The 55,281-nt window shown below is 72.4% G+C and carries 55 protein-coding genes (2 of these 55 cut by a window edge); 27 read left to right on the top strand and 28 right to left on the bottom strand.

The features are described from left to right. Positions 1 to 841: the beginning of a helix-turn-helix transcriptional regulator gene (locus tag FHU30_RS40000; protein ID WP_253882924.1), read on the bottom strand. It extends 1,898 nt beyond the left edge of the window; the window shows 841 of its 2,739 coding nt (coding positions 1-841); the start codon lies at positions 839 to 841; the stop codon falls past the left edge of the window. A 1,348-nt stretch (positions 842 to 2,189) separates the two neighbouring features. On the opposite strand from FHU30_RS40000, the gene FHU30_RS40005 reads away from it, so the two are divergent. Further along, a complete protein-coding gene (locus FHU30_RS40005; protein ID WP_253882925.1) occupies positions 2,190 to 2,981 on the top strand; it encodes a thioesterase II family protein in 792 nt (263 codons plus the stop codon). 488 nt (positions 2,982 to 3,469) lie between these two features. Here FHU30_RS40005 and FHU30_RS40010 read toward each other — a convergent pair whose 3' ends face one another. The 5 genes from FHU30_RS40010 to FHU30_RS40035 all read right to left on the bottom strand — a co-directional run bounded on the left by FHU30_RS40010 (position 3,470) and on the right by FHU30_RS40035 (position 10,039). Next, positions 3,470 to 4,396: a carbohydrate ABC transporter permease gene (locus FHU30_RS40010; protein WP_253882926.1), complete on the bottom strand. Its 927-nt coding sequence runs from the start codon at positions 4,394 to 4,396 to the stop codon at positions 3,470 to 3,472. Continuing rightward, entirely contained in the window at positions 4,393 to 6,117 is a 1,725-nt protein-coding gene (locus FHU30_RS40015) for a carbohydrate ABC transporter permease (RefSeq protein WP_301324352.1), read from the bottom strand. The genes FHU30_RS40010 and FHU30_RS40015 overlap by 4 nt, the downstream gene beginning before the upstream one ends. A 12-nt stretch (positions 6,118 to 6,129) precedes the next feature. Beyond that, a complete protein-coding gene (locus FHU30_RS40025; RefSeq protein WP_253882927.1) occupies positions 6,130 to 7,455 on the bottom strand; it encodes an ABC transporter substrate-binding protein in 1,326 nt (441 codons plus the stop codon). After that, positions 7,452 to 8,702, bottom strand: coding sequence for an ABC transporter ATP-binding protein (locus FHU30_RS40030; protein ID WP_253882928.1), 1,251 nt, complete (start codon positions 8,700 to 8,702; stop codon positions 7,452 to 7,454). Before FHU30_RS40030 ends, FHU30_RS40025 begins: the two co-directional genes overlap by 4 nt. Before the next feature lie 227 nt (positions 8,703 to 8,929). Beyond that, positions 8,930 to 10,039, bottom strand: a complete 1,110-nt coding sequence (locus tag FHU30_RS40035) for a M24 family metallopeptidase (RefSeq protein WP_253882929.1) — start codon at positions 10,037 to 10,039, stop codon at positions 8,930 to 8,932. A 227-nt stretch (positions 10,040 to 10,266) separates the two neighbouring features. On the opposite strand from FHU30_RS40035, the gene FHU30_RS40040 reads away from it, so the two are divergent. The 6 genes from FHU30_RS40040 (at position 10,267) to FHU30_RS40065 (ending at position 18,284) form a co-directional block, all read left to right on the top strand. Next, positions 10,267 to 13,065 carry a SpoIIE family protein phosphatase gene (locus FHU30_RS40040; RefSeq protein ID WP_253882930.1) on the top strand — a complete coding sequence of 933 codons (2,799 nt, stop codon included), beginning with the start codon at positions 10,267 to 10,269 and terminating at the stop codon, positions 13,063 to 13,065. A 293-nt stretch (positions 13,066 to 13,358) separates the two neighbouring features. After that, positions 13,359 to 14,279 (top strand): 5'-3' exonuclease, encoded by a 921-nt coding sequence (locus FHU30_RS40045; protein ID WP_253882931.1) that lies wholly within the window; start codon positions 13,359 to 13,361, stop codon positions 14,277 to 14,279. A gap of 338 nt (positions 14,280 to 14,617) precedes the next feature. After that, positions 14,618 to 15,151: a helix-turn-helix domain-containing protein gene (locus tag FHU30_RS40050; protein WP_253882932.1), complete on the top strand. Its 534-nt coding sequence runs from the start codon at positions 14,618 to 14,620 to the stop codon at positions 15,149 to 15,151. 104 nt (positions 15,152 to 15,255) lie between these two features. After that, the gene (locus FHU30_RS40055; protein ID WP_253882933.1) at positions 15,256 to 16,029 is read left to right on the top strand and encodes an ABC transporter ATP-binding protein; all 774 of its coding nucleotides are present in this window, start codon (positions 15,256 to 15,258) and stop codon (positions 16,027 to 16,029) included. A gap of 1 nt (position 16,030) precedes the next feature. After that, entirely contained in the window at positions 16,031 to 17,008 is a 978-nt protein-coding gene (locus FHU30_RS40060) for an ABC transporter permease (RefSeq protein WP_253882934.1), read from the top strand. Between the two features lie 85 nt (positions 17,009 to 17,093). Beyond that, positions 17,094 to 18,284, top strand: coding sequence for a nitrate ABC transporter substrate-binding protein (locus FHU30_RS40065; RefSeq protein ID WP_253882935.1), 1,191 nt, complete (start codon positions 17,094 to 17,096; stop codon positions 18,282 to 18,284). 215 nt (positions 18,285 to 18,499) lie between these two features. On the opposite strand, the gene FHU30_RS40070 is transcribed toward FHU30_RS40065, so the two are convergent. Continuing rightward, entirely contained in the window at positions 18,500 to 18,961 is a 462-nt protein-coding gene (locus tag FHU30_RS40070) for an acyl-CoA thioesterase (RefSeq protein WP_253882936.1), read from the bottom strand. A 136-nt stretch (positions 18,962 to 19,097) separates the two neighbouring features. Between FHU30_RS40070 and FHU30_RS40075 the strand changes: the two genes are divergently transcribed. Beyond that, positions 19,098 to 19,754 carry an RNA polymerase sigma factor gene (locus tag FHU30_RS40075; RefSeq protein ID WP_253882937.1) on the top strand — a complete coding sequence of 219 codons (657 nt, stop codon included), beginning with the start codon at positions 19,098 to 19,100 and terminating at the stop codon, positions 19,752 to 19,754. A 100-nt stretch (positions 19,755 to 19,854) separates the two neighbouring features. Here the strand turns inward: FHU30_RS40075 and FHU30_RS40080 are convergent, their stop codons facing one another. Next, positions 19,855 to 20,484: a DUF6518 family protein gene (locus FHU30_RS40080; RefSeq protein ID WP_253882938.1), complete on the bottom strand. Its 630-nt coding sequence runs from the start codon at positions 20,482 to 20,484 to the stop codon at positions 19,855 to 19,857. Between the two features lie 155 nt (positions 20,485 to 20,639). Between FHU30_RS40080 and FHU30_RS40085 the strand changes: the two genes are divergently transcribed. Both FHU30_RS40085 and FHU30_RS40090 read left to right on the top strand, forming a co-directional pair. Continuing rightward, entirely contained in the window at positions 20,640 to 20,927 is a 288-nt protein-coding gene (locus FHU30_RS40085; RefSeq protein WP_253882939.1) for a sulfurtransferase TusA family protein, read from the top strand. A 76-nt stretch (positions 20,928 to 21,003) separates the two neighbouring features. Continuing rightward, on the top strand, positions 21,004 to 21,342 hold the full coding sequence (locus FHU30_RS40090; protein ID WP_253882940.1) for a PASTA domain-containing protein: 339 nt from the start codon (positions 21,004 to 21,006) through the stop codon (positions 21,340 to 21,342). A gap of 11 nt (positions 21,343 to 21,353) precedes the next feature. Here the strand turns inward: FHU30_RS40090 and FHU30_RS40095 are convergent, their stop codons facing one another. Both FHU30_RS40095 and FHU30_RS40100 read right to left on the bottom strand, forming a co-directional pair. Continuing rightward, positions 21,354 to 22,226, bottom strand: coding sequence for a DUF1963 domain-containing protein (locus FHU30_RS40095; RefSeq protein ID WP_253882941.1), 873 nt, complete (start codon positions 22,224 to 22,226; stop codon positions 21,354 to 21,356). A gap of 35 nt (positions 22,227 to 22,261) precedes the next feature. Beyond that, a complete protein-coding gene (locus tag FHU30_RS40100) occupies positions 22,262 to 22,990 on the bottom strand; it encodes an SDR family oxidoreductase (RefSeq protein ID WP_253882942.1) in 729 nt (242 codons plus the stop codon). Between the two features lie 95 nt (positions 22,991 to 23,085). Here FHU30_RS40100 and FHU30_RS40105 point away from each other — a divergent pair, with 95 nt between their 5' ends. Next, positions 23,086 to 23,955: a LysR family transcriptional regulator gene (locus FHU30_RS40105; RefSeq protein WP_253882943.1), complete on the top strand. Its 870-nt coding sequence runs from the start codon at positions 23,086 to 23,088 to the stop codon at positions 23,953 to 23,955. A 20-nt stretch (positions 23,956 to 23,975) separates the two neighbouring features. Here FHU30_RS40105 and FHU30_RS40110 read toward each other — a convergent pair whose 3' ends face one another. Beyond that, positions 23,976 to 24,392, bottom strand: coding sequence for a CBS domain-containing protein (locus tag FHU30_RS40110; RefSeq protein ID WP_253882944.1), 417 nt, complete (start codon positions 24,390 to 24,392; stop codon positions 23,976 to 23,978). A gap of 178 nt (positions 24,393 to 24,570) precedes the next feature. On the opposite strand from FHU30_RS40110, the gene FHU30_RS40115 reads away from it, so the two are divergent. Both FHU30_RS40115 and FHU30_RS40120 read left to right on the top strand, forming a co-directional pair. Continuing rightward, a complete protein-coding gene (locus tag FHU30_RS40115) occupies positions 24,571 to 25,161 on the top strand; it encodes a TetR/AcrR family transcriptional regulator (RefSeq protein WP_253882945.1) in 591 nt (196 codons plus the stop codon). 58 nt (positions 25,162 to 25,219) lie between these two features. After that, positions 25,220 to 26,017 (top strand): endonuclease/exonuclease/phosphatase family protein, encoded by a 798-nt coding sequence (locus FHU30_RS40120; protein WP_253882946.1) that lies wholly within the window; start codon positions 25,220 to 25,222, stop codon positions 26,015 to 26,017. 7 nt (positions 26,018 to 26,024) lie between these two features. Here FHU30_RS40120 and FHU30_RS40125 read toward each other — a convergent pair whose 3' ends face one another. The 3 genes from FHU30_RS40125 to FHU30_RS40135 form a co-directional block, all read right to left on the bottom strand. Further along, entirely contained in the window at positions 26,025 to 26,513 is a 489-nt protein-coding gene (locus FHU30_RS40125; RefSeq protein ID WP_253882947.1) for a hypothetical protein, read from the bottom strand. Positions 26,514 to 26,721: 208 nt separating this feature from the next. Continuing rightward, the gene (locus tag FHU30_RS40130; protein ID WP_253882948.1) at positions 26,722 to 27,198 is read right to left on the bottom strand and encodes a GNAT family N-acetyltransferase; all 477 of its coding nucleotides are present in this window, start codon (positions 27,196 to 27,198) and stop codon (positions 26,722 to 26,724) included. Positions 27,199 to 27,270: 72 nt separating this feature from the next. Beyond that, positions 27,271 to 28,566 carry an aspartyl protease family protein gene (locus FHU30_RS40135; protein ID WP_253882949.1) on the bottom strand — a complete coding sequence of 432 codons (1,296 nt, stop codon included), beginning with the start codon at positions 28,564 to 28,566 and terminating at the stop codon, positions 27,271 to 27,273. A gap of 213 nt (positions 28,567 to 28,779) precedes the next feature. Between FHU30_RS40135 and FHU30_RS40140 the strand changes: the two genes are divergently transcribed. Continuing rightward, entirely contained in the window at positions 28,780 to 28,965 is a 186-nt protein-coding gene (locus FHU30_RS40140) for a hypothetical protein (RefSeq protein WP_253882950.1), read from the top strand. Positions 28,966 to 29,017: 52 nt separating this feature from the next. On the opposite strand, the gene FHU30_RS40145 is transcribed toward FHU30_RS40140, so the two are convergent. Further along, a complete protein-coding gene (locus tag FHU30_RS40145) occupies positions 29,018 to 29,542 on the bottom strand; it encodes a hypothetical protein (RefSeq protein WP_253882951.1) in 525 nt (174 codons plus the stop codon). 203 nt (positions 29,543 to 29,745) lie between these two features. Here FHU30_RS40145 and FHU30_RS40150 point away from each other — a divergent pair, with 203 nt between their 5' ends. Next, a complete protein-coding gene (locus FHU30_RS40150) occupies positions 29,746 to 30,573 on the top strand; it encodes an SAM-dependent methyltransferase (protein WP_253882952.1) in 828 nt (275 codons plus the stop codon). Positions 30,574 to 30,607: 34 nt separating this feature from the next. On the opposite strand, the gene FHU30_RS40155 is transcribed toward FHU30_RS40150, so the two are convergent. Beyond that, on the bottom strand, positions 30,608 to 31,282 hold the full coding sequence (locus FHU30_RS40155; RefSeq protein WP_253882953.1) for a hypothetical protein: 675 nt from the start codon (positions 31,280 to 31,282) through the stop codon (positions 30,608 to 30,610). Between the two features lie 199 nt (positions 31,283 to 31,481). On the opposite strand from FHU30_RS40155, the gene FHU30_RS40160 reads away from it, so the two are divergent. Then, positions 31,482 to 32,270 carry an SAM-dependent methyltransferase gene (locus FHU30_RS40160; RefSeq protein ID WP_253882954.1) on the top strand — a complete coding sequence of 263 codons (789 nt, stop codon included), beginning with the start codon at positions 31,482 to 31,484 and terminating at the stop codon, positions 32,268 to 32,270. Between the two features lie 16 nt (positions 32,271 to 32,286). On the opposite strand, the gene FHU30_RS40165 is transcribed toward FHU30_RS40160, so the two are convergent. Both FHU30_RS40165 and FHU30_RS40170 read right to left on the bottom strand, forming a co-directional pair. Then, complete coding sequence (locus FHU30_RS40165; RefSeq protein WP_253882955.1) at positions 32,287 to 33,474, bottom strand: AI-2E family transporter; 1,188 nt, start codon at positions 33,472 to 33,474, stop codon at positions 32,287 to 32,289. Positions 33,475 to 33,636: 162 nt separating this feature from the next. Beyond that, the gene (locus tag FHU30_RS40170; protein WP_253882956.1) at positions 33,637 to 34,536 is read right to left on the bottom strand and encodes an AraC family transcriptional regulator; all 900 of its coding nucleotides are present in this window, start codon (positions 34,534 to 34,536) and stop codon (positions 33,637 to 33,639) included. 76 nt (positions 34,537 to 34,612) lie between these two features. Between FHU30_RS40170 and FHU30_RS40175 the strand changes: the two genes are divergently transcribed. Then, positions 34,613 to 35,029 (top strand): cupin domain-containing protein, encoded by a 417-nt coding sequence (locus FHU30_RS40175; protein WP_253882957.1) that lies wholly within the window; start codon positions 34,613 to 34,615, stop codon positions 35,027 to 35,029. Positions 35,030 to 35,040: 11 nt separating this feature from the next. Here FHU30_RS40175 and FHU30_RS40180 read toward each other — a convergent pair whose 3' ends face one another. Further along, positions 35,041 to 35,670, bottom strand: coding sequence for a TetR/AcrR family transcriptional regulator (locus FHU30_RS40180; protein WP_253882958.1), 630 nt, complete (start codon positions 35,668 to 35,670; stop codon positions 35,041 to 35,043). Positions 35,671 to 35,792: 122 nt separating this feature from the next. On the opposite strand from FHU30_RS40180, the gene FHU30_RS40185 reads away from it, so the two are divergent. After that, positions 35,793 to 36,668: an alpha/beta fold hydrolase gene (locus tag FHU30_RS40185; protein ID WP_253882959.1), complete on the top strand. Its 876-nt coding sequence runs from the start codon at positions 35,793 to 35,795 to the stop codon at positions 36,666 to 36,668. 192 nt (positions 36,669 to 36,860) lie between these two features. Then, entirely contained in the window at positions 36,861 to 37,829 is a 969-nt protein-coding gene (locus tag FHU30_RS40190; protein ID WP_253882960.1) for an esterase/lipase family protein, read from the top strand. A gap of 472 nt (positions 37,830 to 38,301) precedes the next feature. Here FHU30_RS40190 and rsgA read toward each other — a convergent pair whose 3' ends face one another. Together rsgA and FHU30_RS40200 are read right to left on the bottom strand one after the other, a co-directional pair. Beyond that, the gene (gene rsgA / locus FHU30_RS40195) at positions 38,302 to 39,369 is read right to left on the bottom strand and encodes a ribosome small subunit-dependent GTPase A (protein WP_253882961.1); all 1,068 of its coding nucleotides are present in this window, start codon (positions 39,367 to 39,369) and stop codon (positions 38,302 to 38,304) included. Between the two features lie 218 nt (positions 39,370 to 39,587). Next, positions 39,588 to 40,394 carry an SDR family NAD(P)-dependent oxidoreductase gene (locus FHU30_RS40200; RefSeq protein WP_253882962.1) on the bottom strand — a complete coding sequence of 269 codons (807 nt, stop codon included), beginning with the start codon at positions 40,392 to 40,394 and terminating at the stop codon, positions 39,588 to 39,590. Positions 40,395 to 40,536: 142 nt separating this feature from the next. On the opposite strand from FHU30_RS40200, the gene FHU30_RS40205 reads away from it, so the two are divergent. Further along, positions 40,537 to 41,157 (top strand): TetR/AcrR family transcriptional regulator, encoded by a 621-nt coding sequence (locus FHU30_RS40205; RefSeq protein WP_253882963.1) that lies wholly within the window; start codon positions 40,537 to 40,539, stop codon positions 41,155 to 41,157. 33 nt (positions 41,158 to 41,190) lie between these two features. Here FHU30_RS40205 and FHU30_RS40210 read toward each other — a convergent pair whose 3' ends face one another. Then, a complete protein-coding gene (locus tag FHU30_RS40210; RefSeq protein WP_253882964.1) occupies positions 41,191 to 41,664 on the bottom strand; it encodes an RrF2 family transcriptional regulator in 474 nt (157 codons plus the stop codon). 94 nt (positions 41,665 to 41,758) lie between these two features. On the opposite strand from FHU30_RS40210, the gene FHU30_RS40215 reads away from it, so the two are divergent. Both FHU30_RS40215 and FHU30_RS40220 read left to right on the top strand, forming a co-directional pair. Then, on the top strand, positions 41,759 to 42,502 hold the full coding sequence (locus FHU30_RS40215) for an SDR family oxidoreductase (RefSeq protein ID WP_253882965.1): 744 nt from the start codon (positions 41,759 to 41,761) through the stop codon (positions 42,500 to 42,502). 120 nt (positions 42,503 to 42,622) lie between these two features. Further along, positions 42,623 to 43,807, top strand: a complete 1,185-nt coding sequence (locus tag FHU30_RS40220; protein ID WP_253882966.1) for an MFS transporter — start codon at positions 42,623 to 42,625, stop codon at positions 43,805 to 43,807. A gap of 57 nt (positions 43,808 to 43,864) precedes the next feature. Here FHU30_RS40220 and FHU30_RS40225 read toward each other — a convergent pair whose 3' ends face one another. Then, complete coding sequence (locus FHU30_RS40225; RefSeq protein WP_253882967.1) at positions 43,865 to 44,215, bottom strand: DoxX family protein; 351 nt, start codon at positions 44,213 to 44,215, stop codon at positions 43,865 to 43,867. 12 nt (positions 44,216 to 44,227) lie between these two features. Then, complete coding sequence (locus FHU30_RS40230; RefSeq protein WP_253882968.1) at positions 44,228 to 45,637, bottom strand: luciferase domain-containing protein; 1,410 nt, start codon at positions 45,635 to 45,637, stop codon at positions 44,228 to 44,230. Positions 45,638 to 45,711: 74 nt separating this feature from the next. Between FHU30_RS40230 and FHU30_RS40235 the strand changes: the two genes are divergently transcribed. Next, on the top strand, positions 45,712 to 46,215 hold the full coding sequence (locus FHU30_RS40235; protein WP_253882969.1) for a winged helix-turn-helix transcriptional regulator: 504 nt from the start codon (positions 45,712 to 45,714) through the stop codon (positions 46,213 to 46,215). A 59-nt stretch (positions 46,216 to 46,274) separates the two neighbouring features. Here the strand turns inward: FHU30_RS40235 and FHU30_RS40240 are convergent, their stop codons facing one another. The 3 genes from FHU30_RS40240 to FHU30_RS40250 form a co-directional block, all read right to left on the bottom strand. Beyond that, the gene (locus FHU30_RS40240; protein ID WP_253882970.1) at positions 46,275 to 47,021 is read right to left on the bottom strand and encodes a DUF4261 domain-containing protein; all 747 of its coding nucleotides are present in this window, start codon (positions 47,019 to 47,021) and stop codon (positions 46,275 to 46,277) included. 194 nt (positions 47,022 to 47,215) lie between these two features. Next, the gene (locus FHU30_RS40245) at positions 47,216 to 48,964 is read right to left on the bottom strand and encodes a glycerol-3-phosphate dehydrogenase/oxidase (RefSeq protein ID WP_253882971.1); all 1,749 of its coding nucleotides are present in this window, start codon (positions 48,962 to 48,964) and stop codon (positions 47,216 to 47,218) included. 309 nt (positions 48,965 to 49,273) lie between these two features. Further along, the gene (locus tag FHU30_RS40250; RefSeq protein ID WP_253882972.1) at positions 49,274 to 49,864 is read right to left on the bottom strand and encodes a TetR/AcrR family transcriptional regulator; all 591 of its coding nucleotides are present in this window, start codon (positions 49,862 to 49,864) and stop codon (positions 49,274 to 49,276) included. A gap of 88 nt (positions 49,865 to 49,952) precedes the next feature. Between FHU30_RS40250 and FHU30_RS40255 the strand changes: the two genes are divergently transcribed. The 3 genes from FHU30_RS40255 to FHU30_RS40265 all read left to right on the top strand — a co-directional run bounded on the left by FHU30_RS40255 (position 49,953) and on the right by FHU30_RS40265 (position 53,033). Next, complete coding sequence (locus tag FHU30_RS40255; RefSeq protein WP_253882973.1) at positions 49,953 to 51,143, top strand: MFS transporter; 1,191 nt, start codon at positions 49,953 to 49,955, stop codon at positions 51,141 to 51,143. After that, entirely contained in the window at positions 51,140 to 51,526 is a 387-nt protein-coding gene (locus FHU30_RS40260; protein WP_253882974.1) for a nuclear transport factor 2 family protein, read from the top strand. The genes FHU30_RS40255 and FHU30_RS40260 overlap by 4 nt, the downstream gene beginning before the upstream one ends. A 295-nt stretch (positions 51,527 to 51,821) precedes the next feature. Next, complete coding sequence (locus FHU30_RS40265) at positions 51,822 to 53,033, top strand: IS110 family RNA-guided transposase (protein ID WP_301323427.1); 1,212 nt, start codon at positions 51,822 to 51,824, stop codon at positions 53,031 to 53,033. Between the two features lie 147 nt (positions 53,034 to 53,180). Here the strand turns inward: FHU30_RS40265 and FHU30_RS40270 are convergent, their stop codons facing one another. After that, complete coding sequence (locus FHU30_RS40270) at positions 53,181 to 54,488, bottom strand: IS256 family transposase (protein ID WP_372503903.1); 1,308 nt, start codon at positions 54,486 to 54,488, stop codon at positions 53,181 to 53,183. Between the two features lie 285 nt (positions 54,489 to 54,773). Between FHU30_RS40270 and FHU30_RS40275 the strand changes: the two genes are divergently transcribed. After that, positions 54,774 to 55,281: the beginning of a glutamine synthetase family protein gene (locus tag FHU30_RS40275; protein ID WP_253882975.1), read on the top strand. The gene runs 926 nt beyond the window's last position; only the first 508 of its 1,434 coding nucleotides appear in the window; its start codon is at positions 54,774 to 54,776; its stop codon lies beyond the right edge, outside the window.

Genomic DNA, 55,281 nt, shown 5'->3' on the forward strand with positions numbered 1-55,281 from the left:
CGCTGCCGACCTCGCTGAGCCGGCCCAGCAGGTGCGGGTCGACCGGGTCGTCCAGCAGCGCGAGGTCGCGGGCGATGCGGCCGACGAGCGGTCCCATCCGGTGCAGGCAGACCAGCAGCGCCTGCGCGTACGCGGGCCCGGCGTGCGTGCCGGGCTCGGCGCCGAGCGGGTCGTTGTCGGCCAGCAGGGCGGTGGCGAGCAGCGGGTTGCCGCCGCTCAGCGCGTGGTAGGCGTCCGCCGCCGTGTCGGCCGCGGCCCGGCCGTGCACGTCGCGGACGAGGCGGCGGGTGCCGTCCGGCGACAGCGGCCGCAGGTGCAACCAGCGGACGTTCGGACGGTAGATGAGTTCGCGCAGCGTGGCCGACTGGTCCTCGCCGAGCTGCTGCTCCCAGGACAGCACGATCGCGACGCGCTCGGCGCCGAGCCGGTGCGTCAGGTAGCGCAGGCAGCGCAGCGACTCCTCGTCGGCGTGCTGCAGGTCGTCCACGACCAGCAGCACCGGGGAGCGGGCCGCCAGTTCGGTGACGGCGGCGTGCAGGCGACGGGCCGGTTCGGCGGCCCCCGCCGCCGTGCCGTCCGCGTCCGCGTCCGCCGCCAGGCCGTCCGGGTCGAGCAGCTGGCCGACCGTGCTGAGCGGGCGCAGCCGCTCGCCGCTCGCCGCGGTGGCGCTCAGCACCGCCGTCCCCGCCTCCGCCGCGCGCTCGGCGAGCTCCCTGAGCAGCGCGGTCTTCCCCGTCGCCGTCGGGCCGCCGAGCACGGCGACGACGGCCTCCCCACGAGCGGCCCCGGCTAGCAGGCCGTCCAGGCGATCCTGCACGCTCTCGCGCTCGATCAATGACACCGTGACTTCCCCCGTTCGGATGTGGGGTCCGACCGGCCAATCCCCGAGCGCGTCCCACCGCGCCGAGTTGTGGCCGGAATCGGCCATTCTCCTACCCCATTCGGAGATGGCTTCTTGCTACGGCCGATCACTTCGTGCGCCCCCGCCGAAGTGCCCCAGCCCCAGAGAAGATATGCACAACCCCCACATCACGGTCAAGCCACATCTTCGGACGATCTGCCGCACCTCCGCGGACGCTCCCGATCGCCACACCCGTTGACCTGCACCGATGCTGTCCTCACCCGGCCGGGACGAGAATTCCTCCCGGAAACCCCGAGGCCGGAGGGGGCCCGTTAACACGGCGTGCACACATCCGACATGACTCGCGAGTAACCGACTACTCCACGTGGGAGAAGTCACGAATCGGAGCACTCCCACCGCCGGGAAGGACCGGACGAACGGGCCGCTACGGCAATTCCGACGCCGTCCGGACATTGATCCGTCAGACCGGCGGATTTTCCCCTCCGGCCACCCACGCATTCATCTGTCGCAGGACGAATACGTTCCGCGTTGTATCGGACACCTCACACACCGTTTCCGGCCTTGTGAAAGCGGCCACACCCCGTCCACCTAGGGGCGATTAGGGGTTGGGGCCACCCCCGCGCGGTCAGCAGTATGGCCCGGAATGCCCGGACGACCGCCGCTCCAGAACAGCTCAAGCCCGCCACCCCACGATGACCGGGACAACAGAAGCCGACAACAAGACTCCCGACGCGGCACCGCCGGGGTCCCACCGCGACTCCGGACGCCGCGGACCTCCGGACACGGCGGGCCTCCGGACACGGCGGGCCTCCGGACACGGCGGGCCTCCGGACACGGCGGGCCTCCGGACACGGCGGGCCTCCGGACACGGCGGGCCTCCGGACACGGCGGGCCTCCGGACGACGACGAGACCCCGGACGTGGCGGGCCCCGGACATGGCAGGACCCCGGACACACCGGGACCGCCGCGACGGGAGCCCGACACGCCGGGACCCGAATACGGCGGGAGCCCGAACACGCCGGGACCGCCGCGACGGAAGTCCGGGCCCGGCGGGAACGCCACGACGAAAGTCCGGGCCCGGCGGGAACGCCACGACGAAAGTCCGGGCACGGCAGGAACGCCACGACGAAAGTCCGGGCACGGCAGGAACGCAACATCGGGCACCCGGACGTCGGGGGCCCGGACACGGCAGGCCCGCCGTGGCAGGCCCGCCGTGGCAGGCCCGCTGTGGCAAGGGCCGCTGTGGCAAGGGCCGCTGTGGCAAGGGGCGCTGTGGCAAGGGCCGCAGCGGCAAAGGCGAGGAATACGAGGTAGGAGGCCGAACGGCATGACGGAGACGATCGCTATTGGGCGGGGGTCCGAGAGCGACACCTGGATCCGCCGCTTCCACCCGGCGCCGGACGCCGCGCTGCGCCTGGTGTGCTTCCCACACGCCGGCGGCTCGGCGAGCTTCTACTTCCCGGTATCGAACGCGCTGCGCCGGTCGGCGTCCCTCGCCGGACGCGTCGAGGTGCTGGCCGTCCAGTACCCCGGACGGCAGGACCGCCGCACCGACCCGCCGATCACCGACCTGAACGAGCTGGCCGACCACGTCGCCCGCGCGCTCGCCCCGCACGCCGACCGCCCGCTGATGTTCTTCGGGCACAGCATGGGCGCGTCCATCGCGTTCGAGACGGCGCGGCGGCTGGAGGCGAAGGGGTCGGCGCCGGTCGCGGTCGTGGCGTCCGGGCGGCGCGCGCCGTCGCGGCACCGTGCAGAGTCGGTACACCGGCGCGACGACGCGGGTGTGATCGCGGAGCTGCGCGCGCTCAGCGGCACCGACCCGAGCCTGCTGGAGGACGAGGAGCTGCTGCGGCTGTTCCTCCCGGCCGTCCGCGCCGACTACACGGCGATCGAGACCTACCGCGCCGAGCCCGACGCGACGGTCTCCTGCCCCATCACGGTGTTCACCGGCGACGCCGACCCGCACGTCACCCTGGACGAGGCGGAGGCGTGGCGCGGCCACACCACCGGCGCGTTCGAGCTGCGCGTGTTCGAGGGCGGCCACTTCTACCTGAGCACCTCCCCCGCCCTCACGATCGAACGCCTCAGCGAGATCCTGCAGCGGCACGTCCGCTGACCCGCCGCGCAGGGCGAACGCCGCTCCGAAGCAGATCGTCCGCTACAAAACTGGATCGTCCGCTACGGAACGAACCGTTTCAGCGACGGCCCCGCCGCCGCGAGCAGCGCGCTTGTCTCGGCCATCAGATCGGCGGCGGTCGCAGCGACGACCATGCGAACGGATGGCGCCCGCCGCCCCCGAGGGGGCGGCGGGCGCCATCCGTTCGCGGTGACTTCACCAAGGGGCGGCCGAGTCCGTTCGCGGTACTTCACGGGGCGGCGGCCGGGACCGTTCGCGGTACTTCGCCAGGCGGCGGGCGTCGTCCGTTCGTGGTTACGTCACTGGGCGGCGGGCGTCGCGCGTTCGCGGTTGCTTCACTGGGCGGCGAGCGTTCGTGGTTACGTCACCGGGCGGCGGGCGTCGTCCGTTCGTGGTTGCTTCACCGGGCGGCGGGCGTCGCGCGTTCGTGGTTACTTCACCGGGCGGCGGGTGTCGTGCGTTCGTGGTTACTTCACCGAGCCGGCGAGGACGCCCTGGACGAAGTAGCGCTGGAAGGCGAAGAAGACCGCCAGGGGGACGATCAGCGACAGGAACGCGCCCGGCGCCAGGATGTCGATGTTGCCGGTGAACTGCCGCATCTGCGACTGGAGCCACTTGGTCATCGGCTGGCTGCCGGTGTCGGCGAACACCAGCGCCACCAGCAGGTCGTTCCAGACCCAGAGGAACTGGAAGATCGCCAGCGACGCGATCGCCGGGCCGCCCAGCGGGAAGATCACCCGCCGGAAGATCGTCCACTCCGAGCCGCCGTCCATCCGCGCCGCTTCGAGCAGGTCCCGCGGGATGCCCGCGAAGAAGTTGCGCAGCAGGAAGATCGCGAACGGCAGGCCGAACGCGACGTGGAACAGCACCACGCCGGTGATCGAGCCGAACAGGTGGAAGCTCCCGATCCGGACCGCGCCGTACAGCTTGGCGACCGGCAGCAGCGCCACCTGGACGGGCACGACCAGCAGCCCGACCACGACCAGGAACAGCCAGTCGCGGCCCGGGAACTCCATCCACGCGAACGCGTACGCGGCCAGCGACGCGATCACCACGACCAGCAGCGTCGCCGGGACGGTGATCAGCACCGTGTTCCAGAACGAGTCGACGAAGTCGCCCTTGCCGAGCAGGTCGGAGTAGGCCGAGAAGGTCAGCTGGCTCGGCTTGGAGAACACCTTCCACCAGCCGGACGCGCCGTTGTCGGACGTCGACCGCAGCGACGCGACCAGCAGCCCGAACGTCGGCACCAGCCACACCAGCGCGACCACGATCAGCAGGAACTGCGCGAGCCCGCCGCCGATCCGGCCCACGATCCGCGCGGCGAGGCCGCGGCGCGGCGCGCCCGCCCCGTCGCGGGTCCCGGTAGGCGCCGTCCCGGTTTCGGTCGTGCTCATGCCCGCTCCTGCCGCAGCCGCCGGATGTTGAACAGCATGGCCGGGACGACCAGCAGGAACAGCAGCACCGCGATCGCGCTGCCCTTCCCCGGGTCGTTCCCGCCGCCGAACGACTCGACCCACATCTGCAGCGCGAGGACGCTGGCGTGCGGGTCGCCGCCGCCGATGATGAAGACCAGGTCGAAGACCTTCAGCACGTTGATGACCATCGTGACCAGCACGACCGTGAGCACCGGCGCCAGCAGCGGGATCGTCACCCGCCGGAACACCTGCCACTCGGTCGCGCCGTCCACCCGCGCGGCCTCCAGCGCGTCCCGCGGGATCGCGGCGAGCCCGGCCGCGATGAGCACCATCGCGAAGCCCGACCACACCCACAGGTACGACCCGATGATCGCCGGGGTGATGAGGGTGTTGCCGAGCCACTGCGCGCCGCCGTAGGACGCGGTGAAGTTCGACTTCGGCAGCCGCAGCGCGACCGGCCCGCCGCCCTTCACCTTCTTCATCGTGAAGGTGCCGTCATCGCGGGTGGTGGCCGTGCCGACGACCTTCCCGCCGCGGACGGCCTCGACCTTGACGCGCGGCAGGCCCGACTCGCCCGCGTTCGGCTGGTTCGGCGTCCCGCCGCCGCCCTTGGTGAAGTCGAACCAGACCGCGCCGGTCAGCCCGCCGGGCTTGGCCGCCGGCGGCTGGACGGCCTGGACCGGCTTCTTGGGCAGGTCCTCCGGCTTGATCCGCAGCAGCGGCAGCAGCGCGGTCTGGCCCGCCGCGTACTGCCTGGTGCTGACGATCGAACCGTCGCCCTGCTGGCTGCCGAGCGCGTCCTTGCCGGGGCGCGGCCCGGCGCCCGGGTAGCCCGCGCCCGGCTCGAACGTGTCGTGCACCGCGACCATCGCCGCGTTCGCCACGCCCATGTTCGGGTCCTGCTCGTACACCAGCCGGAAGATCACGCCGGACGCCAGGAACGACACCGCCATCGGCATGAACACCACCAGCTTGAACGCGGTGGACCAGCGGATCCGCTCGGTGAGCACCGCGAAGATCAGCCCGATCACGGTGACCAGCGTCGGCGCGACGACCACCCAGATCGCGGTGTTCCGGACGGTCACCAGGTTGTCGTGGCCCTTGAAGATGCCGGTGTAGTTGTCCACCCCGGAGAACGAGTGGCCGTCCGCGCCGAAGAAGCTGCGCACCACCGAGAACGCGATCGGGTACACGACGAGAAACCCGAGCAGCACCAGCGCCGGCAGCAGGAACCCCGCCGCCAGCCAGGACGGCGGCCGCAACCCCCGCCCGCCCTTCACCGGCGCCGCCTTCACCACCGCGGGCGCCGCCGCAGCACCCCCCGCCACCACCGCAGGCTCCGCGCCCTCAGCGGAAGCGTCCTCCCCGGAGCCCGCCCCAGACGCGCCCTGCGCGGAGCCCGCGCCGGACACGCCTTGCGCAGAGCCCGCCCCAGACGCGCCCTGCGCAGAGCCCGCACCGGAAACGTCCTCGCCGGAATCGGCGCCAGACGCGCCCTGCGCGGAATCCGCGTCGGGCGTGCTCTGGGCGGAGGCCGGGCTGGACGTGCTCTGGGCGGAGGCTGGGGCGTTCGCGGGGGGCGGGGGCCCGGCGGGGGTGGGGTCCGCCGGGCCCGCGGGCCGGGTTTCGGGTGCGTGCGGCGTCTCGTCCTCGCGCGGCGTCCCGTCGTCACCGGACGCCGCGTCCTTCGGAGCCGTCATGCGGGAACCGTCCTAGCTCTTGAAGGCCTTCGCGGCCTCGGACTCCAGCTTGTCCTGGGCGCCCTTGACGTCGGACGGCTTCTGCAGGAAGCCGCGCAGCGCCTCCCACTCGCCGGAGCCGGGCGTGCCGCCGAACGCGGCCGGGGCCAGGTCGGACATGTCGTAGCGGGCCGAGTCGCCGGCCTTCTGCATGGCCTCGATCAGCTGCTTGGCGACCGGGTCGGAGTAGGCGTCCGGGCCGACGTTCTTGTTCGGCGACAGGTAGCCGCCGATCTTCGCCCAGGTCTTGCCCGCGTCCGGCGACGCCAGGTACTTCATGAACTCCATCGCGCCCTTGCTGTCCTTCAGCGCGACCGCGACGTCACCGCCGAGGACGGCCGGGGCGGTGTTGCCCGCCTTCGGGAAGGGGAACACCTGCGCGTCGGTGCCGACCTTCGACTTGGTCGTGGAGATGTTGGCCGCGGCGAAGTCGCCGCCGTAGACCATCGCGGCCTTCTGCTGGCCGAACACCTGCGTGACCGACTCGTCGAACTTGGTCTTGGTCGCGGTGGCCAGGCCGCCCGCCATCCACTCCGGCTTGCCCCAGATCTTCCCCAGGGTCTGCAGCGCCGTCGCGACGGTCGGGTCCGTCCACTTGATCTCGTGCTTGGCGAGCTTGTCGTAGTTGTCCGGACCGGCCTGCGACAGGTAGACGTTCTCGAACCAGTCGGTCAGCGTCCAGGAGTCGGACGAGGCGCCCGCGACGGTGAACGGGGTCTGGCCCGCGTCCTGCAGCGTCCCGGCGGCCTTGACCAGCTCGTCGAAGGACTGCGGCGGGTTCACGCCCGCGTCCTGCAGCACCTTCGGCCGGTACCAGATGATCGACTTGTAGGCGGCCTTGGCGAGCACGCCGTAGGTCTGGCCCTTGGCCGAGGCAAGGTTCTTCCAGTACGGCGAGAAGTTCGCGTCGATCTCGCTGACCACGTCCGGCGTCAGCGGCTTGAGGCTGCCCTTGGCCGCGTACTGCTGCAGCAGGCCCGGCTGCGGCAGGATCGCGATGTCCGGGGGGTTCTTGGCCGCGATGCGCGGGCCGAGGTAGGCGTCGGTGTTCTCACCGGTGGACGCGTAGGACACCGTCGCGCCGGTCTTCTTCTCGAACGCCTTCAGGACCTCGCGGAAGTTCTGCTCCTCCGTGCCCGTCCACTTGGCCGCGACCTCGATCTTGACGCCCTTGAGCGCGCTGCCCTGCGTCGAGCCGCCGTCGTCCTTCTTCTTGTCGCCGCCGCCGCACGCTGCCGCCGCCGAGAGCGCCAGACCCGCGACGACCGCGGCGCTGATGACCCGCCTGCCAGTCCTCATTCCTCATCCTCCCTGGACGAACCGGCGTCCCCGCCCCAGATCGCGGAGCCGGACTCGATATCGAAGAAGTGCAGGCGTCCGGTGTCGACATGCACCGTCACCGGGTCGCCGGCCTTGACCGCGGTGCGCGGGCTGAACCGCGCGACGAGGTCGGTGTGCGGGCCCTCCAGCGCGCCGAGCACGTCGGTGCCCGCGTCCCGCGCCAGCTCCCGCGTGTCGTCGGTGACCACCTGGGCCGCCTCGACGTTGAAGTGCACCAGCACGTCGGAGCCCATCGCCTCCACCAGGTCGGCGGCGGAGACGAGGGTGCCGCCCCCGCCGGCCGTGGCGGTGGCGCCGCCGTCGGCGCCGACGAGCGCGGCGTCCTCCATGTCCTCGGGCCGGATCCCGACCACGAGGTCCTTGCCGAAGTACCCGCGCAGCGCCGGACGCCCCTCCAGCACCGACGCGGGGAGATCGAGGTCCTGCCCGCCGACGGTCAGCCGCGCGGCGCCCTCGTCACCGGACAGCGAACCCTTCAGCAGGTTCATCGCCGGCGAGCCGATGAAGCCCGCGACGAACAGGTTCGCGGGCCGGTCGTAGAGCTCCTGCGGCGGCGCGACCTGCTGCAGGACGCCCTTCTTCATCACCGCGACCCGGTCGCCGAGCGTCATCGCCTCGGTCTGGTCGTGCGTGACGTAGACGGTCGTGACGCCGAGGTCGCGCTGGATGCGGGCGATCTCGGCGCGCATCTGGACGCGCAGCTTGGCGTCCAGGTTCGACAGCGGCTCGTCCATCAGGAACGCCTGCGGCTGCCGGACGATCGCGCGGCCCATCGCGACCCGCTGGCGCTGCCCTCCGGACAGGTTGCGCGGCTTCTTGTCGAGGTACTCGCTGAGCCCGAGGATCTCGGCGGCCCGGTCCACCTGCTTGCGGATCTCCGCCTTGGGGACCTTGCGCAGCGACAGCCCGAAGCCGATGTTGTCGCGGACCGACAGGTGCGGGTAGAGCGCGTAGCTCTGGAACACCATCGCGACGTCGCGGTCCCGGGACGGCACCCGGTTCACCACGCGCTCGCCGATCGCGATCTCGCCCTCGGAGATCTCCTCCAGGCCCGCGAGCATCCGCAGCGCGGTGGTCTTGCCGCAGCCGGACGGCCCGACCAGCACCAGGAACTCGCCGTCGGCGATGTCGAGGTCGAGGTCGGTCACGGCGCGGGTTCCGTCCGCGTAGACCTTCCCGACCCCCCGCAGGGCGACCTCTGCCACGGTCTCTCCTCCCTCTGCGGGCCGGCCACGGCCCGGCGTCCTGTGTTACTCCGCTGTAAACCCCGCCGGATGCTCCTAGGAGGTACATGGACACGCCACGCGAGCGCAACAGGCGGGAGGCGTGCGTTCCGCTTTGGTATGGAGATCGTTATACGGCTTTTCACGAACGAGGGCGGGCCCGCTGCGCGGACCCGCCCTCGGCGGTTCGGAGGTCTGCCTGGGCTTTGTCAGCCGACGACGACCAGGCTGTGGCTCGTGTTGTTCATGGACGCGTAACCGTCCTCGGTGCACACCACGATGTCCTCGATGCGCGCGCCGTGCTCGCCCGGGTAGATGCCCGGTTCGACCGAGAACGCCATGCCCGGCTCCAGCGGCTCGGTGTTGCCCGCGACGATGTACGGCTCCTCGTGCGTCTCCAGCCCGATGCCGTGCCCGGTGCGGTGGATGAAGTACTCGCCGTACCCGGCTCCGGTGATGAGGTCGCGCGCGGCGGCGTCCACCGCCTCGGGCGTCACGCCGGGGCTGACGGTGTCGCAGGCGACGCGCTGCGCCTCCTCCAGCACCGCGTAGTACGCCCGGAAGTCGGCGGGCGCCTCGCCGATGCAGTAGGTGCGGGTGGAGTCGGAGCAGTACCCGCTCGGCATCTGGCCGCCGATGTCCACCACGATCGGCTCGCCCGCCGCGATGACCCGGTCGGACAGCTCGGCGTGCGGGTTCGCGCCGTTCGGGCCGGACCCGACGATGATGAAGTCGACCGTCGAGTGGCCCTCCTCCAGGATCGCGTCGTGGATGTCGCGGCCGACCTCGCGCTCGGTGCGTCCCGGACGCAGGAACTCCGGCACCCGGCGGTGCACCCGGTCGATCGCCTCGCCCGCCTCGCGCAGCGCCGCGACCTCGGCGGCGGACTTGCGCATCCGCAGCTCGCGCAGGACGGTCCCGGCGAGCACCTGCTCCGCGCCCGGCATCGCGTCGCGGAACCGCAGCGTCATCATCGCCCACATCCGGTCGGCCAGCCCGACCTTCCCGCCGGACGCGCCGAGCCGCCGCGCGACCAGCGCGTACGGGTCGTCCGTCTCGTCCCACGGGACGAGCTCCACGCCGAGCTCGCCCGCGGGCGACTCCTGCGCGGCGGGCAGCTCCAGCCGCGGCACCACCAGGAACGGCTCGCCCTCCGCGGGCACCGCCAGGCAGGTCAGCCGCTCCAGCGGCAGCGCGTCGTAGCCGCTGACGTACCGCAGGTCCGGCCCAGGCGTCAGCAGCAGCGCGGACAGGCCCGCCTTCGCGGTCGCCTCCTGCACCACCTGGACGCGCTCGCGCGGATACAACGCCCTTGTCACATCCGTGTTCATGCTGGTCGCAAGGTCTCGTGCGCGCGCGGTGGCGGCACCGAAAACCCGCTTCCTCCTTCCCGCTAAACCGGCCCCTGTTACATTCTGTACATGCTCCGACACTGGCACGCCATGTCCGGATACCGCTCCAGGATCGCAGGAGTCCCGGTCCGCCGTCGCGCCGGGCTGCCCTCGCCGTCCCCGAGCCGCCGGGCCTGACCCCGACGGGAGTTCCGGTGACGCACCAGCCTCAGCGCGCGGGCCCACCCGGGCCACCCGGCCCCGCCGGGCCCGTTCCCGCTGCCGCTCCCGGCCCCGGACCCGCCACGCCCGAACAGGCACAACGGGCGGAAGGGACGGAACGGGCTCAGTCCGGCGCGGAACTCATCGTCGTCGTCGAACGCCTGCGCGCCGAGCTGGACGCACAGCGCCGCGAGCTGCGCTCCCGCACGGTCGTCGAGCAGGCGAAGGGCCTCCTCGCCGAGCGCCTCGGCTGCGGGGTCGAGACCGCCTACGAACGCCTCCTGCGCCTGGCCTCCGACAGCGGTGTCGAGGCCCCCGTCGCCGCGGCCCTCCTCCTGGGCACAGACGTGGACGTCGTCGACATCCCGGACCGTCCGGCCGACGCCGTCTTCGACCCCGCCACCTACCTCTCACCCGCGCAGGACGCCTCGTCCAGCACAGCGCCCCAGCTACCGCACCCCACACCCCCGTCCGACACGAGCACACGCGCGGACGCGACGTCCACAGCAGGCACGCCGACCCAGGTACCGGACGCAACGGAAAGCGCGGCTTCCGTACCGGACGCGGTGGGCCCCGTCGGCACGGCTGTAGGCACACCGAGCCTGGTGGAGGACGCAACGGAAAGCGCGGCTCCCGCGTCGGACGCGATGGGCCCCGCCGACGCGGCTGTAGGCACGCCGAACTTGGTCGGGGACGCATCAGGCGCGGCTTCCGCGGCGGACGGGGTGGGTTCTGCTGTTGCGGTCGGCGCGGCGGGGCGCGTGGGGAGTGCCGACGCGTTGCCGGCGGCGTTGGGGGCGGCTCGGCATCTGGCGGCGGCGGCGTTCGCGGAGGCGCGTAGCGGGGACGAGCTGGCGCGGCGGCTGGCCGAGGAGGCGCTCGGCTGGCTGGGAGCGAAAATGGTGCTGCTGACCTGCCTGGAGCCGGACGGCGCGCTGCGCGTCGCGGGGGCGCACGGGCTGCCCGCGCACGTGGTCAGCGAGTGGGCGCGCATCCCGCCGCACGGGAACGTCGGGCAGATCCGGGCGGTGCGCGGCGGAGCGCCGTTGTGGAAAGCCGATCCCGCGGTGGTCGCGCTGGTCGGGGCGGCGGCGCGGCTGCCGGGGCCGCACTCGTGCCTGCCGCTGACCGTCCGCGGACGCGTCGTCGGGGCGGTCGAGGTCGCCTGGACGCCCGGGACGGCCCTGGACGAGGGCGCGCGCCACTACGTCCGGTCGGTGGCGGCGGCGTGCGCGCGGCGGCTGGCGGAGCTGGCGCCCGCGGCGGGCGACGCGGCGGGGGCGCCGTGGCTGCGGGCCGTGCTGGACGCGATCCAGACGCCGTCCGCGCTGATGTCGCCGGTGCGCGACGCGTCCGGGCGGGTGGTCGACTTCCAGGTGGACGCGGTGAACTCGGAGGCGACCGACCTGCCCGGCCGCCGCCCGGCGGAGATCGTCGGGGCGCGGCTGCTGGAGACCTACCCGGGGCTGGCGGTCGCCGGGCTGTTCGCCGACTACGTCCGGGTGCTGGAGACCGGCGTCCCGCTGCGCGTGGGTCCGCGCCCGTACACCGCGCTGAACGGCGGCGGGCCGAGGGTGCCGACGACGCTCACCGTGCGGGCGGCGCGGGTCGGCGGCGGGGTGCTGGCGTCCTGGCAGTTCCACGGCGACTCGGCGGACCTGGCCGCGCAGCTGGCGCAGGCGCAGCGGCTGGGGAACCTCGGCTGGTCCCGGTGGGACCTGACGACCGGCGAGGTGGCCTGGTCGGACCAGCTGTACACGATCTTCGGCCGGTCCCGGGCGGCGGGCCCGCTGCCGCCCGCGCGGCTCGCCGAGTGCGTCGTCCCGGAGGACCTGCCGCGCGCCGAGCACATGATGCGCACGCTGCTCGGCCGCCGCGAGCCCGCGGACGTGGAGCTGCGGATCAGGGTCGGCGCGGACGTCCGGCACCTGCGGGTGATGGCCGAGCCGATCCTGGACCCGCTGGGCGGGCCGGTCGCGCTGCACACGGTGTTCCAGGACGTGTCGCAGCGCCGCCGCTCGGACGAGGTGCTCGCGGCGACCCGGCAGCAGCTCCAGCGCGAGCGGCAGCGGATCGCCGAGGAGCGGCACATCGCGGTGGAGCTCCAGCGGGCGATCCTGCCGCTGCCGCGAGGCCCGCGGACGCTGCCCGGTGTGCGGGTGGCCGTCCGGTACCTGCCCGCGCAGTCGCAGACGCGCGTCGGCGGCGACTGGTACGAGGCGACGGCGCTGTCGGACGACGAGGTGTTCCTGGCCGTCGGGGACGTGTCGGGGCACGGGCTGGCCGCTGCGGCGGCGATGGCGCGGCTGCGGAACGCGCTGTCCGGGCTGTCCTGCACCGGCGCTCCCCCGCACCAGCTGCTGCGGTGGCTGAACCGGCTGGTGATGCACCGCCGCCGGTCGCTGACGGCGAGCGTGATCGCGGCCCGGTTCCGGCCGGAGACGCGCGAGCTGGACTGGGCGCGGGCCGGGCATCCGCCGCCGGTGCTGCTGCGCGCGGGCCGTGCCGAGCTGCTGGACGGCCCGGACGGCGTGCTGCTCGGCGCGCTGGACGATCCGCCGCTGGAGCTGGCGACGCTGAAGATGGAGCGCGGCGACCTGCTGCTCCTGTACACCGACGGGCTCGTGGAGCGGCGCGACCGGGACCTGACGGAGGGTTTCGGACTGCTTCGGGACGCCGTCCAGGAGCGTCCGGAAGCCGAGCCGGACGAGCTGATCGAGCACGTCCTGACCGCCCTCGGCGCCGCCAACCCCAACGACGACACCTGCCTGCTCGCGCTGCGAGTCACCTGAACGTCCGAGACACGCTGCAGGGCAGCTGGACCGTCCGCCCCGCGCTGCTGGTCTCGTGACCGTCCGAGCCACGCTGGGGTCACGTTGACCGTCCGAGCCACGCCGGGGTCACGTTGACCGTCCGCCTCGCGCCGCTGGTCTCGTGACCGTCCGAGGCACGCTGGGGTCACGTTCGCCGTCCGAGCCACGCCGGGGTCACGTTGACCGCCCGACTCGCGCGGCGGGTGACGTGAACCGTCCGACTCGCGCTGGGGTCACCTGAACCGTCCGACCGGCGTGGCACGATGGCGGGCATGAGCGGGCTGATGCTGCTGGACACGCCGTCGTTGTACTTCCGGGCCTTCTTCGGGGTGCCGGAGAGCGTCAAGGCGCCGGACGGCACGCCGGTGAACGCGGTGCGCGGGCTGATCGACATGATCGCGACGCTCGTCCGGGACCGTTCGCCCGAGCGGCTGGTGTGCACCTTCGACGCCGACTGGCGGCCGGAGTTCCGGGTGAAGGCGCTGCCGTCCTACAAGGCGCACCGGGTGGCGGACGACGGCGGCGACCAGGTGCCGGACGCGCTGGCCGCGCAGCTCCCGGTGATCGACGCGGTGCTCGACGCGGTCGGGCTGGCGCGCGCCGGGGTGCCCGGCTACGAGGCCGACGACGTGATCGGCACGCTGGCCGTGCGCGGCGCGAAGGACGGCCCGGTCGACATCGTCACCGGCGACCGCGACCTGTTCCAGCTCGTGGACGACCGCGCGCCGGTCGAGGTGCTCTACACCGCGCGCGGCATCCGCAACCTCCAGGTGATGGACGAGGCGGCCGTGTCGGCCAAGTACGGCATTCCGGGCCGCGGCTACGGCGAGTACGCCACGCTGCGCGGCGACCCCAGCGACGGCCTGCCGGGCGTGCCGGGCGTCGGCGACAAGACGGCCGCGGCGCTGGTCACGCGGTTCGGGTCGGTGGACGGCATCCTCGCCGCGCTCGACTCCGGCTCGGACGAGGGCTTCCCCGCGGGCTCCAAGCGCCGCCTCGACGCCGCCCGCGACTACCTGGCCGCCGCGCCGTCGGTGGTGAAGGTCGTCACCGACATCGACGCTCCGGAGCTGAAGGCCCTCGACGACCGGCTGCCGTCGGCCGCCCGCGATCCGGAGTCCCTGCTCGAACTCTCGGATACCTGGAACCTCGCGAGCCCGGTCAACCGCCTCCTGAACGCACTCGCCAAGTAGCCCCCTCCGCCTCGTCCCACTCACGGGCCGGGCGTGCCGACTTCGCGTCGGCGCGCCCGGTCCGTTGTTTTTCTCCGCCGCCCGCGACAGAACTGGCGGCACCGTTCGTGCAGGTCGTTTAACAGAATCGTCAAAATTGCGAGCGGACCGTGTCATGTCCACGTGATCCACATCACATCTCGACGTGGCTTGCGGCCTAGGCGATCATGGGTTTCCATAACGTCTGGTCGCTGTGGTCGCTGTTCAGTGAGGGAGGTCGGCGCGGACCAGTGCACCCCCCGCCACGTACGACGCGCAGGTTAAACGGCTCTTTACTCTCCGACCGTCCACTCCCCCCGGTGACAGTGGAAATGCAGCAGTTCTCCCTCAAACGCGATGTCAACATTCTGCGCTGGCCCGCCGAGTCCGACCGGCGCGAGCTGTGCCGGGCGCACGGGCTGCTGCGGCTGCTCGTCGTCGAGCGCGACCACGAGCCGCCGATCTGCGCGGACATCCGGGAGGACTGGATCCGGATGCCCGCCACCAACCGCGACTTCCAGGCCCGCATCGCGGCGCTGCGGGCGCGCGGCGGCGGCGGGACGCGCCCGCAGCTCGACCAGGACGGCATCCTGCGGCACGGCCGGCGCAGCGTGGCCGTCTCCCCCAGCGAGGCCCGGCTGCTGCAGCTGCTGATCAAGCGGTTCGGCCGGATCGCGGCCCGCGAGGAGCTGCGGGCGCACCTGTCCGAGGACGGCCGCGAGGCCAGCCGCAACGCGCTGGACCTGCACATCAAGCGGATCCGGCGGCGGCTGCGCCCCCTCGGCCTCACCATCCGCACCGCCTGGGGCCGCGGCTACGTCCTGGACATCGACGACCGCGACCCCACGCACTGACCGCGACCCCACCCACTGACCGCGCGCCGATGCCGACGACGTGGGCGGGGACGGCGGGGCGGTACGCTCCCAGCTGTGCACCGGTTCCTCCCCTTCGTCCTGACATGACCGAGCGGAACGCGCCGGCCGGAGACGGCGGGCCCCGCCTCGCGCTGACCGGCGTGGGCAAGGTCTACGACGACGGCACCGAGGCGCTCGCCGGCGTCGACCTCGCGGTCGAGGACGGCGGGCTGGTCGGGATCGTGGGGCCGTCCGGGTGCGGCAAGAGCACGCTGCTGCGGATCGCCGCCGGGCTCGACTCCCCCACGTCCGGCACCGTTCGGAGCACGGCCGAGCGGATCGGCTACGTCTTCCAGGACGCGGCGCTGCTGCCGTGGCGCAGCGTCCGCGGCAACGTCGAGCTGCTGATGGAGCTGCGCGGCGTCCCGCGCGCCGAACGCCGCGAGCGGGCGGGTCAGGCGATCGAGCTGGTCGGGCTGAGCGCGTTCGCGCGGCACCGGCCGGCCGCGCTGTCGGGCGGGATGCGGATGCGGGTGTCGCTCGCCCGCACGCTCGCCGACGATCCCGACGCGCTGCTGCTGGACGAGCCGTTCGGCGCGCTCGACGAGATCACCCGCGCCGGTCTCGGGGACGAGCTGGCCACGCTGCTCGCCGCCCGGCCGCGTCCCGCCGTCCTGGTGACGCACTCGGTCGCGGAAGCGGTGTTCCTGTCGTCCACGGTGCTGGTGATGTCGGCGCGTCCGGGCCGGGTGGTCGCGCGCGTGGAGGTCCCGTTCCCGCACCCGCGCGAGCGGTCGCTGCGCACGACCCCCGAGTTCGCCGAACTCGTCGCCGACCTCACCGGACGCCTGTACCGCGGCATGGCGGAGGCCGCCTGACATGCCGCACCACCAGCCCGAACTGCCCGACCAGAACGACCCGGGCGTCCCACCCCACCACGTGGCCGAGCAGAAGCGCTCGGGTGTGCCGCTCCGCGAGACAGCCGACCGGGACCGGCCGCGCGTGGAGCGTGGCGAGATGGTTGGTCCTGGGCGCTCGCGCGCGCTGCGGCGGGCGGGTGGTGCGCGCGGGCGGTTGCGGGTCGGGAGTTGGTTGCCGCCGCTGGTCGTGTTGTTGTTGGCGGTCGGCGGCTGGTACGGGGTCAGCGACTGGGTACTCAGTCCCGAGCGGCGCTTCCTGCTGCCGCCGCCGGACGCGGTCGTCCGCGTCGGGTTCCTGGACCGCGACAATCGCGCCGAGTTGTTCGCGGCGCTGGGCCGCACGGCTGAGGTCGCCGGGCTCGGGCTGCTGATCGCGACGGCGGTCGGCGTCGGTCTCGCCGTCCTGATGAGCCAGGCGCGGTGGGTCGAGCGGTCGCTGTACCCGTACGCGGTGGTGCTGCAGACCGTCCCGGTGCTGGCCCTGGTGCCGCTGCTCGGGTTCTGGTTCGGGTTCGGGATGGCCAGCCGCGTCCTGGTGTGCGTGCTCGTGGCGGTCTTCCCGGTCATCGCGAACACGCTGTTCGGGCTGCGCTCGACGGACGGGACGCTGGAGGACGTGTTCCGCCTGGCCCGCGCCGGGCGGCTGCGGCGGCTGCTGAAGCTCCGGCTGCCCGCCGCCCTCCCGGCGATGGTGACCGGGCTGCGCATCTCGGCCGGGCTGAGCGTGGTCGGCGCGGTCGTCGGCGACTACTTCTACCAGCAGGGATCGCCGGGCCTCGGCATCCTCATCAACATCTACCGGGCGCGGCTGGAGTCGGAGCGGATGTTCGCGGCGGTGCTGCTCGCGAGCCTGCTCGGCCTCGCCGTGTTCTGGGCGTTCGGCCTGCTCGCCCGCTGGACGGCCCGCCTGCACGGCACGGACGGCAACGACCGTTGAGGCCCGCGGACGCGTAGGTACGACGCCGGTCGAGGACGCGCACGGCATTGAGACGCGGACAGCGTGAGAGAACGAGGTTGGGGATATGAGGACTGAGCGGCGGACGCGACGGTGGACGGGCGGGCCGGTCGCGGCGGGGCTGGCGGCGCTGCTGCTGGCCGGGCTCGCCGCGTGCTCGGACGGCGGCGACGGCGGCAAGGCGGCGGGGAGGTCGCTGCCCGCCGCGACCGGGCGCGACGCGCTGCGCGGCGTGTGCCCGGCGACGGTCACGCTCCAGATGAACTGGTACCCGCAGGCCGAGCACGGCGGGCTGTACCACCTGCTCGGGTCGTCCCCGAAGGTGGACGCCGGGCACAAGACGCTGACCGCGCCGCTCACCGTGGACGGGCGCGACACCGGCGTGAGGTTCCAGATCCGCTCGGGCGGGCCGGTCACCGGGTTCCAGCCGGTGTCGACGCTGATGGCGTCCGACCCGTCCATCACGCTGGGCGTGGTCGCGACGGACGAGCAGGTCGCGCAGGCCGGGACGCACCGCCTGCAGGCGGTGTTCTCGCCCATGGACGTCAACCCGCAGATCATCATGTGGTCGCCGCAGGCGCACCCGGAGTGGAAGACGATCGCCGACATCGGACGCAGCGGCGCGACCGTCCTGTACGCGAACGGCGTCAGCTTCATGGACTACCTGACCGCCTCGGGGCAGCTGCACAAGTCCCACCTGGACGGCTCGTATGATGGCTCGCCCGCGCGGTTCGTCGCGTCCGGCGGGAAGGTCGCGCAGCAGGGGTACGTGACGAACGAGCCGTACAGCTACGAGCACGAGGTGACCGCCTGGCACAAGCCCGTCGCGTTCCAGCTCATCAACGACACGGGGTACGCGATCTACCCCGAGTCGGTGGCGGTCCGTCCGGCGGACAAGGCGAGGCTCGCGCCGTGCCTGAAGCGGCTGGTGCCCATCTTCCAGCGCGCGACGGCCGAGTACATGCACGACCCGGCCGCCACGAACAAGGTGATCGTGGACGCGGTCAAGCGGTTCAACACCACGGCCGCCTACACCGCCGAGCACGCCGCGTTCGCGCACGACCAGCTGGTGAAATACGGGATCGTGCGGGACGGATCGAACGGCGTGCTCGGGTCGTTCGACGCGTCCCGGGTGGCGAAGGTGATCGGGCTGCTGCGTCCGCTCCAGGCGCGCGCGGGCAAGCCGGTCCCGGACGGCCTCGCGCCGGACGCGCTGGTCACCAACGAGTTCCTGGACCCGTCGGTGCACCTGTCCTGACGTCCCTGCCCGCCCGCTCGGCCCTCACGCCCCTGCCCGACCTTGACGTCACTGTCGGCCCCTGACGCCGCTGCCCGACCTTGGCGTCCCCGCTGGACGGGGCGGCCCCCTCCTGAGCGACCGTGCGCCGCCCCGTCCTCACACCTCGAATCTCCAGGGTGTGATCATCCGGCGGGGCGGCCCGGAAAGATCTTGGACAGACCGGCCGGACGGCCCTACGCGGGCTTCGCCGCACGCAGCGGACGCACCTCCCCCAGGGCCTTCACGAGCCCGTCCGGCAGCGGCGTGGTGCCCGAGCCGTCGGCGGCGACCGTCACATACACGGCGCACCCGGTCGCGATGGTCTCGCCGTCCCGTCGGAAGGCGAAATCCAAGGTGAAACTCTTGCCGCCGATGCGCGATGGACTGATCAGCACGTCCGGACGGTCGGTGTAGCGGACCGAGGACGCCCAGTCGATCTCGGCGTGCGCGACGTGCGCCTGCACACCCAGCCCGTCCAGCCATTCGGCGTGCGGGAGGCCGCGCGCCTCGAAGAACCCGTCGACCGCCGCGTCCACGTAGCCGAGGTACCACATGTTGAACATGACGCCCTGGCCGTCGATCTCGTAGTAGCGCGGGACGAAGGTCTGCGTGTACACGCCGTCCAGCGGGGGCGCCTGGGGGTCGGTCTGCGTCATCGGTCTCGCCTCCCTAACGAAGTGATAGGTGGCCACCGAGGCTATCGGCAGGGTCTGACAGAACGGAGGGGCTCGGATGCTCACCGTGGTGTAGGTGAGATACGGTGCCCATCGGTCGAAAACGGAAGGAGGACCGGTGGCTCCCACATCCGACCGGTCTTCGGACAACGCCCTCGAACTGGCCCGCGCCGGTGACGAGGCATCATTCCTGCTGCTGGTGGACACCTACGGCGGGCGCCTGTCCCGGCTCGCCCGGGAGATCGTCGGCTCCGCGCCCGGACGCGCCGAGACGCTCGCGCGCGAGGCGCTGCTCGGCGTCGTCCAGAACGCGCCGCCGCCCGGCACCCCGTCCGCCCGGCTCTGGCTGCTCCGCCTGGTGGTCGAGGCCGCCCGGAACCGCTGGCCGCTGGAGGTGGCCGTGCATCCGGAGGACGCCGCGTTCGCGCACGACGTCCCGCCCGTCCCGCTGGACGGCCCGGTACTGGACGCCCTCCAGCCCGCGCTCGCGGAGATGCCGCTCCGGCACCGCCTCCCGGTGCTGCTCGCCGACGCGGAAGGCTGCGGCGAGGCCGAGGCCGCGTGGCTGCTGAGCATCGCGCCCGCCGACCAGCGCGTCCTGCTGCGCTGCGGACGCGCCGCGCTGCACCGCGCCGCGAACGCGCGCTTCGGCTCCGTCCCGCCACCGCAGCCCGGCGCGCCGCTGGGCCGCCTGCGCGGCGACGGCCTGTCCGAACGCGCCCGCAACCGCCTCCTCATCACCTACCGCACCGCCTTCCGAGGCTCCCTCCGCTGACCGCAGTCCCCGTTCGAGGGGCCGGGAGGCAAGGGCCAGGGCGGTGGGGACCTCGTTCCCCACCGCTCGACGGAGCCGCCGGCGTCGCGGTCATCCAGGTCTAGGTGACCGGCATCGTGAACAGCAGCCAGGCGGTCAGAACCGCCGCCACGAGGCCCGCCAGGCGGGTGCCGAGCGTGTGGTTCAGCGCGAACGGGAGGACGGCGCCGATCAGCAGCACGCCTGTAGCGACGGCAAGCGCCGAACCGCTGTCGGTCACGTCATCGAGAAAGGTGCGGCTGCCGTCCGTCAGCCAGGGAGCGGCCACGATGCCGGACGCGACCGTCCGGACCGCCCGGCGCCGTCCGCGCAACGCCGCACCGGACGATCCATAGAGCGGCCCGGCCACCACGCCGACCACGGTGTACTTGAGGAGTTCGCCGGAGACCGTCCCCAGGGACACCGACTCGATCGTGTAGTAGCCGGCGACGAGTCCCAGTTGCGTGATGGCCCCGGCGACCGCCGCCGCGCGCCACCGTCCGGGGAAGGACGCCCCGACCAGCACGGCGACGACGCCCCAAGGCGCCAGGCCGCGCCAGAAGTCGGTCCAGGGCGGGGCGTCGTCGAGCCGCTCCAGCCCGAACGTGAGCGCCCCGGCCCCCATGCCCACCAGCGCGGCCGCCAGGAAGGCGAGCGCCGTCCGGACGGACGCCGGGTGTCTGCCGGATGGGACCTGGTCGGACGCGAGCATGCCCGCCAGGCTACGAGCGTCCGCGACACCCGACGTCACCCTCCAGGATGATCAACGGACACCCGCGCGCCACCCGCCGGTACTACGGCCTCGACGCCGCCCGGCGCGGCACGATAGTAAGGACCGTCCCTGCACCGCACCGCGAAAGCAGTCCCGTGACCACGGAAGAACCGGTCGTCATCGACGGCGGCGACAAGTCCTGCGTGAGGCTCCTGCTCGAACTGCGCGCCCACCTCGCGGGGCTGCCGCCGGGCACGCTCGTCCACCTGCTGGCGTCCGACCCCGCCGCGCCGATCGACCTGCCCGCGTGGTGCCACCTGACCGGCCACCACTACGAGGGCCCCGTCCCCGCGGACACCCCGGCCTACGCGCTCCGGGTCGCCGCGGACGCGCGTCCCACCAGGCCGGACGCGCCCTGGCGCCCGGCCGCGCAGGAATTCTGATCACTGCGGAACCCCGCACGGCTCCACTGCGTCACAATCCCGTCCCAATCCCCCCATCCCGATAGCTGGAGCATCGTTGTCCTCTCGTACCCTCGTCGTCCCGATCGTCCTCGCCACGGCCGCCCTCACGGTCGCCGGCTGCGGAGGCCACGTCAGGCGCCACCACCACACCACCTTCCGGAGCACCTCCCGCACGGTCACGGTCCCGAACGTCGTGGGGATGAACCACCAGAAGGCGCAGGACCTGCTCCAGTCGCGCGGCCTGCGCAACCTCGCCGAGCGCGACGCCACGGGCCGCGGCCGCAAGCTCCTCATCGACCGCAACTGGGTCGTCGTCCGCCAGATCCCGCCCGCCGGCGTCCGCGTCTCCAGCAGCACCACCGTCACCCTCTACAGCAAGAAGTACACCGACTAGCATCCCCGGCCTCAGTGCTGCACGGTGAGTGAAGCGGCGTCGAACCGCCGGGCCGCGAGGTCCTCCGGCCGGACGAGAAAGTAGATCGTCCCGATGTCGCTCCACTTCATCCCGGCCGCCTCGTCGCTGTCGAACTGCGCGAGCGGGCGCCAGCGCAGCGCCTCCCGTTCGAGGCGCGGATCCGCCCAGCCGACCTCGCCGGCGAACGCGGTGTAAGCGGCATCGAGCTCCACGGCGTCCTGCTTGGGCTTCGCATGTCCGCCCAGCCAGTGCCAGTGCCGCGGCAGCCGGTCGAGGACCGCGTTGTACATTCCCTCTTCGTACTCGCGGTCCTCAAGGGCCTCCCACGCGGATCCGCCGAGCCGACGGACGGCGGCACGGAGCTCCGGCTGGCTGGTGTCCGGACCGGTCGCCAACAAGCGGGCGCCCAGCTCGACCCGCTCGAACGGTCGGAGACCGGCCGGGGCCTGCCGCTCGGTCACCTCCACACCGGGCGGCAGGTGCAGCACGCGCATCCCCGCCATGCTCTCGGGGACCCCGACGTCGACGCTCGGGCCCTCCCCGATCTCGAAGCGATCGTCCTCGGCGTCGATGCAGAAGAACAGCAGCGTGCCTTCTGCCGGCAGCGGTAGGTCGAGCGCCGCGATGGGCAGCCGCGCGCAGTCCAGCGAGGCGACGAAGTTCAGAGCGTCTCCGTTCCAGGCCGGCCACGCCATGCCGGACGGCAGGGCGGGCAGGCCGCCGAGATGGCCGACCGGTTCGGTGCCCCGCTTTCGCGATCGCAGGTTGATCGCCGGGCGCATCAGGCGAATCCATTCCTCGGCCGCGTCCGGGGGAAGGTGCCGGCGGGCCGTCTGGATGAGTTCCTCTTCGAGATCGATCACGTGCGTAGCTTGGCGGGGCGGTCCGACGGTTGCCGTTAGACCAGGACGGAGCCGCCGTCTAGGAGTAGGACGGTGCCGGTGGCGTGGCGTTGGGTCATGTAGAAGAGGTAGGCGTCGGCGATGTCGTCGACTTCGCCGATGCGCTTCAGCGGGGCTGCGGCGGCGGTGGTCGCGTAGAGGTCGTCGCGAGCCTCGGGCGGCAGGGGCGACCACAGGTCGGAGCGGACGACGCCGGGCATGACGGCGTTCACTCGGATCGGCGCGAGTTCGACGGCGAGCGCTCGGGTGAGGCCCTCCAGGGCCGTGCAGAGGCTGGAGGTCACCGCCGTGCCCGGCATCGGACGCGGGCCGGCGGTGCCGCTGGTCAGGGTGATGGAACCGCCTTCGCGCAGCTTCGGCGCGGCGGCCTGGACGGCGGCCAGGGCGCCGAAGTAGCGGACGGCGAAGAAGTCGCGGGCCGCCGCCAGGTCGATGTCGGCGACCGGTGCGAGGAGCAGCGGGTCGCCTGCCGTGTAGACGAGGTGGTCGATCTCGCCGAGGCGGTCGAACAGCTCGGCCACGCGGGCGGTGTCGGTGAGGTCGAGCACGTGGCCGCTCGCGTCGGCGGGGAGCCGGCCGAGCGCGCGGTCGACGTTCTCCTTGCGGCTGGACGCCACGGTCACGGCGGCGCCCGCACCGGCGGCGGCTTCCGCGACCGCGAGGCCGATGCCGGAGGTGCCGCCGAGCACCACGACGCGCTGTCCTGCGAGGTCATCGAGGGACATGGTGATCCTTTCGGTTCGCTGTCCCTCAACGATGCGGGCCGGGAGGGCGCCGCGTCCAAGACCTTCGTCCGCGGCTGTAATACCCTCAAGGCATCATGGACGACGTCGACCTGCGCAAGCTGCGGTACTTCGTGGCGGTGGCCGAGCGGCTGCACTTCGGCCGCGCGGCGGAGTCGCTGCACATCGCCCAGCCGGTGCTGTCCCGGCAGATCCGGGCGCTGGAGGACGATCTGAAGGTGCGGTTGTTCGACCGCGATCGGCGCTCGACGGCGCTCACACCCGCCGGTCGGCAGTTGCTCGCTGACGCGCCTTCCTTGCTGTCGAATGCCGAGGCGTTGCGGCGGAGGGTGAGGCGCGCGGCGCGGGGGCCGCGCACGTTCACGGTCGGGTTCATGCCCGGGCTGATCGTCACGGCCGCGGTGCGCGCGTTCGGGGATCGGCATCCCGAGCTGACCGTCGACCTCGTCCGGACGAGCTGGGACGACCAGTCCGACGTCGTCCGCGACGGACGGGTGGACGTCAGCTACATCCGGCCGCCGGTGGACCAGGGCGGACTGACGATCCGGCCGCTGTACACCGAGCCGCGCGTCGCCGTCGTCCCGGGCGATCACCGGCTCGCCGGCAAGGAGTCCATCGCGCTGGCCGAGCTCGCGTCGGAGCACCTGATCCAGGACCCGGACGCGGTGCCCGAGTGGCGGGACATCGCCGTCGAGATGCGCGACCGGACGCGCCCGCCGACGCCGGTGTACCGCAGCGTCGAGGAGAAGCTGGAGCACGTCGCCGCAGGCCGCGGGCTGATCGTCCTGCCGCTCTCGGTCGCGGCCTTCTACACCCGCCCCGACATCGCCTACCTCGCCGTCGAGGACCTGGCGCCGTCCCAGGTCAGCCTCGCCTGGGACGCCGCGCGCCGGACGCCGCTGCTCGCCGAGTTCGCGGAGATCGCGCTGTCGGTCGCGTCCTCCTGACGGCGGCCGGGACCGCGCGCTCAGCTCGGCATGGCGCCGCTGATGGTGCCGAGGACCGAGGCACTGTCGCGCTCGGCGGCGAGGTCGCCGAGTGAGATCACGCCGACGACCTGGCCGTCCTGGATCACGGGCAGGCGGCGGACCTTCCTGTCGCTCATCATCTTGATCGCCACCGTCGCGTCGTCGTCCGGGCGGACGGAGACCGGGTCGGTGCTGCAGACCTCGCGGACCGGCAGCGTCTCCGGGTGCCCCTGGCGGCTCAGGCCGCGCACGACCATGTCACGGTCGGTGACCATGCCGACCGAGCCGTCCGGGCCGGTGACCATGACGCTGCCGATCGCCTCGTCCCTCATCATCCGCGCGACGGTGCCGAGATCGGTGTCCGGCGCGACCGTCGTGGCGGGGCCGGTCATCAGTTCACGAACCTTCTGCGTCATCGGATCCTCCTCTCGTTCCGGCGTCCTGGGTGGACGCCCCGTCACGGGCCGCCCTACCCGAGGCGGGGCTTTCAACCGCCCCGTCCGGCGCGGACCGTTCAAGAAGCCGCAAAAGCGCAGCCGGAAGCGCGGCGCGGCGCGTTCCGGGCGCGCGCGGGCCTGTGCATTACTTAGAGTCATGGTGGAGACGCCCCAAGTGAACACCCGCCGCGACCAGGTGTACGAAACGGCCGCCCGGCTGTTCTCCGATCTCGGCTACGACGCCGTGGACCTCAAGCTGATCGCCGACGCGGCCGGGCTCCCGTCCTCCGAGCTGGTCGACCTGGTCGGCGACAAGCCGACCCTCTACCTCGACGTGTTCACCTGGCTCCACCAGCTCCAGCAGCGCGCCCTGTCGCCCGCCCTCCAGGACTTCACCCCGGACACCGCCGGGGTCCAGCGCATCTGCGACGCCTTCCTCGACTTCTGCCTGAGCCACCCCACGTTCGTCGGCATGTGGATGCACCGCTGGCAGGGCGACGCCGCCGACCTGGACATCGAGACCCCGTTCGCCAAACCCGTCCTGTCGGTGATGTACCAGCTCATGTCGCCCGCCGTGCAGCCCGGCGTCGACCTGGAGGTGGCGATCTGGGACATCATCTGGAGCGTCCACGGGTTCGTCCAGCTCGGCATCATCGGGCAGGACGGCCAGCTGCACGGCACCGACGACCCGGCGACGGTGGCCCGCTTCCGCGCCTACCTCCACGACCTCATCGCCCGCTTCACCTGATCCGGGCACGTGCGCGCGGCCGGTCGCGCGTGTTCCGGTCAGGCCCTAAATTCGTCTCGTGCGGATCATCTCTGTGAACGCCTGGGGCGGCGCGATGTACGACGAGCTCGCGCCGTGGGTCGGCGCGTGCGGCGCGGACGTCCTCTGCCTCCAGGAAGTGACCCATACCGCGGCCCTCGAAGGCTGGACGAGGTTCGACGACCCCGAGCGGTCCCTGCCGCAGCGCGCGGACCTGCTGGACGACGTCCGCACGCTGCTCCCCCGCCACCACGCCCTGTTCACCGCGAACGACGCGGGCCCCGTCCGCGACGGCGACGGCGTCTCCCACCGGCAGGATTTCGGGCTCGCCACCTTCGTCGCCGAGACGCTGCCGCTCGTCGGGACGCGGACGGCGTTCGTGCACGGCCGCTACACCGAGTACGAGGACGCGTGGCCCGCCGGCGACCGTCCGCGCGCGGCCCAGGCCGTCCGGGTCTTCGACCGGGCGGCCGGACGGTTCGTCACCGTCGTCCAGCTGCACGGGCTGCGCGACCCGGACGGCAAGGGCGACACCCCGGCCCGGCGCGAGCAGGCCAAGCGGCTCGCCGACCTGGTCACCACCGCCCGCGAGGACGGGGACCTGACCGTCGTGTGCGGCGACCTCAACCTGCTGCCCGGCAGCGAGACGTTCGAGATCCTCGCCGGTATCGGCCTGGTCGATCTGGTCCGGGACGCCGACACCCGCACGTCCCGCTACGCCAAGCCGCTGCGCCACGCCGGCTACCTGCTGGTGTCCGACCCGTCCGCGGTGCGGCGGTTCGGGATCCTCACCGAGCCCGAGGTGTCCGACCACCGCGCGCTGCTGCTGGAGGTCTGAAGCCCGCTCAGTCCGGCTCGCTCAGCAGGACGTCGCGGAGCGTCGAGCCCGGCGCGATCGCCGTGCTGGCCAGCGGCGCGGTGAACACCTCGGGCTCGTGGTAGACGGGCTGCCCGTTGGGTCGCCGCGTGTACGCGACGATCCCGAAGTCGATCCCGTCGGACGGGTCGAACGCCGTCCACACGATCGCCTCCTGCTCGCCCTCGCGCAGCGCCTGGTTGGAGACCGGCCGTCCGCGCAGCGACGCCCCCGGCCCGACCGCGATGATCATCGGGACGGCGATCACCCACCGCAGCGCCCGGATCCGCCGCGCCTGCTCCGCCGCCCGCCGCTCGAACCGCTCGGCCGCACTGTCGTCCCGCAGGTAGTGGTAGTCCGACAGCATCAGGTCGCGCTCCCCCGCCAGCCCGCAGATGGCCGGGCACCGCCGCGCGGTGATGTTCCGTTCGAGGCGCTCGACCACGTCCAGCAGCAGGTCGAGTGTGGCCTCGTTCATCATCAGCGCCTTCCGAACTCGCCCGGACCGTCCCTAACGATCTTGCCGCGAACCCTCCCCCGCGGCACGTCCGACGAGCCCAGACAAGGTAATCAGTCCGCGATGCCACCGGCTCGGTCACCGCAGCCAGGACGGGCACGACCTCCGGGAACCGACCGCGGCCGGTAGGCACTGGCGGTGGTCATCTTCCTTTGCGGGGTTGAGGGGGTCAGTGGCGTGGGGGGTGCAGGGACAGGGAGAGCCACACCTGGTCTCGGAGGGGGATGCCGTCGACCATTGTTTCGGGGTAGCCGGCTTCGGGGGTGAAGACGTCGCGTTCGATGCGGGACATGCGGAAGCCGAGGCGCTGGTAGAAGCGGAGGACGCTCGTGTCGGCGGCCGCGGTGGCGACGAGGAGCGTCCTTCCGCGCTCCTCGCGGCAGACCGCGGCCGCGCGCTCGACGAGCTTCCGGCCGGTCCCGGCGCCTTGGCGGTCTTCGCGGACCGCGAGGCTCTTGACCTCTGCCTCGCCGGGGTGCTCGGTCTCGACGAGTTGCAGGTGCCCGATGATGGACGGGCCGTCGCGGGCCACCAGGACGCGTCCCAGATCGCGGTATGCGCGTATCGCGGTGGCCGAGTCGTCCGCCAGTTCGAACAGCTCGGCCAGCGTGTCGCGCGGGCCGTGGAACCAATCGATCGTCACCATGACGTCCCCCCGGAGCGGCTGTTTCGACTGTAGGAGGGGAGGGCGGCCGGTTCCACGGGTTTTCCGCGGGGGTCAGCGGGAGAGGTGGAGGCGCATGGTTCGGTAGTCGAAGGTCACGGCGTAGGGCTTGAAGAACTCGTGGGTGAAGTTGGCGCTCAGGTCGAAGCCGGTGAGGGGGGACAGGCCGGGGCCGGGGAGGCCGGGGAAGATCTTCTCGGCGGCGTAGCCGAGGATGTTCCGGCCCACGGCGTGGCCGAGGCTGATGCGGGACGGGTGGACGGGGTAGACGTTGGTGCCGTTCATCGGCGGCAGCGGGTGCGCGCGGTCGATGGGGATGCCCGCGCGTTCGGCGATCTCGACGGTGGTGTCCAGGCCGTGGCCGATGCCGCCGGTGTCGATGGTGACCAGGCGGGGGCCGTAGGAGCCGATGGTGCCGACCGAGCAGGGGTAGTGGTCGCCGGCCAGCCAGAGCGGGAGGCCGTTCGTGCGGCGGGCGTGCTCGCGGCGGCGCAGGACGAGGGCGCGGCGCGCGTAGTCCATCGTGGTGAGGAAGTGGTAGAAGATCGTCGTGCCGAACGCGCCGGCGGGCTTGGAGCCGTCCGGGAGCGTGGGGGGCTGGGCGCCGTCCGTCCACTGGACGGGCAGGTTCCGGATCTCGATGCCGCCGATCCGGAACGAGTCCAGCACGCCGAAGTAGATGACGACGGGCCGGTTGTTCGCCACCCCTGCGGTGTTGCTCGCCACCGCGCGCAGGCCCAGCTCCTTGGCGGTCTCCGGGGACAGGTCGAGCGTCGCGTAGGTGTCGACCAGGAACGGCTTGGGCGCGGAGCCGTTCACCGACGCGTCCGCCACGGGCAGCGGGTCCATGTAGCGGAACGGGACGCGGGTGTCCTTGCCCGAGATGCGGTAGGACGGCCCGTCGAGGTGGGCGTACTGCGTGGCGGACGCCTTGGCCGCCGGGGTTCCGACCTCGTTGAGGAGCGGGATCGCGCGGTCGTGCCGGTCCTGCCGGACGTAGCACTCGGCGAGGCGCCGCTTGGATTCGGCGTCGGCGGCGTTCAGGGTAAGCGCCTCGGACAGGTAGCGCTCGGCGTTCCCGAAGCGGTTGGAGAGCAAGGCGAGGTAGCCGAGCTGGGCGGCGGCGCGCGCGTCCTTCGGGTTCGCGCGGAGGCGGCGCCGGTAGCCGCGCTCGGCCTCGGCGAAGCGGCCCGCCTTGAACAGGCGGTCGGGGTCGCCGGTGGCGGCGGTCGCCGTGCCGGTCACGGAGCCGGCCAGCGGCAGCGCCGCCGCGGCGGTCGCGGCGGCGGTCGCGGCCAGCCCCGCGTGCTTCAGGAACCGGCGGCGGGACGGGGCGTCCGGAAAGGACATCAAGCGCTCCTCGTGGCGTCGTGATCACCTTGCTGGGACGCCATGCAACCGGCGCGGGCATAACCCCCGCGTAACCGACCGCCCGGGGTTCCGCCCGGCGGAGGAGGCCGCGTACTCCGTTCCGGGTAGGGCGACAGCCTGCCTGGCGACGATGAACGCGCAGGTCCGAGCGTCGATGATGGACGCGATGGGCTTCGCTGAGGAAGGAGGACGATGAGGGTCGTCGGGATCGTCGTCGCGGTGCTGGGGTTCGGGTCGCTGCTCGCTTTCAACGGCGACAACCACAATTTCGGCCTGATGAAGTGGGCGTCCGGGCATCAGCCGGTCGCTGGGATGGCGGTCGGGGTGCTGGGCCTGGTCCTCGCCGGGATCGCCTTCCTTTCCCGGTCAGGGCGCTAGGCGGTCGGCGGGGCTGATCAGCGCTGCCGCCCGGCCTTTACCGATCCGGGGGCTACCGGACGATGCGGCCCGCGGTCGTCCAGTCGGTGGCGATCGCATGCTGCGCGGCGGCGAGGGTGATCCGGCCCGCGCAGAGCGCCTTGTAGAGCTTGAACTCGACGGCGTCCTTCGGGTTGGGCGAGGAGCCCGGCTCGGGCCACAGGTTCTTCGGGTCGCGCGGCGCGCCGCCGAGGCTGAGCGGGATGAAGTGGTCCTCCTCGTAGGCGGACGGGTCGGTGTTCGCATAGCCGTACTCGGCGATCTGCCTCCGCTTCAGCGCATTGGTGTAGGCGACCGGTGGGCGGATGGACTTGGTGTAGCCGGCGACGCAGACCGTCCGGTGGATGTTGGCCTGGGTGACGGCCGGGTTGAGCGCTCCGGGCGTGCAGTCCGGGTCGGGCTTGGTGGTGGCGGCGTCGAGGCTGGACGCGTGGCAGGAGGCGGCGCGCGCGGCCTGCCCGGAGCCGGTCCACGGCGCCGCAACGAACGCGGCGGCGCCCAGCACCGCCAGGGACTTGCCGATGAGGACGTGAAGCACGGGCGCTCCCCGGGTGATCGGGCCGCCGACCTTCGCGCGGCGGCATAAACGATCAAGAGCCTCCCCGGGGCCGGGTCAGCGGAAGCTGCGCAACGGGTTAAACGATCTCCTCGAATTCCCAGCGGAATTCGTGCGTTCTTGTCACCGGCGGAGCATTCTGGTTCCAGACGCACGAGCGCGTGGGACGAGTCATCGGAGAGGCCATGAATGAGTCCCGGACGGAAACGGTCGACACGACCGTTCCGCATCAGGCCCGGATCTGGAACTTCTGGCTGGGCGGCAAGGAGAACTACCCGGTCGACCGCGAGGTCGGCGAACGGGTCGCGGAGGTCTTTCCCGAGATCGTGGAGATCGCCCGCGTCTCGCGGATCTTCCTGGCGCGGAGCGTCCGCTTCGTGGCGGGCGAGTGCGGCGTGCGCCAGTTCCTGGACGTCGGGACCGGCCTCCCCGCCAGCGACAACACCCACGAGATCGCGCAGGCCATCGCGCCCGAGTCCCGCGTGGTCTACGTCGACAACGACCCGCTGGTGCTCGTCCACGCGCGGGCGCTGCTGACGAGCGGGCACGACCGCGGCGTCACGACCTACGTGGACGCCGACGTCCGCGATCCGCGGCGCCTTATCGAACAGGCGGCCGAAACTCTCGATTTCGAACAGCCGATCGCCTTGATGCTTCTGGGAATCATGGGCAACGTCCCTGACGAGGACGATCCGCCCGCGATCGTCGCGCAACTCGTGGACGCGTTGCCGTCTGGCAGCTGGATGATTCTCAATGACGGCACCAACGTCCTGGGACTTCCCTCGGTGGGCAATCCCGACCAGACCGCGCGCGCCGAGGCCATTCGCATGTACGTGGAAGCCGGTGCGCAGCCGTACTACGCCCGGACGCCCGAATACCTCGCGCGTTTCTTCGCGGGCCTGGAACTGGTGGAACCGGGGATCGTGTCCACGCCGCTGTGGCGTCCCGACCCCAATCCGTTCGGCGAGCCGCGACCCGTCGACGCCTTCGCGGGCGTCGCCCGGAAACCGTAGCGCCGACGGGCCGCGACAACGTCGAGCGTGCGGCTCACTGGCCGGGCAGCCAGCCCGAATAAGCCGTCGACCAGCGCATGCCGCCCGCCAGCGGCTCCAGGTACCGAGGCGAGGACACCTTCACGGTGACCGGCGCGTAGGGGCGCTCTTCGAAAGGCCGGTCGAGCAGTTCGTACACGGCGTCCTCGTCCATGCGTTCCAGCCGCTGCCCCTTGGGCAGATTGGCCTGCGGTCCGAGTTCGTAGGCGAGGATGATGCCGTCCGCCTGGCGCGCGAACTCCTGCGGCTTGGACTTGAGCATCAGGTAGTGCCGTCCGTTGTCCATGCCCTGGCCGCCGTAGGGGTCGAGCTCGTTCTTGTAGACGTCGGCCGCCTTGACCTTGGGTTCCTTGAGCTTCTTGGAATCGCCCTCAAGGAGGTAGCCGCCCGCGTCCACCCACACGCGTTTCCCGTGGTGCATCTCCTCCAGTCGCCGCATCTCGCCGGCGCCCTTCGCTTCGGAGGCTCTACGGACGCCTTCTTCGCGCGTGAACGGCGCCTCCTCGAAAGAGAATCCGTTCAGCATCATCGACCAGGCGTCCATCAGCAGCTGCAGCGGGAACGCCTTACGCGGGGAGAACTGCGCGGCATCGGGATTGCGCAGGTGGACGCGTCCGGTCAGCGTCCTGTCCTCGATCCCGTCGAACGACACGGTGTACAGATCGGTCATGCGGCCCGACCCTAGTGATCATCGCCGACATCCGAGCCCGCTTCACCGGCGTCCCCCGCGTTCACGAAGGCCGGACGACAGGTAGGTCAGCCTGGTCGTCGTACCGGCGGGTCGGCGGTGCGGCTCTAGGGGAACTAGGGCATAGTCGTCTTCTAGATCATGTTGCTCTGAACGCCCCTCGACCGCTGAAGGACGGCCCATGCCGGAGCAGGCTCCCCCGGGCATCGACACGAGCGTGGCCACGGCCGCGCGGATGTACGACTACTACCTGGGCGGCAAGGACAACTTCGCCGTGGACCGCGAGGCCGCCGAGCGCGTGCTGGCCGCGGCGCCCGAGGTGCGGCCGATCGCCGTGGAGAACCGGCGGTTCCTCCAGCGCGGCGTCCGGTACCTGGCCGAGCAGGGCGTCAACCAGTTCCTCGACATCGGGACGGGCCTCCCGACGCAGGGCAACGTGCACCAGATCGCGCAGGCGCACCAGCCCGGCGCGCGCGTGGTGTACGTGGACAACGACCCGATCGTCCTCGTGCACGCGCGGGCCCTGCTGAGCACGGACGCGGCGACCAAGGTCGTCACCGCCGACCTGCGCGATCCGGACAAGGTGCTGGAGACGGCCGCCGGGCTGCTCGACCTGTCCCGGCCGTACGCGCTGCTGATGGCGGCCGTCCTGCACTTCGTCCCGGACGAGGACGGTCCGCACGATCTGGTCGCCCGCTACCGCGACGCGCTCCCGTCCGGCAGCCACCTGCTCGTCTCGCACGTCACCGGCGACACCCGGCCGCAGTCCTCGGCGGGCGCGGCCGAGGCGTACCGCAACACGAAGAACCCGGCGACGCTCCGCACGGTCGAGCAGATCAGCGCGTTCTTCGGCGACTTCACGCTCGCCGAGCCGGGTCTGGTCCCCGTCCCGCAGTGGCGGCCCGACGCGTCCGCGCCGTCCGGCCACGAGGACATCTGGATGTACGGCGGGGTCGCCCGCAAGAGCTGAAGTCCCGGCCACTGGCCTAGGTCGTGCCGGGGCGGTAGGTGCGCAGCAGGTAGGCGCCGACCACCTTGAGCGCGGCCGTCAGCGGCAGGGCTATGACCGCGCCGACGAAGCCGCCGACGCTGACGCCGAACAGGGCGGCGACGAACACCGCGACCGGTGACAGCTCGACCGCCTTGGAGAACACGCGCGGAGCGATCAGGTAGTTCTCGACGTGCTGGTAGATCAGGAAGAACACCAGCGTGCCCGCCGCGACGCCCAGCGACTCGCTCAGCGCGGTCAGCGTGCAGACGACCGCGCCGAGCGTCGCGCCGACCTGCGGGATGAAGTCGCAGACGCCGACGACCACGGCGAGCAGCGACGGGTACGGCACGTCGACGATCTTCAGGAAGGCGTAGGCGGCCACCCCGGCCAGGGTCGAGATGCACGCCTGGCCGGTGACGTAGCCGCCGACCTTGCCCAGCGCCTCGTGCGCGACCGCGATGCGCTCGGAGTCGCCCAGCGCGCTCTCCAGCCGGTCCAGCATGCGCGGCCAGGCCAGCAGGAAGTAGATCATCAGGATGAGCGTGGTCGCGGTCAGCGCCAGCGCGGACGCGATGCCGGAGATGATGCCGAACACGGCCCTGGCCGAGCCGCCGATCACCTTGGGCAGCTGCTTCGCGGCGTCCTGGAGGTGCTTGCGGACGTCCTGGTGGTCGAGCGCCGAGCCGAACGGGCCGCCCTTGTGCGACATCCGGTCGAGCAGGCCGGGGACCTCGTCCGCCAGCTGCCTGAGCTCGGTCACCGCCGGGCGCAGCACGATGGCCAGCAGGACGCCGAGGACGACCAGCAGCGCCAGCACGAGCACCAGGACCGCCAGCCCGCGCCGCGGGACGGCCCGCTGGATCCAGCGCACCACCGGGTCGAGCCCGGCCGCCAGGAACAGGCCGAGGAAAACCGTGACGCAGACCGACCGCGCGACCCAGAGCAGCCCGAGCACCGCCGCCAGCGCGAGGATCGCCCCGGCCACCTTCAGGTAGTGCAGGACGGACGGCGGCCCGACCACCCGGACGGCGACCTCCGCCCCGCCACGTCCCTGGTCGCCGCTTCTCTGACCACCGCTTCCCTGGTCACCGTTCCTCTGGTCGCCGCGCTCCTCGCCGCTCTGCATGCGCTGCCCGCTCCCGTCCGCCGTCGAGACCGGCGGACGCGCCGCTCTCCGAGCCACCGCACGCAGCATCTCCCCCGCGCCCCGGCGAACGAGCCGAAGAAACCCGCCTTTACGGACTCCCCGCCCGCCGCCGTCGCTTCCTTTGCCCGCCCAGCGCACGGCACCGCCGAGCACACGGCACCGCCGGGCTCGCGGGATCGCGGGATCGCGTGGCGAGGCTCAGGTGCAGACGGACCAGGCCGGGCCGGGGACCGGGACGATGACCGGACTCGCCAGCGGGGCGGGCCTCCGGGCCGGGGGGCCGAGTGCGGCGGTCGCCCGGCGGCTCTCGGTGGCCATGACCGCCGGGGTGGCGCCGACGAACTCGGCGAAGTCGCGGTGCAGGTGGGACTGGTCGGTGTAGCCGCCGTCGGCCGCGACCCGCGCGACGTCCTCGCCCGATGCGAGGCGGTGGGCCGCGTGGTCGAACCGGACGAGCCGCGCGGCGCGCTTGGGCGGCAGGCCGATCTGCGCGTGGAACCGCGACCACAGGCGCTTGCGGCTCCAGCCGACCTCGGCGGCCAGCCGGTCGACGCGCACCCGTCCGCGCGTGGCGGCCATCCGGCGCCAGGCCCAGTCGATCTCCGGGTCGACCGGCGGGCCGGCTTCGTACCGGCGGACGATCAGCGCCTCGGTCAGCGCGAAGCGCTCCTCCCACGAAGAGGTCGCCAGGAGCTGCTCGCGGAGTAGCGGCGCGTCCGGGCCCCAGACGTCGTCCAGGCCGGTGACGGCGCCTTCGGCGTCGGTGGGGCTGATCTCCAGGAGCACGCGCGCCGCGACCGGGGTCATGCGCAGGATCATGCCTTCGACGTTCTCGCCGCGCACCCGGGCCGCGCCGAACCCGATGCCCATGGCGAAACCGCCGCGGTGCGGGCGTCCCTCGGCGTCCTCCAGGATGGGAGGGCTCGCACCGAGATCCACGCCGACCGTCACGCTCGCGTGCGGGACGAACCGGTGGTCGGCCGGGCTCGCGCCCCGGCGGAACCCTGCCAGGACGACACCGGGGACCCGGCTCGGACGCGCCGGGCGGACCACGTCCCACACCGCCGCGTCGTCCCGCTTGTCGGCGATGGCGCGCATCGTCCCATGTTAAGCGAGCCGCGCGAGGGAACATTCGTCCAATCCAGCGGAGGGTCCGGGGGCGGACAGTGGGTCCATGACACTTCGGTCGATCGATCTGCTCTCGTCCACGGTCCGGCTGGGCCGGGACGGCACGGTCCACGTCGCGAAGGACGCACCCGGCCCCGACCAGGACGGATGGCGGCTGGCGGCCTTCCACGCCAAGTCCGGGACGGACGTCCGCACCGACCACTGGGAGGTCTGCCCCGAATCCGACAAGCTGGTGTCCTGCCTCATCGGAATGATCCGCCTCTGCCTCCGCCCGGAACCGGGCGCCGCGGAAGAGGAGGTCCGGCTGACGGCCGGTACCGCCGCCGTCGTCCCGCGCGGACGCTGGCACCGCATCAAGCTCGACGTCCCGAGCACCATCATCACCGTCGCGCTGCCACGCGGCACTCTGCTCGAAGAACGGACGGAGGGCGCGTCGCCAGTCCTGTTCAGCGCAGGAACGTGAGGACCGCGGAGTCAGCCCGGCGCGTCGTTGGAGCGCAGGTCGCTGTCCGGGGCGAGGACGCCGAGGCCGAACAGGTCGAGGACCTGGCCGGTCAGCGCCTCGGCGCGGCCGGTGTCGAGGTAGCCGTCCACGAACATCTGGGACAGCCCGAACACCAGCGCCTGAGCGGTGATCCGCGTCAGTTCGGGGTCGGCCTTCCGCAGTTCCCCGCGTTCCTGCCCGGCCATGATCAGTTCCGTGATGCGCTGGGTGACCGCCCGGTGCCCCTCCTCCAGCGCGGGCGTGCGGTCCGCGCCGAAGACCGCGCCGCGCAGGAGCGCGAACCGGTGCGGGTGAGCCAGCGCGTAGCGGACGAACGCGTTCCCCAAGGCGCGGAACGGGACGTCGTCGGCGGCGTCCACCGCGCGCGTCAGTTCGTCGCAGAAGTCGACCGCGACCGCCTCGGTGACGGCGGTCAGCAGCGCGGCCCGGCCGGGGAAGTGCCGGAACGGCGCGGACGGCGCGACACCCGCCCGGCGCGCCGCCTCGCGGACCACGACGGCGTCGGGCCCGGCCTCGTCCAGGAGCCCGACGGCGTGGGCGACCAGCGCCTCCCGCAGGGACCCGTGGTGGTAGGGCCGTCCTGGCGCCCGCGTGCTCATGCGGTCAGTCGTACCACACCTTGACAGCCTTCCCGGAAGCGGATGTGATCGATGCTCACATGTGCGGGCGCGCACCGGAACGGCCTGGGGGCGGCCCGCGACGAGCCGGGAGGGCATCGCCCATGACGACCGAGCGCGACACCGAAAGCGGACGGATCAGCTCCTTCGAACGCGGCGGCCTGGTGTTCGACGTGGCCGACCGCGGGCCGCTGGACGGCGAGGCGGTGATCCTCCTGCACGGCTTCCCGCAGACGTCCCGCAGCTGGGACGCCCTCGCGCCGCTGCTGCACGCGTCGGGCCACCGGACGCTCGCCCCCGACCAGCGCGGCTACTCCCCTCGCGCCCGGCCGCGCGGACGCTTCGCCTACCGCATGTCCGAGCTGACCGCGGACGTCCTGGCCCTGATCAAGGCGGCCGGCCTCGGCGGTCGCAAGGTGCACGTCGTCGGGCACGACTGGGGTGCGGCGGTCGCGTGGGCGCTCGCCGCTTCCCGTCCGGACGCGGTCGCCACGGTGACCGCGCTGTCCGTCCCGCATCCGGCCGCGTTCATGCGGGCCATGGTCACCAGCCGCCAGCTGCTGATGTCCTGGTACATGTTCGCGTTCCAGATCCCCTGGCTGCCCGAGGCGGTGTTGCGCCGGCTGGGCCGCGACTCGCGTTCGCGTCTCATCGCCGGGCTGGTGGCGGGCGGGCAGTCGGAGGCGGGCGCTGCGCGCGACGTCGACTTCATGATGACCCCGGGCGCGCTCACCCCGGCGCTCAACTGGTACCGCGCCATGCCGTTCGCCCCGCCCGGCGGGCTCGCGCGCGTCAGCGTCCCGAGCCTCTACGTCTGGAGCGACGGCGACCCCGCGCTCAGCCGCAAGGGCGCCGAGCTCAACCGCCGCTACATGAGCGGGCCCTACGAGTTCCACGCATTGCCGGGCATCGGCCACTGGATCCCCGAGCAGGTACCGGAGAAGGTCGCCGACCTCCTCCGCACCCACCTCGCCCGCTAGCCCGCCGGCTCAGACAGCGCTCGCCCCGGCGCATCCGGGCGCGGAAGTTGTCATCGGGTGCGCGACCTCACGGCGGGCCCTGGTTCGCGATCTCAAACAGACATTAGTGTCTGAATGAAGGCGCTGGAGGGCACCTGGCGCCCCCTCCTCCAGCGCCTTCTCCGAGCCCTGTCGTAGCGGAAGGTGGACCAGATGAGCCCAGCACCACGCGTCGCCCCGGCCCCGACGAAGCGCCGGCTCCGCAGGCTCGCCATGGCGACCGCCGCCGCGTGCGCGGCGATGTTCTCCGCCCAGGGGCTCGCCGCCTCGGCGTCCGCGGAGACCTACCCGGTCGGCGACCTGTCCACGTCGGTGAGCAACTTCTTCCTCAGCCCCGACACCGTCCCCGGGGCGAACATCTGGACGTGCAAGCCGTCCGCCGCCCACCCGTACCCCGTCGTGATCGTGCACGGCACGACGTCCAACTTCGGCGCGGCCGGGGCGATGCTCGGCCCGACCCTGGCCAACGAGGGCTACTGCGTCTACGGATTCAACTACGGCGCGAACTCGTTCACGCTCGGCCACCTCTACGGCCTCGGCGAGATCGCGCAGTCGGCGGAGACCATGCGCGCGTTCGTCGACCGGGTGCTGGCGTCCACCGGCGCGTCCAAGGTGGACGTGGTGGGCGGGTCGCAGGGCGGGATGATGCCGAACTACTACATCAAGCGGCTCGGCGGCGCGGCCAAGGTGCGCACGATGATCGGCCTCGGCCCGACCAACCACGGCACGACGATGCAGGGCCTGGTGAACGTCGGCCGCACGCTCGGCATCCTCGGGCTGGTCAACGACTTCTACCGGCTGCTCGACTCCCCCACCTACCCCGAGCAGGAGGACGGCTCGGACTTCCAGACCGCGCTGTTCGCCGACGGCGACACCGTCCCCGGCGTCCGCTACCTGACCATCGTCACCACGCACGACACGACCGTGACGCCGCTGACCAACGCGTTCCTGCACGGCGGCGACTCCACCAACGTCGTCCTGCAGGATCTCTGCCCGGACGACCCGGTGAGCCACTCCGGCATGTCGTTCGACGGTCCGATCAAGCAGCTCATCCTGAACGAGCTGGGCCCGAAGGCACCGGGGTTCAAGCCGTCCTGCACCGGCTACGGGCCCAACGTCTGACGCCTCAGCCCTACCCCGACCCGCAGGTGACCTGGCGCGAACCCCCGTCCGCTCCGTCCGACGACACCCCGTTCCCTGCCTCCGACGACGCCCCGTTCGCTGCCTCCGCCGACGCCCCGGCCGTCGCGCCTTCACGGCGGACGGTCCGTTCCGCCCTGCGGCGCTCTGCTGCCGACTGCTCGCGCAATGCGCGCAGAAGCACGAGCGAGTACTGCTTCATGAAGCCCACCGCGGTCCCCCTGTCCCGACTCTCTCCAACAACGGCCGCACGGGGCCGTCATGAGGTATTGGCCGCACCCCGTTGGCCGGTTCCCCGCCCAGCTAATTTGATCATGGAAACGTAGGAGCGCCCGCAGAGTTCCCGCCCGCGGGCGGGCTCGTGAAGCCGAGCCGTCCGAAAGCGAACGAACGGACCCGCGACGCAGGAACGCCGCCCGCGGAGCGCGGGCGGCGTGACCTGCGAACTGCCGGGTCAGCGGTCCTTGCGTCCGTTCAGGCGGTAGGCCTGGCGTTGGGCGCGGGTGATCGCCTTCCAGCGGTCGTTGCGTTCGGCGCGGAGCCGCGCGTCCGTGCGGGCGGCGATCCAGTCGTTCTCGCGCAGCAGCTTGCGGTAGCTGTCGAGGCGGCGGCGCGGGAGCGCGCCGTCCTCGATCGCCTCCTGGACGGCGCACCCGGGTTCGGAGTCGTGCGCGCAGTCGGCGAAGCGGCAGTGCTCGGCGAACGCCTCGATGTCGGCGAACGCCTGCTCGACGCCGCGTCCGGAGTCGAACAGGCCGATGCCGCGCAGGCCGGGCGTGTCGATGAGCACGCCTCCGCCGGGCAGCGGCACCAGCTCGCGGCGGACGGTCGTGTGCCGCCCCTTGCCGTCCCCCGCGCGGACGGCTCCGGTGGCGAGCCGGTCCTCGCCGAGCAGCGCGTTGCCGAGCGTGGACTTGCCGGCGCCCGACGGTCCGAGCAGGACGACGGTGCCGGTGAGTTCGGCGGTCGCGGCGTCCAGGCCGGTGCCGTCGGCGGCGCTGACGGTCAGCACCGCGGCGCCGGGCGCGGCGGCGGCGACCTCGGCGCGCGCGGGTTCGGGGTCGTCCACGAGGTCGGCCTTGGTCAGGACGACGACGGGGACGGCGCCGCTGTCCCACGCGAGGGCGAGGAGCCGTTCGATCCGGGCCAGGTCGGGCCCGCCGCCGAGCGGGCACACGACCGCGACGGTGTCGACGTTCGCGGCGAGCGCCTGCCCCCGCGAGTCGCCCGACGCCGAGGCCCGGACGATCGCGGTGCGGCGCGGCAGCAGCGCCGCCAGGGAGGCCGGGTCACCGGGCCGGACGGCCGCCCAGTCGCCGGTGACCGGCGGCTGCCCGGACGCGGTGACCGCGCGGGTGTCGGCACGCAGGACGCCGTCGGCGGTGGCCGTGTCGGCCAGCCCGCGATCGACGGCGACGATGCGTCCGGGGACGAGACCCGCGTCGCGATGCGAGGCGAACGCGGTGTCGAGGGCGTCGTCCCAGCCGTAGGCGTGCAGGGACGCGGAAGATCCAGAGGTCACTGGAGGAAACCCTTGTCGAGAAGGGGCCCGCGCTTCAGTGCTCCGGTCCGTGGGACGGGATCAGAGGCGGGCCCGGGAAAGGTGAAGGGCCGAGATGCCGCGCGCAGCGGCGACCGAGCTGACGGCCATACGGCTCACCTCCCCTGGGTTCCGGCTGCAAGGCTAACCCGTCCTCGCCTCGCGACTCGACTGGTTTTTCCGCCCCGGGAAAACGGCGGTCAGTTGACGGTCGGGGTGAAGCCTCCGTCGATGCGCAGGTTCGCGCCGTTGATGGACGCGCCGAGCGGGCTGGCGACGAGCGCGGTCAGCGCGGCGATCTCGGCGGGCTCGGCGAGGCGGCCGGACGGGTTGGCGAGCGGCCCGCCGATCAGCGCGCGGGCGCCGGCGTCCGCGTCGTCGCCCATGCCGTGCCGCCGGGCGAACGCCAGCGCCAGTTCCCGGAAGGCGTCCGTTCGGCTGGGGCCGGGGCTGACCGTGTTGGCGGTGACCCCGGTTCCGGCGAGTTCCTTCGACAGGCTCACCGACAGGTTGGCGATGGCCGCCTTGGTCGCGCTGTAGGCCGCCTTCATCGGCAGCGGGAACGGGTTGGCGGCGCTGCCGATCTGGATGACCCGGCCCCAGCCGGCCGCGCGCATGGCCGGGGTCAGCGCCTCGATCAGCCGGACGGCCGACGCGACGTTGGTGTTGTACAGGTCGGCCCACCGGTCGGCGCCGCCCGCGGTCCAGCCGTCCTCATCGCCGGCCGACGCGGCGTTGTTGACCAGGATGTCGATGCCGCCGAAGGCCGCGGTCGCGGCCGCGGCGACCTCGCGCGCTCCGGCGTCAGAGGTCAGCTCGCCGAGCGCGATGGCGGCGGTCCCTCCGGCGGCGCCGATCTCGTCGGCCGCCGCCTTCGCGCGTCCGGCGTCGCGGCCGTGGACGACCACGGAGACGCCCTCGGCGGCCAGCGCGACCGCGATGGCGCGGCCGATGCCGCTGGTACTGCCGGTCACCAGGGCGCGCTTGCCGTTCAAACGCAGGTCCATGGGGCCTCCTCGGGCCTGGGGGATTTCATCGGACATGCTGTCTTTCGCTGAACAGACTGTCTTTCAATGAACGCTCTGTCAAGCGAAAGACGCGCTGTCGTGTGAAAGACGCGCTGTCGAGCGAAAGATAGGATCCGGGGCCATGGCCACCCGCAGGTACGAGCAGCGGCTGCGCGCCGACGCCGCCGAACAGACCCGCCGCCGCATCCTCGACGCGCTCTACGAGCGGCTCCGCGACGCGCCGGGCGAGCCGGTGAGCGTCGAGCGGATCGCCGCGATGGCGCAGGTGTCGCGCTCGACGGTCTACCTCGTGTTCGGCACGCGCGCCGGGCTGTTCGACGCGCTCGCCGACGACCTGCGGCGGCGCGGCGGCTTCGACCGCCTTCCGGACGCGGGCGGCGAGCCCGACGCGCGCGAGGGCCTGCGCGCCTCGATCCGCGCGTCCGCGGCGGTCTTCGCCGAGCACCGCCGGGTGCTGCGCGTCCTGTACGCCATGGCCGTGCTCGACCCGCAGACCGTCGGGGGCGCCGTGGACCGGATGCGCGAAGGGCGCGCCACTGGCCTGGCCTGGCACGCCGGCCGCCTGGCCGAGCAGGGCGCGCTCCGTCCCGGCCTCTCCCCCGCGGACGCCGCCGACCTGCTCTGGGCGGTCACCGGCTTCGAGTTCTTCGACCGGCTCCTCACCGGCCGCGACCTCCCGGTCGGGAAGGCCGCCGACCTCATGGTCGCCGCCGCCGAACGGCTTCTCCTACCGGATGCCTGATCGAGGGTCGTGGCGTCCTGTCGAGGAGGTCCGTCAGGACATCTCGAACAGGCGGCGCCGGGTGTGGGCGGGCGCGGTCGCCGGGAGGGTCGCCAGGATGTCGGCGAGCGTGTCGGCGGCGAGCGCCTCGCGCCAGGCCCGGTGCGCCCCGGCCATCTTCGCGGCGAGGACGCAGGTCTCGCGGCAGTCCTCGGGACGCAGCGCCCCGGCGCCCTGCAGCCGGATCTCGCGGCACTCGTAGGGCGGGGACGTGCCGTCCACCGCCTCGACGATCTGCAGCAGCGTGATCCGGTCCGGTTCGCGGCCCAGCCGGAACCCGCCGCGCGGGCCGGTCGTGGCGGCCAGGATCCCGGCCTTGACCAGCGCCTGCAGCTGCTTGGCGAGGTAGGGCGCGGGCAGGTCGAAGTACCGGGCGAGCTGGGCCGCGGACGCGGTCTCCCCCGGCTCCAGCTGCGCCAGGGACGCGGCGCAGTGCAGCAGCCATTCGGTGCTCGCGGGCAGCTTCATGATCCCCCAGCATACGGGACATCCCGGATCTTCGATATTGCGGACCCGAATAGTCCGAGATAGGCTCCCACCACCACCTACGAGGGAGACCAGCATGCGCATCGCCGTGGCCGGAGCGACCGGGAACATCGGGTCCCTGACCGTCGCCGCCCTGGAGGGAGCCGGGCACGACGCCGTCCGGATGAGCCGCTCGCTCGGCGTGGACGTCGCGACGGGCGCCGGCCTGGACGACGCCCTCGCCGGCGTCGAAGCGGTCATCGACGTCACCAACTCCGGCGCGACCGACCGGGACGAGGCGGTCGCCGCGTTCGGCACCGCCACCCGCAACCTGCTGGCCGCCGAGCAGCGCGCCGGGGTCCGCCACCACGTCCTGCTGTCGATCGCCGGTCTCGACCGCGTGGACGGCAACGCGCACTACGCGGGCAAGCGCGAGCAGGAGCGGCTGGTTTCGGCGGGCGACGTGCCGTGGACGATCGTCCCGGCGACCCAGTTCCACGACTTCGCGGCGATGGTGGCCGACTGGATGGAGCAGGACGGCGCGGCCCCGATCGCGCCGCTTCTGGTCCAGCCGATCGCGCCCGCCGACGTGGCCGCCATCCTCGCCGAGATCGCGGTCGGCGCGCCGCAGGGCCGCTACCGCGACATCGCCGGCCCCGACCCGCAGGACCTGGTCGACATGGCCCGCCGCACGCACCAGGCGCGCGGCCGCACGGTCCGGCTCGTCCCCACGTGGTCGTCGCTGTTCGGACCGGAGATGGCGGGCGAGGTCATGCTGCCCGGCAAGGACGCCCGCATCGCGCCGACCTCCTTCGACGCCTGGCTCGCCGACCAGCACTGACACGACGCCCAAGCAACGCCACACCCGCACCAAGCGACCCGATATCTTCCACCGGAGGGCCCGGCCTCGTTCGTTGAGCCGATCCAGGGCCACCGGGCGAGCCGGTAGGGAGGGGGGCGGGTGGCCACTCCGGAGGGCGTGGCCGGAGCGCGGCACATGTGGCCGCTCTACGCGGCCGGGTTCACGACCGCGTTCGGCGCCCACGGCATCGCCGCGAACCTCGGGCAGGGCGACGCGGATCTGAAGAACTCCATCCTCTACCTGGGGCTGCTTCTCGCCCTCTACGACGGCGCCGAGGTGATCCTCAAGCCGGTGTTCGGCGTGCTGTCGGATCGGATCGGCGCGCGGCCGGTGCTGCTCGGCGGGCTGGTCGCGTTCGCGGCGGCGTCGGCGCTGTACGTCCTGGTCCGCGATCCGGGCTGGTTGTGGGCGGCGCGGCTGGGGCAGGGCGCCGCTGCGTCGGCGTTCTCCCCCGCGGCGTCCGCGCTGGTCGCGCGACTCAACCCGCGGGCCAAGCACGGTCGGGCATTCGGGTCTTATGGCTTCTTCAAGAGCATCGGGTACACGGCCGGTCCGCTGCTCGGCGGACTGCTGGTCTGGCTGGGCGGGTTGACGCTGCTGTTCGCCGTGCTGACGGTCCTTGCCGTCGCGGTGGCAGGCTGGGCGCTGGTGGCGGTTCCGTCCGTGCCTCCGCTGCCGAAGGCCCGGCAGACCGTGGTCGACCTGGCGCGGCGGCTCGGCGACGGGGCGTTCCTCAAGCCCGTCTCGGCCCTGGCCGCCGCCACGGCCGCGCTGTCGGTGGGGGTCGGGTTCCTGCCGGTTTCGGGCGCGTCCGCCGGCCTAGCGCCGCTGGTCACCGGCGCGATGGTGTCGGCGCTCGCCGCGTCCGCCGCGCTCGTCCAACCCTGGGCCGGACGGTCCCTGGACAGCGGCCGGATCTCCATGCCGTCCGGCCTGGTCGCGGGCCTCGCCGTCACCGCGACGAGCCTCGCCGCGGCCGCGCTTCCGGGGGCCGCCGGCCTGCTTCCGGCCGCCATCCTGATCGGCATCGGGACGGGCCTGATCACGCCCGTCGCGTTCGCGTCGCTGGCCGCCGCCACACCGCCCGAACGCATCGGGCAGACGATGGGCGCGGCCGAACTCGGTCGCGAACTCGGCGACGCGGGCGGCCCGCTCCTGGTGGCCGCGATCGCCGGTGCCCTCACGCTCGGGTGGGGGTACGGCGTCCTGGCCGTCCTCACGCTGCTGCTCGCCGCACCGGTCCTCAGCCGTCGCACCCGTGACCGTGCGCCTGGGACGCCGTGAGGTGTCAGGCCCCGGCGGCGCGGGGCTGCGCGCCGCCGGGGCTTTCGGGGGTGGGTTTCAGAGGGTGGTCAGGCCGAGGGCGATCGGAGCGATCGCCACCAGGAGGATGACGGCCGGAACCGGCGCGCCCTTGGTGTCGCGGGCGCGCAGGTGCGTCACCACCGCGCCGAGGAAGTACAGCGCGACGCCGACCCCGGCCGCGATGCCGAGCGGGCGGTAGGCGATCCCGGCCAGCAGCCCGACAGCCCCGAGGATCTCCAGGACGGCGAGCCGCGGGAACCAGGACTCCGGCACGCCGACCGCGCTCAGCCCGGTGGTGATCTTCGGGTCCCGGACGAGCTTGGCGCGCCCCGAGCCGGCCAGGAGCAGCGACAGCAGGACGGCCGCGACGATGTAGGCGATGAACACGGTGTCCCCCGCTCAGACCGTGACGGCGAACTTGCCGAGGGTTCCGGCCATGAAGTCGCTGATCGCCTGCCCGGCCTCGGCGAGCGCGTAGCGGCGGGCGACCGGGACGCGGAGCCGGCCCGCGACCACATCGCCCGCGAGCCGCGCGAGGGTCTCCGGGGACGGGTCGGACATGATGGCCGTCGTCTTCAGGCCGCGCGCGTCCGCGTCGTCCGGCGCGAAGTGGATCGTGGAGGCGAACCGCCCGCCGTCGGCGACCAGCCCGGACACGGTCGCGCCGTCCCCGGCCAGGTGCACCGCCGCGTGCACGCCGTCCTTCGCGAGCTCCCGCACCGCCGCGGCGACCTCGTCGCGGCCGACGGTGTGGTCCGCGCCGAGCGCGGTGACGAACGCGGCCTCGGCGCCGGGCTCGGCGGTCGCGATGACGGTCGCGCCGCGCGCCGCAGCGAACTGGACGGCGAACGCGCCGACACCGCCGGTCGCGCCCGAGATCAGGACGGTCTCGCCCGCGGCGGGGGCGACCGCGTCCACCGCGTTGAGCGCGGCCGTCCCGGCCAGGCCGAGCGCGCCGGCGCGGATCTCGTCCAGGCCGTCCGGGATGCGGGCAACGCCGTAGGACGCGGGCACCGCGACATACTCGGCGAAACCGCCCTGGCCCAGCGTCGGGCGCATCACCACGCCGAACACCGCGTCGCCCACCGCGAGGTCCGTCACTCCGTCGCCGACCGCCGCGACCTTGCCCGCGAAGTCCTTGCCGACGACCACGGGGAACTCGTAGTCGTACACGCCCTTGAGGAAGCCGCCGACCGAGCCGAGGTCGAACCCGTTGACCGAGGACGCGGTGACCTGCACCAGCACCTCACCCGCCGCCGCCTCGGGGACGGCCAGCTCGGTCAGCGCCGGGGTGGCGCCGAAGTCATCGAAAGCCAGTGCACGCATGTCGCTTCTCACTTCTCGTCGTTGGTGGAATTGGCGGTGGCCTGCTGCCCGGAGGACGGCGGTGGCGACGGCCAGTTCGTCCTGGTCGCGCGGCGCGTAGAGCATCACGATCGTGTCCGGCCACTCGGGCCGCAGGCTGATCGGGTGCCGCTCGGCCCAGCCGTTCTCGATCAGGGCCGGGACCAGGGGCAGCGGGACGGTCAGGTGCAGGAATCCGGCACGGTGGATGTGCCCGAACTCGTCCCGGCTGGGGTGCAGGAACGCCTCCCACGGGCCGTCCGGCCGGTGCAGCCGCAGCGCCAGCGAGGACGGCTCGGACACCTGGCTCGGGCCGGTGAACACGCCGGGCAGCGCCTCCGCCTCGGCGACCAGCGCGGCCCTGATCTCCGGCGGGGAGAACTGGTCGAGCTGGTCATGCGGGATCTCGCGGCCGGTCGTCGCGGGACGGGTGCCCGTCCGGCGCGGCGGCGCTTCGAGGTTCACTATCACGGGTCACCGCACTTTCTGTGCGTTGGTTATGTGTTGTGCGCAGGGCGAGTCTGCTCGACAATGCCGTCATGACGGAAGAAGGCACTTTGCCCCGCGTAACGCACACCGGTGTTCCCACCCCGACCGGCGCTGGTCCCGGCCCGATCGGCGCGGGTACCGGGCCGATCGGCGCGGGTACCGGGCCGATCGGCGCGGGTACCGGGCCGATCGGCGCGGGTACGCCGACGTGCCAGCTGCGGGACGTCCTGGACCGGGTCGGTGACAAGTGGAGCGTGCTCGTCATGGCCCTGCTCGGCGCCGGGCCGCGCCGCTACTCCGAGCTGCAGCGCGGCATCGAGGGCATCTCGCAGCGCATGCTCACGCTGACGCTGCGCAGCCTGGAGCGCGACGGCCTGGTCGTCCGGACCGTCACGCCGACCTCACCGCCGCGCGTCGACTACTCGCTGACCCCGGTCGGCGCGACGCTCGCCACCGAGGTCGGCTCCCTCATCCGCTGGGCCGAGGCGCACCGCGAGTACGTGGCCGAGTCCCGCTTCCACTACGACACCCGCGAAACCGAAGAAACCGCCTGAGCTCAGGCATCTGCCAAGCTCAGGCGGTCAGGTAGCCGGGTGGCCGGGTGGACGAGCGGTCAGAAGGAGGGACGGGTCAGGCGGACGTAGCCGTAGGGGTTGAAGTCGAGGTCGTCGAAGTCGTCGGGGTCGTAGTCGCCGGTGCGCAGGATCCAGCGGGGCGCGTCCTCGGTCAGCCGGAAGCCGGCGCCGTCCTCGATCTCCTCGGCGCGCGGGTCGGTCAGCAGGTAGAGGGCCAGGGCGTCCAGGTGGGTGCGGGCGTCGCCCGGAGCCAGGTCGTCGCCGTCCTCGATCTCCACCTCGGGCGCGCCGAGCAGGTGCATGCCGCAGCTGTAGAGCAGGTCACCGTCCCGGATGGGGCGCTTCACCCAGGCGGAGACGAGCGCGGCGGCCAGTTCCTCGTCGGCCGCGCCGGACGCGCGCTCAGCGAGGTCGAGCCAGCGGGCACGGCCGTGCGTGAGGCCGCTGCTCTCGCTCTTCACCGCCGTCGCCCCGGCCCGCAGCAGCGCGGCGGTCGCGTCCAGCAGCCGCCGCGAGGTGTCGGCCGCCAGCTCCCGCATCATCGGCGCGGACAGCAGGTAGCCGACCGTGTCGTGGTCCTCGACCGCGTCCCAGTCCGCGTCCTCGAAGGACACGGCCGCGCCGCTCGCCTCGAACGCGCCGGGCATCCGCGGGTCGGGCTCGGTCTCGGAGTACTCGCGGTCGAGGACGAACCCGCCGAACCCGCCCGCGACCCGCTCCATCTCCGCGAGGGCCATGTCGGACCCGAGAACGCACAGCACATGCCGGGGAAACACATCGATCATCCCGGCACCCTAGTGATCGCGACCGACGTTCCGCGCCACTTCGCGGTTTTCCGACATTCTGGGGATTCGGCCTGCGCCGAGCACCCACGAGCGAGGAAACCCGTGCCGGACGGACACCTGGACCGCTTCGGTTTGGCCAAAGCCGATTCCGTCTGCGGCGAGAACCGTCCGGTAACAATGGCACCCTGCTTCGGTCAGTTGACTTCTTTCAGGCGGCCGGGGATGCGTTCCCGGATGCGGTCGGTGACCGGGACGCGCTGGGGCGCCGGCGGTTCGAAGACGACCGGGGTCGGCGAGGCGGCGGCGACCGCTGAGCGTTCGGCCTCGACGAGTTCGTTGATGCGCGCGAGTTCCCGGTCCAAGCGCTCCTGGTTCCATCCGAGTTGGGAGGCCATGAGGGCTGCGGCCTCGGGGGCGGCCTTCCGAGCGTCCTCGAAGGACTCGATGAGCATCCGGGTCCGGCGCGCCAGGACGTCCTCCAGGTGCAGGGCGCCCTCGTGCGTGACGGCGTAGACGACCTCGGCCTTCAGCCACGGCCCGTCCTCCACCAGCGGTTCGGCGAGGGAGCGGTCCTGGTCGATGAGGTCGATGACCTCCAGGGCGAGGTTGCCGTAGCGGCCGACGAGGTAGCCGACCGTGCCGGGGTCCAGGTCGTTGTCCTCGGCGATCCGGTCCACGCCCGCCTGCAGCGCGGGCAGGCCGTCCGCGCCGGCCAGCGGCAGCCGGTCGGTGAGCGACTCGGGCACGTCGAAGCCTTCGAGGGCGGTGTCGATCACGTCCTTGGCCATGATCCGGTAGGTGGTGAACTTGCCGCCGGCGATGGTGGTCAGGCCGGGCGCCGGGGAGTCGACCACGTGCTCGCGGGAGAGCTTGGTGGTGGGCGAGTCGGCCTCGGCGGCCACCAGCGGGCGCAGCCCGGAGTACACGCCCACCACGTCGTCCCGGGTCAGGGGGCGGCTCAGCACGGTGTTGGCGTGGCCGAGGATGTAGTCGATGTCCTCACCGGTCGCGCCGGGGTCGGCGCGGTCGCCGTCCCAGTCGGTGTCGGTGGTGCCGACGATCCACCGGTCCTCCCAGGGGATGATGAACAGCACGCTCTTCTCGGTGCGCAGGATCATCCCCGTGCTGGAGTCGATGGCCTCGGCGGGCACCACGACGTGGACGCCCTTGGACATCCGCACCCTGAAGCCGGGCCGCACCCCGGCCTCCTGGTTGACCGGATCCGTCCAGACCCCGGCGCAGACCACGACGGCATCGGCCCGGACGTCGAACTCGCGGCCGGTCTGCTCGTCCCGGACGCGGGCCCCGACGATCCGGCCGCTGCCCTCGTCGCGCAGCATCTCCTTGGCCGTCGTGCGCGTGGCGATCACGCTGCCGTGGGCCGCGGCGGTGCGGGCGAGCGTGAGGGTGAACCGGGCGTCGTCGACCTGGGCGTCGTAGTAGACCACTGCACCGGTGAGGCCCTCGGACTTCAGCGCGGGGGCCATCCGGCGCGCGCGGGTCACCGACAGGTGCCGGTGGCGCGGCATCGGACGGCGCACGCCCTCCAGCGTGTCGTAGAGCGTCAGCCCGGCGCCCACGTAGGGGCGTTCGACGAGCTTGTGGTGCAGGGGGTAGAGGAAGGTGACCGGCTTCACCAGTTGCGGAGCCAGGCGCGACACCAGCAGGTCGCGTTCCTTCAGCGCCTCGCGGACGAGCTTGAAGTCGAACTGCTCCAGGTAGCGCAGGCCGCCGTGGATCAGCTTGCTCGACCGGCTGGAGGTGCCGGCGGCCAGGTCGCGGCTCTCCACCAGCGCGACGCGCAGCCCGCGGGCCGCGGCGTCCAGCGCGGCGCCGGCGCCGGTCACGCCCCCGCCGATGACGAGCACGTCGAACGTCTCCGAGGCGAGCCGTTCGAGGGTCCGCCCCCGCGTCCGCGCGTCGATCCCACCGGTCATGTGCATGCGAGTTCCCCCCGTCCGCTCCGCGGCCGGTTCCGTCGCCGGCGCCGGTCGAGGAGCGACACTCCGCGTGACCCATCGTCGAGATCACGCTATCGACCCAGGTCCCGGGCCTCTTAAGGAGGGTCCGGATTCCGTGATTCGGACAGCCCTAAAGCGAGGGATCCGTTGGCGGGATGGCCGTGCTGGGCGAGGTCGGAGGGCAGGACGCTGCTGGGCCGGTCTGGCTGCGTCGGGGCATGCGTGCCCCCTGGGCGGAGGGCTGGCGCGTCCAGGGGCGTCCACTCCCAGGGTGAGCAGCCGCAGGGATCGTCAGGTCGCGTTAGGGGCGCTGGGGGCGCTGGGGGCGCTGCCTTCACGGGCGGCGAGGGTGCGGACGGCGTCGGCGATGGCGGGGCGGAGCGCGTCCAGCGAGTGGTCGGGGCCGAGCAGCATGCGCCTGATCTGGGGCATCGCCAGGGGCCAGGCGACCAGGCCCAGCGTGAAGAGCATCAGGGTGCCCGGGTCGCCGGAGGCGCTCGCCGCGGCGCCGGCCTTGTCCAGGTAGTGGGCCGTCCGCGCCTCCTCGTCGGGGACGGGCCCGTCGCCGAGTTCGAGCGCCTCCCACATGAGCAGGCGCAGGGCCTCGGGGTGGTCGCGGTGGTACTCGAACAGCCGCTCGGCGTAGGCGCCGAGGTCGCCGCCGTCCACCGGGACGGCCGCGGCGAGGTCGGTCATGAGGCGTTCGAGGACGGCGGCGAAGAGCCGGTTCTTGTCGCCGAAGTAGTCGTAGATGGCCCGCTTGTTGGCCTCGGCGTTCGCGGCGATGCGGTCGACGCGGGCGCCGGCGACGCCGTGCTCGGCGAACTCGGCGGACGCCGCGGCGAGGATGCGTTCCCGGGTGGCGGCTGAGTCGTAGGCCATGCCCGCATTCTAACGAACCGGTTCGTTTGACACGGCGCGGGGTCGCGGCGCAAGATCGAACCAACTAGTTCGTTCGATTGGAGGCCGGATGGTCGCAGTACGAGCGCCGGCGGCACGGCCGGCGCTGTTCACGGCGATGGCGGTGTGCAGCGGCGCGACCGTCGCCAACGTCTACCTCGCCCAGCCGCTGCTGGATCTGTTCGCCCGCGGGCTCGGCGTCTCGGCGGCTGCCGCCGGGACCGTCGTCACCTGCGCGCAGTTCGGGTACGCGGGCGGCATCCTGTTCCTGGTGCCGCTCGGCGACGCCCGCCGCCGCCGGCCGCTGCTGGCCGCGCTGCTGACCGTCACCGTGGTGATGCTGCTGGCGGCGGCGGTGGCGCCGGGCCTCGGCGTGCTCGCCGCGGCGACGGCCCTGGCCTGCGGCGCGACGGTGGTGCCGCAGGTGCTGATCCCGCTGGCCGCCGAGCTGGCGCCGCCCGAGCGGCGGGCCGGCGTCGTCGCCAACGTCCAGATCGGCCTGATGACCGGCATCATCGGTTCGCGGGTCGTGGGCGGCCTCGTCGGAGAGGCGCTGGGGTGGCGGTCCGTCTACCTGCTGGCGGCCGTCCTCACCGCGCTGGCGGGCTCGGTCACCGTGTGGCTGCTGCCCGCGGAGGCCGATCGTCCCGGCGCGGCCTACGGACGCCTCCTGGCGTCACTGCCGGGACTGCTGCGGCGGGAGCCCGCGCTGCGGCACGCCTGCCTGCTGCACGGCGCCCTGTTCGGCGCCTACACCGCCACCTGGACGACGCTGGTCCTCGTCCTGACGCACGACCCGTACGGCTACAGCACCGCAGAGGCCGGGCTGTTCGGCCTGCTCGGGCTGTCGGGAACGGTAGCGGCGCCGTGGGCCGGACGGTTCATCGACCGGCGCGGCCCGGTCCCGATCCTGGCGGCGTCGGCCGTGCTGACGCTCGCCGCCGCCGGTGCGTACGCCGCCGGACGCGCCGTCCTCGCGTGCATGGTGGCGGCCGTCCTGCTGGGCAACCTCGCCGTGCAGTGGAGCCAGATCGCCAACCAGGCGCGCATCTTCGCGCACCTCCCGGACGCGCGGAGCCGCGCCAACACCGTCTACATGGTCGCGGCGTTCCTCAGCGGCGCCGTCTCCGCGGCGCTGGCGAGCGCCGTCTACAGCTCCTACGGATGGGGCGGCGTCTGCACCGTGCAGGCCCTGCTCGCCCTCGCCGGACTGGCGGTCGTCCCCGCCGTCCGGCGCCACGACTCGAAAGGGAACTCATGACCTTCCCCGCTATGCCCGCCGCCGTCCTGCGCTTCTTCGCGGCCTCGCAGGAGGGCGACGCCGAGGCATGGGCGTCCGCCTTCGCCGCCGACGGCGTCTTCCACGACCCGGTCGGCCAGCCGCCGATCATCGGCCGGGAGGCCATCGGCGACTTCATCGCCTCGGTCCTGCCGCAGTTCCGGCCCTTCCTCGGGCTGACGCCACTGGAGGCCCACACGGTCGGCACGTCCGTCGCCGTCTCCTGGCGCGGCGCCGCCGTCTCCCTGTCCGGCGCCCCCGTCAACTGGTCAGGCATCAACATCTACGAACTCGACGAAGACGGCCTGATCCGCGAAGCCCGCGCCTACTTCAACCCCCGCATTTTCCAAGCCCAACTCCCCTAACACAAAGACCCCGCCCCCGCCCCACCAACTCCCCAGCGCCCCCCGTTATGTTTTTCGTGGTCCTGCAAGAGGGCCGCTGGCCTCCGGGCCCGGTATGACTGTTCCCCCCTGTCGAACCGATGACCTGGGGGGTGGTGTCACCGGGCCCGAGAGGTGTCGTCGGAGACGCTGATGAGAGGCCCGACCACCGCCTGGCCGGGCGCAACGCCCGACCGTCCTCGGGCGGCAGGTCTGCATAACGTGGATGCGCGAGTACGGCACCGACGCCGAGGCCGGCGTCCGGAACTTCCCTGGGATGGTGGGAGTGGTCAGCACCCAAGACGTGGGCGTGTTCCTCGGTCTGGACGTCGGTAAGAGCTTCCATCACGGGCACGGACTGACACCGTCCGGCAAGAAGGTCTTCGACAAGCAACTGCCCAACAGCGAACCGAAGCTGCGCACGCTGTTGGACAAGCTCACCAGCAAGTTCGGCACCGTCCTGGTGATCGTGGACCAGCCCGCATCGATCGGCGCCCTGCCCCTGGCCGTCGCCCGGGACGCCGGCTGCAGGGTCGCCTACCTGCCCGGCCTGGCGATGCGCAGGATCGCCGACCTGTATCCGGGCGAGGCCAAAACCGACGCACGTGACGCCGCGGTGATCGCAGACGCCGCACGCACCATGCCGCACACCCTGCGGACACTCGAGCTGGCCGACCAGATCACCGCCGAGCTGACCGTGCTGGTCGGGTTCGACCAGGACCTGGCGGCCGAGGCCACCCGCACCAGCAACCGCATCCGCGGCCTGCTCACCCAGTTCCACCCCAGCCTCGAACGCATCCTGGGCCCGCGCCTGGACCACCCCGCCGTCACCTGGCTGCTGGAACGCCACGGCTCCCCGCAGGCTCTACGCAAAGCCGGACGCCGCAGACTGATGGAGACCATCAGACCCAAGGCCCCGCGCATGGCAGCCCGGCTGATCGACGAAGTCTTCGACGCCCTGGACCAGCAGACCGTGATCGTCCCCGGCACCAGCACCCTCGACCTGGTGATCCCCTCACTCGCCCGTTCCCTGGCAGCCGTCCACCAGCAGCGACGGGCTCTTGAAACCGAGATCGAAACCCTGCTGGAGGCCCACCCTCTTTCCCAGGTCCTGACCTCGATGCCCGGAGTCGGAGCCAGGACCGCCGCCGTCCTGCTGGCCACCGTCGGCGACGGCACCAGCTTCCCCACCCCCGGCCACCTGGCCTCCTACGCCGGCCTCGCCCCCGCGACCAAGTCCTCAGGCACCTCGATCACCGGCGAACACGCACCCAGAGGCGGCAACCGGCAACTCAAACGCGCCATGTTCCTCTCCGCCTTCGCCGCCCTCCACGACCCAGCCTCCCGCACCTACTACGACCGCTGCCGCACCCGCGGCAAAACCCACACCCAAGCCCTCCTCCGCCTCGCCAGACACCGCATCAGCGTCCTATTCGCCATGCTCCGCGACGGCACCCACTACGAACACAGACCCCCACGCCCCGCTTGACGAAAGACATAGAGGCACCCCCCCACACACACCACCCCCGCCCGAGCCAAACGCTCGGGCGGGGGTACCTCCGCGCTTCTCGGGTCCTCGGTGCGAGCTTGTAACTCGAGGTGTGTAAAGATGATCTTGTGGTGGGTCTGGTTGTGTTTACCGGATGCGGCCCGGGTAGGCCTGGGCGAGTTCGTTGAGTGCTTCGGGCCAGCCGTAGGTTTTGGTGCCCTCGACGAGTCGGGCGGGTTGGAAGGGATGCTTGTCGCCGTTGGCTCGTTTGGCGGCGCGTTCGCGGGCGCGTTTGTCCTCGATGTTGACGATGGCCAGCCACAGCAGTTTGACGACTGCGTCGTCGGTCGGGAAGTGGCCGCGGGCCTTGGTGACCTTGCGGAGTTGGTAGTTCAGTGACTCGATGCTGTTGGTGGTGTAGAGCAATCGGCGGACTGCGGGTGTGAAGGCCAGGAACGGGGTGACCTGTTCCCAGGCCGTCTCCCACACTTTCACCGCCTGCGGGTAGCGTTTTCCCAGCTCGCTGGTGGCCAGGGTGGCCAGGGCGTCGAACGCGGCGTCGGCGTCGACGGCGGTGTAGACCTTCTTCAGTTCGGCCGCGACCGCGGCGCGGTCCTTGCGTGGGACCGGCCGCAGTGCGTTGCGGATCAGGTGGACCACGCAGGTCTGGACGGTGGCGTGGGGGAAGGCCGCGGTGATGGCGTCCTCGAACCCGCCCAGCCCGTCGCAGCAGGCGATCAGGATGTCGGTGACTCCACGGTTGCGCAGGTCGGTGACGACACCGCGCCAGAACCCGGCGCCTTCTCCGACCGGGCCGTCGGCGGCCTTGGGCACCCAGATGCCCAGCACGTGCTTGTCGCCGTCGGTGTCGATCCCGACTGCCAGGTACGCCGGCTTGTTGTGCACGACGTGGTTGTCGCGGACTTTCACCACGATCGCGTCCAGGAACACCACGGCATAGACGGGGTCGAGCGGGCGGCGCTGCCAGGACTTGACCTCCTCCATCACCTGCTCGGTGATCCGGGAGACGGTCTCGGGACTGAGCCGGGTCCCATACACCTGGTCGAGGTGGTGGACGATGTCACGGACCGTCATGCCGTGCGCGTACAGGCTGATGACCATGTCGTCCAGGCCGCCGGAGACGCGCCCGGCGCGTTTGGGCACCAGCATCGGCTCGAAGCTGCCGGCCCGGTCCCGCGGCACCGCCACCTGAACCGGCCCGACCCCGGTCTGCACCGTCTTGCGGATCTTCCCGTTCCGGGCGTTGCCCGCCACCGCGCCCGCGCCCTGCACATGCCGGTCATAGCCCAGATGCGCGGTCAGCTCGGCCTCCAACGCCCGCTCCAGGACGGCCTTGACCAGATCACCCAGCATCGAGCCCTCACCGGTCAGCCGCAGCCCGCCGTCCTGGTCCCGGGACCTGGCCAGCAACTCATCCAGCAGCCGATCGTCCATCAGCTCCCGGATCGGACGACGCACCGTTTCCTGCTCGGACTCACCCACCTCCAACACGGTAGCCGGAAGATCACTTACGGTGGTCGAGGTGGTGCCGTCGACACCATCGATCACAGACATGACGTGTGGTTCTCCCCCCGAAGAACGTGGGCGCTTCGCCCACTGATCACTTGCTCCCCAACAAGATCACTTTCCACACCTAGAGAGATACCTCCCTCGGTGCGGTCTACGTCGGGGGTTGGGCTGATCGGAGGGTGGCGGTTGGGGGCTGTCCGGGGAGTCGATTTGTGGGGGTCGGGGGCGGGGTATGGGCGGGGTGTTGTTGTCGCCGAGGTGCGCGGTGGGGAATGTTCGATGGACGAGGGCGAACGGTCGCGGCGTGCCGAGGCCGGGCGGGGCGCCGCTGAGGAACTGCTGGCGCGGCAGGTTAGCGGTGTCGTCCTCACCTGGGTGGACACCGGCGGGATCACGAGGGCCAAGGCCGTCCCGTGCGGGCGTCTCGAACACGCCGCCGCCTGGGGCGTCGGGATGTCGCCGGCGTTCGACTTCTGCATGCTCGACGACTCGATCCTGAAGGGGCCCTTTTCGGCCGGTCCGGTTGGGGACCTGCGGCTGCATCCGGATCTCGATCGGCTGGCCGTCTTGGCCGCGCTGCCCGGCTGGGCCTGGGCGCCTGCGGACCGGTACGACCTGGACGGACGACCGCATCCGCGGGACGGCCGGGGGCAGGCGCGGCGCGCTGTCGAGCGTCTCGGCGCCGACGGATTCACCGTGCGCGCGGCCTTCGAGGTCG

Origin of the sequence: Actinomadura rupiterrae (assembly GCF_024172125.1) — a bacterium.
Lineage (GTDB): Bacteria > Actinomycetota > Actinomycetes > Streptosporangiales > Streptosporangiaceae > Spirillospora > Spirillospora rupiterrae.

Bases quoted from the DNA above. Each gene is read 5' to 3' on its own strand.
- FHU30_RS40235 (WP_253882969.1), top strand. From the start codon at position 45,712: ATGACGGAAGAAGGCACTTTGCCCCGCGTAACGCACACCGGTGTTCCC.
- FHU30_RS40200 (WP_253882962.1), bottom strand. From the start codon at position 40,394: ATGGACCTGCGTTTGAACGGCAAGCGCGCCCTGGTGACCGGCAGTACC.
- FHU30_RS40215 (WP_253882965.1), top strand. From the start codon at position 41,759: ATGCGCATCGCCGTGGCCGGAGCGACCGGGAACATCGGGTCCCTGACC.
- FHU30_RS40170 (WP_253882956.1), bottom strand. From the start codon at position 34,536: ATGCGCGCCATCGCCGACAAGCGGGACGACGCGGCGGTGTGGGACGTG.
- FHU30_RS40175 (WP_253882957.1), top strand. From the start codon at position 34,613: ATGACACTTCGGTCGATCGATCTGCTCTCGTCCACGGTCCGGCTGGGC.
- FHU30_RS40010 (WP_253882926.1), bottom strand. From the start codon at position 4,396: ATGAGCACGACCGAAACCGGGACGGCGCCTACCGGGACCCGCGACGGG.
- FHU30_RS40065 (WP_253882935.1), top strand. From the start codon at position 17,094: ATGAGGACTGAGCGGCGGACGCGACGGTGGACGGGCGGGCCGGTCGCG.
- FHU30_RS40160 (WP_253882954.1), top strand. From the start codon at position 31,482: ATGCCGGAGCAGGCTCCCCCGGGCATCGACACGAGCGTGGCCACGGCC.
- FHU30_RS40210 (WP_253882964.1), bottom strand. From the start codon at position 41,664: ATGAAGCTGCCCGCGAGCACCGAATGGCTGCTGCACTGCGCCGCGTCC.
- FHU30_RS40250 (WP_253882972.1), bottom strand. From the start codon at position 49,864: ATGGCCTACGACTCAGCCGCCACCCGGGAACGCATCCTCGCCGCGGCG.
- FHU30_RS40110 (WP_253882944.1), bottom strand. From the start codon at position 24,392: ATGACGCAGAAGGTTCGTGAACTGATGACCGGCCCCGCCACGACGGTC.
- FHU30_RS40125 (WP_253882947.1), bottom strand. From the start codon at position 26,513: ATGAACGAGGCCACACTCGACCTGCTGCTGGACGTGGTCGAGCGCCTC.
- FHU30_RS40015 (WP_301324352.1), bottom strand. From the start codon at position 6,117: ATGACGGCTCCGAAGGACGCGGCGTCCGGTGACGACGGGACGCCGCGC.
- FHU30_RS40005 (WP_253882925.1), top strand. From the start codon at position 2,190: ATGACGGAGACGATCGCTATTGGGCGGGGGTCCGAGAGCGACACCTGG.
- FHU30_RS40025 (WP_253882927.1), bottom strand. From the start codon at position 7,455: ATGAGGACTGGCAGGCGGGTCATCAGCGCCGCGGTCGTCGCGGGTCTG.
- FHU30_RS40045 (WP_253882931.1), top strand. From the start codon at position 13,359: ATGAGCGGGCTGATGCTGCTGGACACGCCGTCGTTGTACTTCCGGGCC.
- FHU30_RS40240 (WP_253882970.1), bottom strand. From the start codon at position 47,021: ATGATCGATGTGTTTCCCCGGCATGTGCTGTGCGTTCTCGGGTCCGAC.
- FHU30_RS40185 (WP_253882959.1), top strand. From the start codon at position 35,793: ATGACGACCGAGCGCGACACCGAAAGCGGACGGATCAGCTCCTTCGAA.
- FHU30_RS40070 (WP_253882936.1), bottom strand. From the start codon at position 18,961: ATGACGCAGACCGACCCCCAGGCGCCCCCGCTGGACGGCGTGTACACG.
- FHU30_RS40260 (WP_253882974.1), top strand. From the start codon at position 51,140: ATGACCTTCCCCGCTATGCCCGCCGCCGTCCTGCGCTTCTTCGCGGCC.
- FHU30_RS40265 (WP_301323427.1), top strand. From the start codon at position 51,822: ATGGTGGGAGTGGTCAGCACCCAAGACGTGGGCGTGTTCCTCGGTCTG.
- FHU30_RS40190 (WP_253882960.1), top strand. From the start codon at position 36,861: ATGAGCCCAGCACCACGCGTCGCCCCGGCCCCGACGAAGCGCCGGCTC.
- FHU30_RS40130 (WP_253882948.1), bottom strand. From the start codon at position 27,198: ATGGTGACGATCGATTGGTTCCACGGCCCGCGCGACACGCTGGCCGAG.
- FHU30_RS40245 (WP_253882971.1), bottom strand. From the start codon at position 48,964: ATGCACATGACCGGTGGGATCGACGCGCGGACGCGGGGGCGGACCCTC.
- FHU30_RS40100 (WP_253882942.1), bottom strand. From the start codon at position 22,990: ATGTCCCTCGATGACCTCGCAGGACAGCGCGTCGTGGTGCTCGGCGGC.
- FHU30_RS40270 (WP_372503903.1), bottom strand. From the start codon at position 54,488: ATGGACGATCGGCTGCTGGATGAGTTGCTGGCCAGGTCCCGGGACCAG.
- FHU30_RS40140 (WP_253882950.1), top strand. From the start codon at position 28,780: ATGAGGGTCGTCGGGATCGTCGTCGCGGTGCTGGGGTTCGGGTCGCTG.
- FHU30_RS40155 (WP_253882953.1), bottom strand. From the start codon at position 31,282: ATGACCGATCTGTACACCGTGTCGTTCGACGGGATCGAGGACAGGACG.
- FHU30_RS40055 (WP_253882933.1), top strand. From the start codon at position 15,256: ATGACCGAGCGGAACGCGCCGGCCGGAGACGGCGGGCCCCGCCTCGCG.
- FHU30_RS40080 (WP_253882938.1), bottom strand. From the start codon at position 20,484: ATGCTCGCGTCCGACCAGGTCCCATCCGGCAGACACCCGGCGTCCGTC.
- FHU30_RS40205 (WP_253882963.1), top strand. From the start codon at position 40,537: ATGGCCACCCGCAGGTACGAGCAGCGGCTGCGCGCCGACGCCGCCGAA.
- FHU30_RS40135 (WP_253882949.1), bottom strand. From the start codon at position 28,566: ATGTCCTTTCCGGACGCCCCGTCCCGCCGCCGGTTCCTGAAGCACGCG.
- FHU30_RS40255 (WP_253882973.1), top strand. From the start codon at position 49,953: ATGGTCGCAGTACGAGCGCCGGCGGCACGGCCGGCGCTGTTCACGGCG.
- FHU30_RS40060 (WP_253882934.1), top strand. From the start codon at position 16,031: ATGCCGCACCACCAGCCCGAACTGCCCGACCAGAACGACCCGGGCGTC.
- FHU30_RS40115 (WP_253882945.1), top strand. From the start codon at position 24,571: ATGGTGGAGACGCCCCAAGTGAACACCCGCCGCGACCAGGTGTACGAA.
- FHU30_RS40150 (WP_253882952.1), top strand. From the start codon at position 29,746: ATGAATGAGTCCCGGACGGAAACGGTCGACACGACCGTTCCGCATCAG.
- FHU30_RS40105 (WP_253882943.1), top strand. From the start codon at position 23,086: ATGGACGACGTCGACCTGCGCAAGCTGCGGTACTTCGTGGCGGTGGCC.
- FHU30_RS40180 (WP_253882958.1), bottom strand. From the start codon at position 35,670: ATGAGCACGCGGGCGCCAGGACGGCCCTACCACCACGGGTCCCTGCGG.